The 57,134-nt window shown below is 57.1% G+C and carries 53 protein-coding genes and 3 pseudogenes (2 of these 56 only partly in view); 35 read left to right on the forward strand and 21 right to left on the reverse strand.

What is annotated here, in order from left to right:
• A protein-coding gene (locus ASF13_RS15095) for a heavy metal response regulator transcription factor (protein ID WP_056237798.1) crosses the window boundary here: on the reverse strand, nt 1–104 show its 5' end (the start). Its footprint begins 577 nt before the window's first position; the window shows 104 of its 681 coding nt (coding positions 1–104); the start codon lies at nt 102–104; the stop codon falls past the left edge of the window.
• 376 nt (nt 105–480) lie between these two features.
• On the opposite strand from ASF13_RS15095, the gene ASF13_RS15100 reads away from it, so the two are divergent.
• Nucleotides 481–1,506 carry an alpha/beta hydrolase gene (locus tag ASF13_RS15100; RefSeq protein WP_233208899.1) on the forward strand — a complete coding sequence of 342 codons (1,026 nt, stop codon included), beginning with the start codon at nt 481–483 and terminating at the stop codon, nt 1,504–1,506.
• A gap of 151 nt (nt 1,507–1,657) precedes the next feature.
• Here ASF13_RS15100 and ASF13_RS24975 read toward each other — a convergent pair.
• Nucleotides 1,658–1,996: pseudogene (locus tag ASF13_RS24975) on the reverse strand (Bcr/CflA family drug resistance efflux transporter); the annotation flags it as partial.
• 316 nt (nt 1,997–2,312) lie between these two features.
• On the opposite strand from ASF13_RS24975, the gene ASF13_RS15110 reads away from it, so the two are divergent.
• The 11 genes from ASF13_RS15110 to ASF13_RS15160 all read left to right on the forward strand — a co-directional run bounded on the left by ASF13_RS15110 (nt 2,313) and on the right by ASF13_RS15160 (nt 15,414).
• Nucleotides 2,313–3,491, forward strand: a complete 1,179-nt coding sequence (locus tag ASF13_RS15110; protein WP_056237808.1) for an FAD-dependent oxidoreductase — start codon at nt 2,313–2,315, stop codon at nt 3,489–3,491.
• A gap of 14 nt (nt 3,492–3,505) precedes the next feature.
• On the forward strand, nt 3,506–4,312 hold the full coding sequence (locus tag ASF13_RS15115; protein WP_056237809.1) for a transporter substrate-binding domain-containing protein: 807 nt from the start codon (nt 3,506–3,508) through the stop codon (nt 4,310–4,312).
• Between the two features lie 91 nt (nt 4,313–4,403).
• Complete coding sequence (locus ASF13_RS15120; protein WP_082502361.1) at nt 4,404–5,336, forward strand: amino acid ABC transporter permease; 933 nt, start codon at nt 4,404–4,406, stop codon at nt 5,334–5,336.
• 15 nt (nt 5,337–5,351) lie between these two features.
• Nucleotides 5,352–6,173 carry an amino acid ABC transporter ATP-binding protein gene (locus ASF13_RS15125; RefSeq protein WP_056237812.1) on the forward strand — a complete coding sequence of 274 codons (822 nt, stop codon included), beginning with the start codon at nt 5,352–5,354 and terminating at the stop codon, nt 6,171–6,173.
• 21 nt (nt 6,174–6,194) lie between these two features.
• On the forward strand, nt 6,195–8,306 hold the full coding sequence (locus ASF13_RS15130; protein WP_235515020.1) for a hydantoinase/oxoprolinase family protein: 2,112 nt from the start codon (nt 6,195–6,197) through the stop codon (nt 8,304–8,306).
• Nucleotides 8,303–10,330 carry a hydantoinase B/oxoprolinase family protein gene (locus ASF13_RS15135; protein WP_056237818.1) on the forward strand — a complete coding sequence of 676 codons (2,028 nt, stop codon included), beginning with the start codon at nt 8,303–8,305 and terminating at the stop codon, nt 10,328–10,330. The genes ASF13_RS15130 and ASF13_RS15135 overlap by 4 nt, the downstream gene beginning before the upstream one ends.
• Nucleotides 10,320–11,402, forward strand: a complete 1,083-nt coding sequence (locus tag ASF13_RS15140) for a PotD/PotF family extracellular solute-binding protein (RefSeq protein ID WP_056237821.1) — start codon at nt 10,320–10,322, stop codon at nt 11,400–11,402. The genes ASF13_RS15135 and ASF13_RS15140 overlap by 11 nt, the downstream gene beginning before the upstream one ends.
• Nucleotides 11,399–12,481: an ABC transporter ATP-binding protein gene (locus ASF13_RS15145; RefSeq protein ID WP_056237824.1), complete on the forward strand. Its 1,083-nt coding sequence runs from the start codon at nt 11,399–11,401 to the stop codon at nt 12,479–12,481. Before ASF13_RS15140 ends, ASF13_RS15145 begins: the two co-directional genes overlap by 4 nt.
• Nucleotides 12,481–13,404 (forward strand): ABC transporter permease, encoded by a 924-nt coding sequence (locus tag ASF13_RS15150; RefSeq protein WP_082502362.1) that lies wholly within the window; start codon nt 12,481–12,483, stop codon nt 13,402–13,404. The genes ASF13_RS15145 and ASF13_RS15150 overlap by 1 nt, the downstream gene beginning before the upstream one ends.
• On the forward strand, nt 13,394–14,200 hold the full coding sequence (locus ASF13_RS15155) for an ABC transporter permease (RefSeq protein WP_056237826.1): 807 nt from the start codon (nt 13,394–13,396) through the stop codon (nt 14,198–14,200). Before ASF13_RS15150 ends, ASF13_RS15155 begins: the two co-directional genes overlap by 11 nt.
• Before the next feature lie 146 nt (nt 14,201–14,346).
• The gene (locus ASF13_RS15160) at nt 14,347–15,414 is read left to right on the forward strand and encodes a linear amide C-N hydrolase (protein ID WP_056237829.1); all 1,068 of its coding nucleotides are present in this window, start codon (nt 14,347–14,349) and stop codon (nt 15,412–15,414) included.
• A gap of 76 nt (nt 15,415–15,490) precedes the next feature.
• Here the strand turns inward: ASF13_RS15160 and ASF13_RS15165 are convergent, their stop codons facing one another.
• Entirely contained in the window at nt 15,491–16,588 is a 1,098-nt protein-coding gene (locus ASF13_RS15165) for an NADH:flavin oxidoreductase (RefSeq protein ID WP_056237833.1), read from the reverse strand.
• A gap of 187 nt (nt 16,589–16,775) precedes the next feature.
• Here ASF13_RS15165 and ASF13_RS15170 point away from each other — a divergent pair, with 187 nt between their 5' ends.
• Nucleotides 16,776–17,645: a LysR family transcriptional regulator gene (locus ASF13_RS15170; protein ID WP_056237835.1), complete on the forward strand. Its 870-nt coding sequence runs from the start codon at nt 16,776–16,778 to the stop codon at nt 17,643–17,645.
• Here ASF13_RS15170 and ASF13_RS24395 read toward each other — a convergent pair.
• On the reverse strand, nt 17,617–17,826 hold the full coding sequence (locus tag ASF13_RS24395) for a hypothetical protein (protein WP_146005430.1): 210 nt from the start codon (nt 17,824–17,826) through the stop codon (nt 17,617–17,619). The genes ASF13_RS15170 and ASF13_RS24395 overlap by 29 nt on opposite strands.
• A 183-nt stretch (nt 17,827–18,009) precedes the next feature.
• Between ASF13_RS24395 and ASF13_RS15175 the strand changes: the two genes are divergently transcribed.
• Entirely contained in the window at nt 18,010–18,210 is a 201-nt protein-coding gene (locus ASF13_RS15175; protein WP_056237838.1) for a hypothetical protein, read from the forward strand.
• 170 nt (nt 18,211–18,380) lie between these two features.
• Here ASF13_RS15175 and ASF13_RS15180 read toward each other — a convergent pair whose 3' ends face one another.
• The gene (locus tag ASF13_RS15180; protein ID WP_056237842.1) at nt 18,381–19,478 is read right to left on the reverse strand and encodes an alkene reductase; all 1,098 of its coding nucleotides are present in this window, start codon (nt 19,476–19,478) and stop codon (nt 18,381–18,383) included.
• Nucleotides 19,479–19,597: 119 nt separating this feature from the next.
• On the opposite strand from ASF13_RS15180, the gene ASF13_RS15185 reads away from it, so the two are divergent.
• Nucleotides 19,598–20,527 carry a LysR family transcriptional regulator gene (locus ASF13_RS15185; RefSeq protein ID WP_055773933.1) on the forward strand — a complete coding sequence of 310 codons (930 nt, stop codon included), beginning with the start codon at nt 19,598–19,600 and terminating at the stop codon, nt 20,525–20,527.
• Here ASF13_RS15185 and ASF13_RS23645 read toward each other — a convergent pair.
• The 3 genes from ASF13_RS23645 to ASF13_RS15200 are packed head-to-tail and all read right to left on the reverse strand — an operon-like array spanning nt 20,510 to nt 23,462.
• Nucleotides 20,510–21,481, reverse strand: a complete 972-nt coding sequence (locus ASF13_RS23645) for a nuclear transport factor 2 family protein (protein WP_072166390.1) — start codon at nt 21,479–21,481, stop codon at nt 20,510–20,512. The genes ASF13_RS15185 and ASF13_RS23645 overlap by 18 nt on opposite strands.
• A 14-nt stretch (nt 21,482–21,495) precedes the next feature.
• Nucleotides 21,496–22,476 (reverse strand): TIGR03571 family LLM class oxidoreductase, encoded by a 981-nt coding sequence (locus tag ASF13_RS15195; RefSeq protein ID WP_056237848.1) that lies wholly within the window; start codon nt 22,474–22,476, stop codon nt 21,496–21,498.
• Between the two features lie 56 nt (nt 22,477–22,532).
• Nucleotides 22,533–23,462 (reverse strand): alpha/beta hydrolase, encoded by a 930-nt coding sequence (locus ASF13_RS15200; protein ID WP_056237849.1) that lies wholly within the window; start codon nt 23,460–23,462, stop codon nt 22,533–22,535.
• A 121-nt stretch (nt 23,463–23,583) separates the two neighbouring features.
• Between ASF13_RS15200 and ASF13_RS15205 the strand changes: the two genes are divergently transcribed.
• Entirely contained in the window at nt 23,584–24,492 is a 909-nt protein-coding gene (locus tag ASF13_RS15205) for a LysR family transcriptional regulator (protein WP_056237851.1), read from the forward strand.
• A gap of 217 nt (nt 24,493–24,709) precedes the next feature.
• Here the strand turns inward: ASF13_RS15205 and ASF13_RS15210 are convergent, their stop codons facing one another.
• From ASF13_RS15210 to ASF13_RS15220, 3 genes are all read right to left on the reverse strand, one after another.
• A complete protein-coding gene (locus tag ASF13_RS15210) occupies nt 24,710–25,927 on the reverse strand; it encodes an MFS transporter (RefSeq protein WP_056237852.1) in 1,218 nt (405 codons plus the stop codon).
• Between the two features lie 170 nt (nt 25,928–26,097).
• On the reverse strand, nt 26,098–27,000 hold the full coding sequence (locus ASF13_RS15215) for a LysR family transcriptional regulator (protein ID WP_056237854.1): 903 nt from the start codon (nt 26,998–27,000) through the stop codon (nt 26,098–26,100).
• A gap of 81 nt (nt 27,001–27,081) precedes the next feature.
• Nucleotides 27,082–27,639, reverse strand: coding sequence for a recombinase family protein (locus tag ASF13_RS15220; RefSeq protein ID WP_056237858.1), 558 nt, complete (start codon nt 27,637–27,639; stop codon nt 27,082–27,084).
• A gap of 158 nt (nt 27,640–27,797) precedes the next feature.
• On the opposite strand from ASF13_RS15220, the gene ASF13_RS15225 reads away from it, so the two are divergent.
• The 8 genes and pseudogenes from ASF13_RS15225 (at nt 27,798) to ASF13_RS15250 (ending at nt 34,835) form a co-directional block, all read left to right on the forward strand.
• On the forward strand, nt 27,798–30,806 hold the full coding sequence (locus ASF13_RS15225) for a Tn3 family transposase (RefSeq protein ID WP_056237864.1): 3,009 nt from the start codon (nt 27,798–27,800) through the stop codon (nt 30,804–30,806).
• A gap of 45 nt (nt 30,807–30,851) precedes the next feature.
• Nucleotides 30,852–32,438 carry a M20/M25/M40 family metallo-hydrolase gene (locus tag ASF13_RS15230; protein ID WP_156365602.1) on the forward strand — a complete coding sequence of 529 codons (1,587 nt, stop codon included), beginning with the start codon at nt 30,852–30,854 and terminating at the stop codon, nt 32,436–32,438.
• Nucleotides 32,439–32,499: 61 nt separating this feature from the next.
• Nucleotides 32,500–32,739 carry a hypothetical protein gene (locus ASF13_RS15235; protein WP_101505153.1) on the forward strand — a complete coding sequence of 80 codons (240 nt, stop codon included), beginning with the start codon at nt 32,500–32,502 and terminating at the stop codon, nt 32,737–32,739.
• 376 nt (nt 32,740–33,115) lie between these two features.
• Nucleotides 33,116–33,208 (forward strand): annotated as a pseudogene (locus ASF13_RS25240) (DUF5431 family protein); the annotation flags it as partial.
• Entirely contained in the window at nt 33,177–33,335 is a 159-nt protein-coding gene (locus ASF13_RS15240) for a type I toxin-antitoxin system Hok family toxin (protein ID WP_056238442.1), read from the forward strand. The pseudogene ASF13_RS25240 and the gene ASF13_RS15240, both read left to right, overlap by 32 nt.
• Before the next feature lie 426 nt (nt 33,336–33,761).
• Nucleotides 33,762–33,851: pseudogene (locus ASF13_RS25245) on the forward strand (DUF5431 family protein); the annotation flags it as partial.
• A complete protein-coding gene (locus ASF13_RS15245) occupies nt 33,820–33,978 on the forward strand; it encodes a type I toxin-antitoxin system Hok family toxin (RefSeq protein WP_056237872.1) in 159 nt (52 codons plus the stop codon). The pseudogene ASF13_RS25245 and the gene ASF13_RS15245, both read left to right, overlap by 32 nt.
• 494 nt (nt 33,979–34,472) lie before the next feature.
• Nucleotides 34,473–34,835 (forward strand): hypothetical protein, encoded by a 363-nt coding sequence (locus tag ASF13_RS15250; RefSeq protein ID WP_072166392.1) that lies wholly within the window; start codon nt 34,473–34,475, stop codon nt 34,833–34,835.
• A 138-nt stretch (nt 34,836–34,973) separates the two neighbouring features.
• On the opposite strand, the gene ASF13_RS15255 is transcribed toward ASF13_RS15250, so the two are convergent.
• Entirely contained in the window at nt 34,974–35,999 is a 1,026-nt protein-coding gene (locus ASF13_RS15255) for a tyrosine-type recombinase/integrase (protein WP_056237876.1), read from the reverse strand.
• An 846-nt stretch (nt 36,000–36,845) separates the two neighbouring features.
• On the opposite strand from ASF13_RS15255, the gene ASF13_RS15260 reads away from it, so the two are divergent.
• The 5 genes from ASF13_RS15260 to ASF13_RS15280 are packed head-to-tail and all read left to right on the forward strand — an operon-like array spanning nt 36,846 to nt 41,533.
• On the forward strand, nt 36,846–37,922 hold the full coding sequence (locus ASF13_RS15260) for an ABC transporter ATP-binding protein (protein WP_056237878.1): 1,077 nt from the start codon (nt 36,846–36,848) through the stop codon (nt 37,920–37,922).
• Complete coding sequence (locus ASF13_RS15265; RefSeq protein ID WP_056238444.1) at nt 37,915–38,544, forward strand: ABC transporter permease; 630 nt, start codon at nt 37,915–37,917, stop codon at nt 38,542–38,544. The genes ASF13_RS15260 and ASF13_RS15265 overlap by 8 nt, the downstream gene beginning before the upstream one ends.
• A complete protein-coding gene (locus ASF13_RS15270) occupies nt 38,544–39,212 on the forward strand; it encodes an ABC transporter permease (protein ID WP_056238450.1) in 669 nt (222 codons plus the stop codon). The genes ASF13_RS15265 and ASF13_RS15270 overlap by 1 nt, the downstream gene beginning before the upstream one ends.
• Nucleotides 39,213–39,254: 42 nt before the next feature.
• Nucleotides 39,255–40,154 carry an ABC transporter substrate-binding protein gene (locus tag ASF13_RS15275; protein WP_101505005.1) on the forward strand — a complete coding sequence of 300 codons (900 nt, stop codon included), beginning with the start codon at nt 39,255–39,257 and terminating at the stop codon, nt 40,152–40,154.
• A 50-nt stretch (nt 40,155–40,204) separates the two neighbouring features.
• A complete protein-coding gene (locus ASF13_RS15280) occupies nt 40,205–41,533 on the forward strand; it encodes an LLM class flavin-dependent oxidoreductase (protein ID WP_056237881.1) in 1,329 nt (442 codons plus the stop codon).
• On the opposite strand, the gene ASF13_RS15285 is transcribed toward ASF13_RS15280, so the two are convergent.
• The 5 genes from ASF13_RS15285 to ASF13_RS15305 all read right to left on the reverse strand — a co-directional run bounded on the left by ASF13_RS15285 (nt 41,439) and on the right by ASF13_RS15305 (nt 45,624).
• On the reverse strand, nt 41,439–42,275 hold the full coding sequence (locus tag ASF13_RS15285) for a phosphate/phosphite/phosphonate ABC transporter substrate-binding protein (protein WP_056237883.1): 837 nt from the start codon (nt 42,273–42,275) through the stop codon (nt 41,439–41,441). The two genes, ASF13_RS15280 and ASF13_RS15285, sit on opposite strands and share 95 nt — an antisense overlap.
• Nucleotides 42,276–42,471: 196 nt before the next feature.
• Nucleotides 42,472–43,530, reverse strand: a complete 1,059-nt coding sequence (locus ASF13_RS15290) for a fatty acid desaturase (RefSeq protein ID WP_056237885.1) — start codon at nt 43,528–43,530, stop codon at nt 42,472–42,474.
• 175 nt (nt 43,531–43,705) lie between these two features.
• On the reverse strand, nt 43,706–44,167 hold the full coding sequence (locus tag ASF13_RS15295) for an RES family NAD+ phosphorylase (protein WP_056237888.1): 462 nt from the start codon (nt 44,165–44,167) through the stop codon (nt 43,706–43,708).
• Entirely contained in the window at nt 44,164–44,607 is a 444-nt protein-coding gene (locus tag ASF13_RS15300) for an antitoxin Xre/MbcA/ParS toxin-binding domain-containing protein (protein ID WP_056237889.1), read from the reverse strand. Before ASF13_RS15300 ends, ASF13_RS15295 begins: the two co-directional genes overlap by 4 nt.
• A gap of 63 nt (nt 44,608–44,670) precedes the next feature.
• Nucleotides 44,671–45,624 (reverse strand): MBL fold metallo-hydrolase, encoded by a 954-nt coding sequence (locus tag ASF13_RS15305; RefSeq protein ID WP_056237892.1) that lies wholly within the window; start codon nt 45,622–45,624, stop codon nt 44,671–44,673.
• 81 nt (nt 45,625–45,705) lie between these two features.
• Between ASF13_RS15305 and ASF13_RS15310 the strand changes: the two genes are divergently transcribed.
• A complete protein-coding gene (locus tag ASF13_RS15310) occupies nt 45,706–46,674 on the forward strand; it encodes a LysR family transcriptional regulator (protein WP_072166411.1) in 969 nt (322 codons plus the stop codon).
• 43 nt (nt 46,675–46,717) lie between these two features.
• Here ASF13_RS15310 and ASF13_RS15315 read toward each other — a convergent pair whose 3' ends face one another.
• Nucleotides 46,718–47,956 (reverse strand): MFS transporter, encoded by a 1,239-nt coding sequence (locus ASF13_RS15315; RefSeq protein ID WP_056237899.1) that lies wholly within the window; start codon nt 47,954–47,956, stop codon nt 46,718–46,720.
• A 69-nt stretch (nt 47,957–48,025) separates the two neighbouring features.
• Between ASF13_RS15315 and ASF13_RS15320 the strand changes: the two genes are divergently transcribed.
• On the forward strand, nt 48,026–48,466 hold the full coding sequence (locus tag ASF13_RS15320; RefSeq protein WP_056237905.1) for a helix-turn-helix domain-containing protein: 441 nt from the start codon (nt 48,026–48,028) through the stop codon (nt 48,464–48,466).
• A gap of 139 nt (nt 48,467–48,605) precedes the next feature.
• On the opposite strand, the gene ASF13_RS15325 is transcribed toward ASF13_RS15320, so the two are convergent.
• Both ASF13_RS15325 and ASF13_RS15330 read right to left on the reverse strand, forming a co-directional pair.
• Nucleotides 48,606–48,962, reverse strand: a complete 357-nt coding sequence (locus ASF13_RS15325) for a cupin domain-containing protein (protein ID WP_056238459.1) — start codon at nt 48,960–48,962, stop codon at nt 48,606–48,608.
• 247 nt (nt 48,963–49,209) lie between these two features.
• Nucleotides 49,210–50,046, reverse strand: coding sequence for an alpha/beta fold hydrolase (locus ASF13_RS15330; RefSeq protein WP_056237908.1), 837 nt, complete (start codon nt 50,044–50,046; stop codon nt 49,210–49,212).
• A 258-nt stretch (nt 50,047–50,304) separates the two neighbouring features.
• On the opposite strand from ASF13_RS15330, the gene ASF13_RS15335 reads away from it, so the two are divergent.
• Nucleotides 50,305–51,300: a GlxA family transcriptional regulator gene (locus tag ASF13_RS15335; protein WP_056237912.1), complete on the forward strand. Its 996-nt coding sequence runs from the start codon at nt 50,305–50,307 to the stop codon at nt 51,298–51,300.
• A gap of 15 nt (nt 51,301–51,315) precedes the next feature.
• On the opposite strand, the gene ASF13_RS15340 is transcribed toward ASF13_RS15335, so the two are convergent.
• A complete protein-coding gene (locus tag ASF13_RS15340; RefSeq protein ID WP_056237919.1) occupies nt 51,316–52,653 on the reverse strand; it encodes a glycoside hydrolase family 10 protein in 1,338 nt (445 codons plus the stop codon).
• A 331-nt stretch (nt 52,654–52,984) separates the two neighbouring features.
• On the opposite strand from ASF13_RS15340, the gene ASF13_RS15345 reads away from it, so the two are divergent.
• The 3 genes from ASF13_RS15345 to ASF13_RS15350 all read left to right on the forward strand — a co-directional run.
• Complete coding sequence (locus ASF13_RS15345) at nt 52,985–54,559, forward strand: DNA translocase FtsK (RefSeq protein WP_056237921.1); 1,575 nt, start codon at nt 52,985–52,987, stop codon at nt 54,557–54,559.
• 48 nt (nt 54,560–54,607) lie between these two features.
• Nucleotides 54,608–54,895 (forward strand): hypothetical protein, encoded by a 288-nt coding sequence (locus ASF13_RS23650; protein ID WP_072166393.1) that lies wholly within the window; start codon nt 54,608–54,610, stop codon nt 54,893–54,895.
• A gap of 449 nt (nt 54,896–55,344) precedes the next feature.
• On the forward strand, nt 55,345–57,134 hold the beginning of the coding sequence (locus ASF13_RS15350) for a glycoside hydrolase family 94 protein (protein ID WP_056237926.1). 6,793 nt of this gene lie beyond the right edge of the window; only the first 1,790 of its 8,583 coding nucleotides appear in the window; it begins with the start codon at nt 55,345–55,347; its stop codon lies beyond the right edge, outside the window.

The following is a 57,134-nucleotide window of genomic DNA, read 5'->3' on the forward strand; positions in this document are numbered from 1 at the left end:
TCAGCGCCATCTGCTGAGACATCTACCGTAAACCCGGATTCACTCAACGCTCGGTTGAGATAGGTTGACGTTTTTTCTTCATCTTCAACTAATAACAGGCGCATAACGGGACTTCCTCACGTGGCGGAGCAGCGAGGCGGCGGCAATACCCGCCCCGGCGGCTAACAGCTTGCGTCGCTCTGGCATTGTTGGGTCATTCTGGCTTTTCATTGATCGCTCATTCTCAGAAAATTGAACATGGATCCTGTTAAACGAGACCATTCTGCCTCCTGATTGCCAACATAAAGCTGACAGTTGCCTGACAGCGTTGTCAGAAACACTAACCGTCCCGGCCCCTTTCCTGACAAAAATGTTATTTCCCTGTCACGATGCTGACAGCCCTCTCTCCCTAATCTGAGCCTGCAAATTTGATTCCGCGAGCCTGCATAACCAGTCTGACACTCATCGGGAGAGACCATGAAATTCACGCTTATCAGTGCAATGCTACTCACGGCAATGGCCGGAGTGACCTCAGTCAATGCGGCTGATTATAAAAAAAATCCATTCACACTGGCCTATGACGATGCCATCACCAGGAACGTCAACGGCAAGGTCAACATTCATCCGGTGAAATACGATCTGCATGGCATCCAGATCGCCGCGAATGTCTATACCCCTGCTAACTACGATCCAGCTAAAAAATACCCTGCCGTGGTGGTCGCACATCCTAATGGTGGCGTAAAAGAACAGGTCGCCGGGTTGTATGCGCAGCGACTTGCCGAACATGGGTACATCACGATTACCGCCGATGCAGCTTATCAGGGGGCTAGCGGTGGTATGCCTCGCAGCGTGGATAAACCGGCTAACCGTATTGAGGATGTTCACGGCATGGCTGACTATATCAGCCAGTATCCTGGTGTAGATACCGCCCGCCTCGGCCTGCTGGGTATTTGCGGAGGTGGCGGGTATTCACTTGTTGCCGCCGGGACGGACAAACGGTTCAAATCGATTGCAACCATCAGTATGTTTAATTCAGGCCTTGTACGCCGCAATGGTATGCAGGATTCACAGCTGGATACTGTCCAGCAGCGTCTTCAGCAGGCTTCTGACGCACGTGCTCAGGAAGCCGCCGGAGGAGAAGTGCTTTACTCCGGCGATGCCAACATGACTGATGAACAGATTGCTAAATTACCTTTTGCCTTGTATCGGCAGGGCTACGAGTACTACTGGAAAACCCACGCCCATCCGAACTCTACGTTCAAATACACCACCAGCAGTCTGCTGGATTTGATGAGTTTTGACGTAACGGACCATATCAATCTCATCAATAAACCGCTGCTGATGATTGCCGGTACAAAAGCCGATACGCTCTATATGACTGAAGATGCGTTCGCGAAAGCCACCGGTACGAAGGACAAAGAACTCTTCCTGATTGATGGTGCTACCCATATCGAGACGTATTGGGTGCCTGAGTACGTTAACAAGGCTTTGCAAAAATTAGACGTCTTCTTTGATAAGAATATTTAATCCGCATCTGTCGATACCCCGATGGGTATCGACTTATCCAGAATTTATCGTTCAGATTAACGGAGTCGGGATGAAAGATAATTACGCCTGATTAATAGCCGCTATGAATGAAATTCATAAAATCATTCGGGCAGGGGATAGTTGTTTTTTACCCGAACAGTCGCGGATCTACGCCGAAGTACGTGATGTACACAAACGGAGAGCCCGTGATAAAGGCGTAGGCTGCAACGTAACAGAACGTCAGGCATAGCGTAACACGCATGTATCTGGCGTTGGTTAGCAAGGCATAGTGGTTGTGAAAGGCTCTGGTTACGGAGGCTTGCGAGCGTTTTTCAGGAGGTAATGTCTCCGCTAACCAGAATAAAGACATCAGCATTAATGTTCCGACAATCGCCAGCAGCCAGAAAATGGCATGCCACGATGTGACTTTAATCATCTGCCCGTCGCCCGTCGCCCGTCGCCCGTCGCCCGTCGCCGGGCCGGCGTGAACTTTCCCCGCCTGCATTACAAAAGGTGAGCTTACCGGTTATCTCCGCAGTTCAGGTTGAATTCGCTCTTTAGCCTTATCTCCCCGCCGTGAGCCCAACTGGTTACCGTTGGGGATTAGAAATTATTTTTAATCTGTCCCTCGCTATTCTCCTGTTTCGCATAAAGATTGCCGGCTTTGTTATTTTACCTGCCCCTCATTCCCTTACAGACTAGCCGCATTCAACGAACGTCCCCGCCGTTACGGCAAAAGCGCCCGCCACTTCCCGGTGGCGCGTTTATGCCTGCGCAACGGTGAATCAACGAAGGGTTGGCTTGTGATGGAAAGCGGTCAGAGTAAAAAACGCATTGCCGTGATCGGCCTTGGCGCGATGGGGTGCGCCGCACTGCTGGCGCTGGCCCGTCAGGGACACCAGGCTGAAGGCTTCGAACAGTTTCGGGTGGGTAACGATGTCGGGGCGTCCGGCGGCCGCACGCGTCAGCATCGCCTGATTTACGGCGAAGGCAGCGCTTATACGTCGCTGCTGCTGCGGGCGCAGGCGCTGTGGCAGCAGCTGGAACGGGAGCAGCAGACGCAGCTGTACTGGCCGGGCGGTTTCCTGACCGTCGGCACGCCGGACAGCCCGTGGTTTCAGGCGGTGGAGCGTTCCGCCCTGCAGCAGCAGTTACCCGTTGAACGGCTGAGCCGCGAACAGCTGCGACAGCGCTATCCGCGGCTGAATATCGACGCCGACGAGCAGGGGCTATTCGACCCGGCCGGCGGCATCCTGCTCACGCACGAGCTGCTGCTGGCCAGCGTGGCGCAGGCCATTACGCTGGGCGCACGCGTCCATGAAGCGGCCAGCGTCACGGCGATTCACGCCGCGCCGCAGGGCCCGCTGTTAACCATCAACGGCGAGGAGCGCCAGTTTGATGAGGTGGTGGTGGCGGCCGGTGCATGGAGTAAAACCCTGCTGCCCGGCCTGCCCGTGGCGTCGCGCCGGCTGGGCAAAAGTTTTCACCTCGGCCGTGAAAGCGGCTTCGATACCACCCGCTTTCCGCCAACCATGCGCGTCACCGCCGGAAGGCCGATGTGGAACACCCAGCCGATGCCGGACGGCAAAACCTTTAAGTTCTTTGTCGGCGACGCGGAGATTGATGAGCAAAAGGATCCGCAGATCGTTGCCACCGAGGCCAGCAGCGCGCTGACCGGCACGCTGTACCAGCGTCTGGACCGGCAGATGGGCGAGGCGGTTAACGGCGCGCACCCGGCGATTATCGGCGGCGGCACCTGGCCGGAAGCCTACACCTTCGACCAGGCCCCGCTGCTGGGAGAGCTGCGCGCCCACCCGCACGTCTGGGTTGCCGCCGGGCTCTCCGGCCACGGCTTCAAGCTGGCCCCGGCGCTGGGCGAACTGCTGGCGCAGGCGATCGACCACCGCGTCGATCTCGACCGGCAGTGGGCCATTTTTTCTCCCGCACGACGTTTTGCCGAACCTACGGCCTCTTACTCACGTTAACACCAGGATCGTCCATGAACAAAACGCTTACCGGCCTGTTACTGGCCTCTTTCAGCACCCTGGCCGCCGCGGCCGACGCGCCTTCACCGCTGGCGGGTAAGACCCTGCACGGCATTATGCAGAACGACTATGAACCGATCGCCTTTGTTGACGAGCAGGGGCATAACAGCGGCTATTTTTATGAGCTGGTGGCCGTGGCCGCCAGAAAACTCAACGCCACGCTGGAGGTGAAAAACGGCACCTTTGACACCTTTATCCCCGGCTTACAGAGCCAGCGTTTTGACGTCGCGCTGGGCACCGACGCCACGGTGCCGCGTCAGCAGGTGGTGGATGTTGTGCCGCTGATAGCCGCCGGCTACTCGTTTATCACCCGCGCCAGCGGGCCGGTGACGCTGGCAGACAGCCTGGATGCGCTGTGCGGCCACTCGGTGGCGGCGCTGGCCGGGCAGTCCACCATTGACGCGCTGAACGCCCAGGCCAGCCGCTGCCAGCAGCAGGGAAAACCGGCGCTGCGCGTGGCGATTTTCCCTTCACGCTCCGCCGCATGGCTGGCGGTGAAGAGCGGTCAGGCCGAGCTGACGCCGGTGTATACCGGCGAAGCGGGCTGGATCACTAAAAAAGATCCGGACTGGCGCGTCACCGGGCCGGTGTTTGACAGCGGTCAGTCCGGCTTTGCGGTCAGCAAAACCAGCGGTCACGCGCAGGCCTGGGCCGGCGCGATTAACGCGCTGATCGCCGACGGCACCTATCTGCAGATCCTCAGCAGGTACGGCGTGCAGTCCGTGGCGCTGAAAGAATCGCAGGTAAATCCGGCACGCTGATCCGCAGGGAGACGACGTCAGCGCGCGGCGCGCGCCGTCTCCCTTTTTTATTCTCTTCGCGTGCGGATAACGCCGTAATACCGGGTGACTGATGAGTGATACAGAGCTGAGCGGGCCGACGGACGGGGCGGGGCGGGTCAGCGGGCAGCAGCGCAGCGTGCCGTTGTCCGTGACCGACGCGATCGGTGACATTGAACGGCGGCAGGGCATACGTCCGCAGAGCCAGCGTAAGCGGATCCTTTCTGCGCTGCTACTGCTGCTGTTTATGCTGTGGTTTGTGCGCGCGTCGGCCGCCAACCCGGCGTTTGACTGGCCGCTGGTCGGGCAGTATCTCTTCAACCCGCGGATCCTGCAGGGGCTGTGGACCACGCTGTGGCTGACGCTGCTGGTGACGCTGCTCAGCGTGGTACTGGGCCTGGGGATTGCGGTGATGCGGCTGTCCGAAAACCCGGTGCTCTCCTCACTCGCCTGGGGCTACATCTGGCTGTTTCGCGCCACGCCGATGCTGGTGCAGCTGCTGTTCTGGTTCAATATTGGTTATCTGGTGCCGACGTTGACGCTGGGCTGGCCGGGGCTGACGCCGTCAGTGACGCTGCCCACCAACGAATTAATTAACGCGCTGGGTGCCGCGATCCTCGGCCTGACGCTGCACGGTATGGCCTACGCCGCTGAATTTATCCGCGGCGGCCTGCTGGGGGTGCCGCAGGGGCAGCGCGAGGCGGCCACCATGCTCGGGCTGCGCCGGCGGCAAATCTTCCTGAAAATTACCCTGCCGCAGTCGCTGCGCAGCATTATTCCGGCGCTGGGTAACTTCCTGATCGACAACCTGAAAGGCACCTCGATGATCAGCGTGGTGGCGGTTACCGAACTGCTCTACTCCGCGCAGTTAATCTACAACAGCAACTACAAGGTTATTCCCCTGCTGCTGGTCGCCACCTTCTGGTACGTGGTGGTGACCTCGCTGCTGTCAGTTTTACAGTCGTGGAGCGAACGCTACTACGGCCGCAGTTATCACCGTCGCTGAGATTAAGGGTAAATCATGTCCGGAGACTTTAACGATCCTGAGCCGCTGGCGAAACCGCCGGTGGTCAGCGCCCGCCGCCTGCACAAGCGCTACGGCGAGAACGTGGTGCTGGAACATATTGACCTCGACGTGGCTCAGGGGGAAGTGCTGTGCCTGATCGGCCCCTCCGGGTCGGGGAAAAGTACCCTGCTGCGCCTGATGGCGACGCTGGAGCAGGCGGATGGCGGGCTGGTATTTTTTGGTCACCAGCCGCTGGGGGTGCAGCAGAAAGGTGACCGGTTGTTTCGTGCCGGAGAGAATATTACCCGGCAGCAGCGCGATCGTATCGGTTTTGTCTTTCAGCAGTTTAACCTGTTCCCCCATTTAACGGTGGTGGACAACATCAGTCTGGCGCCGCGCCTGCAGGGGCGACATCCTCGCGAAGCAAAGGAGCAGGCGCTGGCGCTGCTGGCACGCGTCGGCCTCGAACACAAGGCCGATGCCTGGCCCGGCAGCCTCTCCGGCGGCCAGCAGCAGCGCGTCGCCATAGCCCGCGCGCTGGCGCGGGAGCCGGAGCTGATCCTGTTCGACGAACCGACCAGCGCCCTCGATCCTGAGCTGGTCAACGAGGTGCTGGCGGTAATGACCGATCTGGCGGCGAGCGGCATCACCATGGTGATTGCCACGCATGAGATGCAGTTCGCCCGCCAGGTGGCCAGCCACGTTGCCTTCCTCGACAAAGGCCATATCGTGGAGTACGGCCCGCCGGAGCAGGTGCTGGATCGTCCGACCCAGCCGCGCACCCGCGCGTTCTTACAGCAAATTACCGCGCTGACGCCGGAGGGTGCGCATGACTGAGGCGCAGGGAACCTGGATGTTATGGATACTCAGCTGGACAGGAGCGCCGCGATGAACAGCCTTGACGTAACGGGGGTCACCGTCGGCGTGGACGTCGGCGGCACCTTTACCGATTTTGTGCTGTTTGACCCGCAGCGGCGGCGCAGCCTGTACCATAAACAGCCCAGCACCCCCGCCGATCCGGCACAGGCGGTGAGCGACGGGCTGCAGGCCCTGCTGCAAAAAAGCCGTCTGCCGGCCTCCGCGCTGTCGCTGATCCTGCACGGCACCACGCTGGGCCTGAATGCGATTATCCAGCGCCGGGGTGCCCGGGTGGCGATCGCGATCAGCACCGGCTTTCGTGACGTGCTGGAGATTGGTCGGGCGCGCATGCCGTCGTCGTTTGATTTTCACGCTGACCGGGAGGCCGCCTTCCTGCCGCGCCAGCGGGTGCTGGAGATCGACGCCCGCTTCAGCCCGCAGGGTGAGATCCTCAGCTGGCCGACGGAGCAGCAGCTGCAGCAGCTGGCGCAGGCGATCGGCAGACTGGAGGTCAGCGCGGTGGCGCTGGTCACCCTTAACGGTTACACCCGGCCGCAGGCCGAGGCTGAACTGGCGGCGCAGCTGGCCCGGCACCTCGACGGGGTGCCGGTGCTGTCGGCGGCACAGCTGTGGCCGGAAATCCGCGAATATGAACGCACGCTGGTGGCCGGGCTGAACGCTTATATTCAGCCGCTGATGCAGCGCTATTTTGACCGCCTGAGCGCGCTGCTGGCGCAACAGGCGATCGCGGCACCGCTGCTGATCACCGCCTCCAACGGCGGCGTGTTGCCGCTGGACGCCGCACGCGAGCGCCCGATCGACACCCTGCTGTCCGGCCCGGCCGCCGGGGTGACGGCCGCCGCCCGGCTGGCAGAACGCAGCGGCGGCGGCGGTTACGTCTCCTTTGATATGGGCGGCACCAGCAGCGATATTTCGGTGTCTGCCGACGGCGGCGTTGAACGGGTGACGCGCACCGATATCGGCGGCCTGCCGCTGATCCTGCCGGTGGTCGGCGTTTCGGCGCTCGGCGCCGGCGGCGGGTCGATCGTCCACGTTGATGACTACGGCGTGCTGAAGGTCGGGCCGGAGAGCGCCGGGGCCGATCCCGGTCCGGTGGCCTACGGTCGCGGTGGCAGCGCCCCAACCTTAACGGACTGCTACCTGGTGTGCGGTATCTTACCTGCCGACGTCAGGCTGGCGGGCAGCATCCCGTTGGATTTGGCCGCCGCCCGTCAGGCGCTTGCCGCGCTGGCCGCTCGCTGTGGCCTGCACGGCGAACACGCCGCCGAGCAGGTGGCCAGCGGCGCGCTGGCGGTAGCCACTACCCGGATGGCCACCGAACTGAATAAGGAACTGGCGCGGCGTGGGGTGAACGCCGCCGCGCTGACGCTGATCCCGTTTGGCGGAGCCGGACCGACGCACGCCAGCCTGTTTGCCGACGAGGCGGGCATCGATCGCATCCTGGTGCCGCTGCGCCCGGGCACCTTCTGCGCCGAGGGCGCGGTGACCGCCGATATCCGCCGCGACTTTGTCCGTAGCCTGCGGATGGCGGTCACGGCACAGAACTTCAGCTCGCTGCGGGAGGCGGTGCAGGCGTTAGGCCAGCAGGCGCAGGCGTGGTTCGGCCAGCAGGCCGCGGCGCTGAGTAGCGAGGAGTCCACCCTGTTGCAGGCCGATATGCGCTACCGCGGCCAGGCCTATGAACTGACCGTCAGCCTGCCGCAGGCGGACGAACTGACGCTGAACGGCCTGCAGGCCGCGTTTCAGCAGCTGCATAAGCAGCGGTACGGCTTCACCAGCCCGCCGGAGGACATTGAACTGACCACCCTGCGCCTGTCGCTGACCGCCGCGCTGCCACGGCCGCCGGCCGCCCGGTGGCAGCCGCTGCCGGCTGCCGGTACACCCGTGCAGCGGCCGGTGTTTCTCGACCGGCGCTGGCAGCAGGCCAGCGTCTGGCCGCGCCAGCAGATCCAGTTCAGCGACGTCATTAGCGGGCCGGCCATCGTGGAGCAGGAAGATACCACCACGCTGATTATCCGCGGCTGGCAGGGCCGTCTGGATCCGGCGGGCAACCTGATCGTCACCCGTCAGCCGCAGGGAGATACCGCATGAAGCTGGACGCCATAACCCTGGAGATCCTCAACCAGAAGCTGACCGCGCTGACCGAGGAGATGTGCCATATTCTGCAGCACACCGGCCGCACGCTGTACGTCAAAGAGACCGCCGATTTTTGCTGCGCCATCGCCGACCTGCAGGGGCGTTTTTTCGCCTATCCACGCGGCATCGGCGTCTCAGGATTTGTCGGCCTGAACGCGCTGACCGCCATCAACGCGGTCGGCGACCTGCAGCCCGGTGACGTGATCCTCACCAACGATCCCTGGCGTTCGCGCGGGCTGGCGACGCACCTGCCGGACCTGCAGCTGCTGGAGCCGTGGTTTGTCGACGGCGAAATCGTCGCCTGGGGCTGGGCTTTCCTGCACGCCTCCGACGTCGGCGGTCGGGTGCCGAGCAGCATCTCACCGACCAACGGCGATATTTTTCAGGAAGGGCTGCAGATCCCACCGGTGAAGCTGATGCGCGCCGGGCAGCTCAACCAGGACGTGGCGGCGATCCTCGCCGCCAACAGCCGCACGCCGGAGGCCAACGCCGGTGATATTCAGGCGATGCTCGCCGCGCTGAGCGCCGGGCGTCAGCGGCTGCAAAATATCGTCGGCCAGCACGGCGTGCAGAGCGTGCGCCAGGCGCAGCAGGATCTGCAGGAGTACGCCGCTGCGCGGGCGCGTCAGGTGCTACGGCGTGTTCCCGACGGCTGCTATCAGTTTGAGGATTACCTCGATGATGATGCGACGGGCGGCGGCCTGCCGGTGCGCCTGGCGCTGAGCGCCACCTTTAACGACGGCCGCGTACACCTGGACTTCAGCGGCAGCGACGCGCAGGTGGCCGCCGCGATCAACATCCCCAGCCACGGCGAACCCCATGCCTGGCTGACGCTGCGGCTGCTGGCGCTGGTCTGCACGCTGGATAAAACCGTGCCGCTCAACGCCGGCCTGCTCGCACCGGTTACGCTGTTCGCCCCGGCCGGATCGCTGGTCAATCCGCACTATCCGGCGGCGGTCGGCGTGCGCCACGCCACCGCCGTGCGGGTTAACGACCTGCTGAACGGCCTGCTGGGCCAGGCGCTGCCGCAGGTGATGCCGGCGGCCAGCGGCGGCACCATCATTCCTTTTGTGGTGGCGGAAAGCGCGGTCAACGGCCGCGAACAGAACGTGCAGGTGATCGAGCCGATGGTCGGCGGCGGCGGGGCACGCTTCGGGCGCGACGGCATCGACGGGCGTGATAACAGCATCTCCAACCTGGCCAACAATCCGGTGGAGAAGGTGGAAGCCGAAACCGGTATCCACATTCTGCAGTACGCGCTGCGGGAAGACTCCGCCGGGCCCGGACGGTGGCGCGGCGGCATGGGGCAACAGATCCGTATTCGCATCCGCGAGGAGGACACCACGCTGCTGGCGCGCGGCATGGAACGAATGCTGTTTCAGCCGTGGGGTGTTCACGGCGCAGGTCCCGGCCAGCCGGCGCGGCTGACCCTCTATCCTGCCGACGGTGTTGCCCGGCCCCTGGGCAAAATCGACCTGCTCAGCGTTGGCCCCGGCGATGAGCTGCTGCTGCAGACCCCCGGCGGCGGCGGCTGGGGGGATCCGCTGCTGCGCGATCCGCAGGCGGTGGCCGACGATGTCAGTAATCAGCTGCTGAGCAGCGCCGCTGCCGCCGCGCAGTATGGTGTGGTGCTGACCGCCGGGGGCATCGACCACGCCGCCACGGCGGCCCTGCGGCAGGCACCGCGTACGGCTGTTGCATCGTTCGGCAGCGCCCGCGAGCGCTGGCTGGCGGTGTTTACCCCGGCGGTGGTAGGTCGCCTTAATCAGCTGCTTTATACCCGCTCACCGGCCCAGCGCCTGCGCGACAGGCAGTCGGTATTTTCCGCCGCGCTGGCGCTGCTACCCGCCGGGTTTCCGCTGACCGCGCCATCCGACCCCGGACCGGCGCGGCAGGCGTTTACCGCTGCGGTGGTCGCGCTGGAGCAACAACTTTCCCCCGTTACCGATCCCTTACCAGGAGTATTTCATGCGCCCTAAACTGGCCAGTACGTTCGTTCTTTCGGCCCTGATCGGCCTTGTTGTCTCTGCCGCTGCCCATGCAGAGGCCCCCCCGGCATCCACGGACTCCGTGGTGGTGGGCGTTTACGGCGGCGACTGGGAGAAGAATATTCGCGCCTCCGGACTGGAGCAGTACGCGCGGGAGAACAACCTCAAACTGACCGTGGTGCCGGGTGCCGACGCCGAATGGTTTGCCAAACTGCGCGCCGCGAAGGGCCACCGTTCACCGTACGATATCGTGGTTTTCCAGCCTGATACCGTGCAGCGCGCCCAGGCGGCAGGGTTGCTGCAGCCGCTGGACGCGCAGCATATCCCCAACCTGGCTAACCTCTATCAGAGCGTGCAGTCGCGTTTTACCTGGCAGGGCAAAACCTACGCGGCAGCCTTCAGCCTCGGTCAGCTGGGGCTGGCCTACCGTAGCGATCTGGTGAAGACGCCGCCGCGCAGCTGGCTGGATCTGTGGAACCCGGAATATAAGGGCCATGTGGCGATCTCCTCGCCAACCTACGCCGCAGGGCTACAGTTCTTCGCCGGGCTGGCGCATGCGCTGGGCGGCGAACTGAGCAATCCCGCCGACGTGGCGAAGGCCTTCAGCAAACTGGCCGAACTGCGCGGCAACGCGGTGGCCTTCCCGGACAGCCCTGGCGCGATCCAGACCCTGCTGGAGCGCGGCGATGCCTGGGTGGTGCCGTTCTGGGACGGACGGGTATTTGCGCTGAAGCAGCAGGGGCTGAAAATTGACTTTGTTTACCCCTCTGACGGACCGGTGGTGGGCGCGGCGAACTGGGTGATCCCGAAGGGTGCGCCCAACCTGGCCAACGCCTATAAGGTGGTGAATGCGCTCTCCAGCCCGCAGGTGCAGAAGGCCTTCTCTGACCGATCGCTGTACGGCATGACCAACAAGGACGTGGCCTACAGCGACCAGTTAAAAAGCCAGGTCAAAGTGGGTGAAGAGGCTTACAGCAAGCTGATCTGGATCGACTATGCCAGCGCTACGCCGCAGCTGGCTGACTGGACGCGGCGCTGGGGCCAGGCGCTGGGTGCCAAATGAGTGCGCTGGTCATAGACGCGGTAGCGCGCCGCTTTGAACAGCAGCGCGCGCTGGACGGCGTCAGCCTGCGTATCGGGCAGGGAGAGTTTTTCTCCCTGCTCGGCCCGAGCGGCTGTGGCAAAACCACGCTGCTCAATATCATCGCCGGTTTTCTGGCACCGGACAGCGGCCGGGTGTGGCTGGGCGGCGAGGATGTGACCGCGCTGGCACCCTACCGGCGTCATATCGGCATGGTGTTCCAGAATTACGCGCTGTTTCCCCATCTGAGCGTGGCGGAGAACGTGGCCTTTGGCCTGAAGGTGCGCAGGCTGCCGCAGCAGGAACAGCGCGAACGGGTGGACGACGTGCTGAAGCAGGTACGGCTGGAGGGGATGGCGTCCCGGCGGCCGCACCAGCTCTCCGGCGGGCAACAGCAGCGGGTGGCGATTGCCCGTGCGCTGGCGATCCGCCCGCAGGTGCTGCTGCTGGACGAACCCTTATCTAACCTTGATGCGCGCCTGCGCCGCGACATGCAGGACGAACTGCGCGCGCTGCAGCAGCGGGTGGGCATCACCACCGTACTGGTCACCCACGACCAGGAGGAGGCGCTGACCCTCTCCGATCGTATCGGCATTCTTGGCCACGGCCAGCTGCAGCAGGTTGGCACGCCGGCGGAACTCTACCGGCAGCCGCAGAACCGCTTTGTGGCGGAATTTATCGGTGAGGCCAACCTGTTTACGGTCACGCCTGACGCTGGCGGCCAGTGTTACCTGGCGCAACCGCACGATGCGACCACGCCGCTGCGGCTGGCGGCGCAGCAGTTTATCCCGCAAGCCACCCTGCTGATGGTGCGGCCGGAACGGATCCGCCTCTCGGCGTCAGCGCCGGCCAGCGTGGTGAACGCCAGCCCGGCGCAGGTGGTGCGCGTCAGCTTCGCCGGTGCGACCCTGCGGCTGTTATGCCGGCTGCCGGGCGGTGCTGAACTGCAGGTGCAGCCGGCGGAACAGGACTTTGCCGCGCTGCCGGCGGTGGGTCAGACGCTGACGCTGCACTGGCACCCTGACGATGTGATCGTCCTGCCTGCCGGGAAGGTGGCCTGATGCATCGGGAAAAACGGCCGCTGAACGGCGGCGCTGACCCGGCCGGCGTGGGTAAGGTGGCGCTGAACAACAACGCCTTTCCCTGGCTGTTGCTGACGCCGTGCCTGGTGTTTTTGCTGCTGTTTCTGCTGGTGCCGCTGCTGCAGCTGTTTGACCAGAGCCTGACCGCCGTGGACGACCTGCTCGAACCCCAGCCCGGTTACAGTGTCACGCAATATCTTACCGTGTTCGGCGATCCACAGTATCTGTACGCCTTGTGGACCACGCTATGGGTGTCGCTGTTTACCGCCGCCGTTACCGTACTGCTGGCGTGGCCCGCCGCCTGGCTGCTGATTAACACCCGGCGGCGGGGCTGGCGCACGCTGCTGTACGTGATCCTGATCTCCCCGCTGCTGACCAGCGTGGTGATCCGTACCTTTGCGTGGATCGTGCTGCTGGCGCAGAACGGCCTGATCAACGGTTTTCTGCTGTTCACCGGGCTGATCCCGCAGCCGCTGAACCTGCTGTGGAACATGAACGCGGTGGTAATCGCCTATGTGCAGGTGATGCTGCCGTTCGCCGTGCTGCCGCTGGTCACCTCGCTGAACGAAATAGCCCCCTCGCTGCGCCACGCGGCGATGAGCCTCGGTGCCACGCCAGCGCAGACCTTTCGCCGGGTGATCCTGCCGCTGAGCGTACCGGGCATGCTGACCGGTTTTATCATCGTCTTTTCCCTCGCCGCCGGCAGCTACATCACCCCGCTGCTGATCGGCGGCCGCCTGCAGCCGCTGCTGCCGATTGCCATCTATCAACAGGCGATGCAGATCGCCAACCTGCCGCTGGCGGCCGCCCTGTCGCTGACGCTGCTGCTGATGACGCTGGCGGTGGCCGCTATCGCGGGCATCCTTCTGAAACGCTGGGAGAAAAATAATCATGGTCACTGATCGAACGCCGCGCGTACGGCTTCAGCGCTGGCTGCTGACGCTGGCGGGGACAGGCGTTTACGCCTTTCTGGCGCTGCCGGTGCTGGTGATCCTGCTGTCGGCATTCAGCCCACAGCCTTATCCGCAGTTTCCTCCACAGGGTATCTCGCTGCGCTGGTTCCGCGCGCTGCTGGATGACCCAGGCTGGCTTGACTCGCTGAAGGTTAGCGTCGTATTGCTGCTGGTGGTCACGCCGCTGACGGTGCTGATCGGCACCTTCGCCGCGTGGGCGCTGGCGCGGCTGCAGTTTCGCCACCGCGAGGCGCTCCAGGCGTTTATCCTGTCGCCGTTGATGATCCCGCAGGTGGTGCTGGGCATCGCCTTACTCTACGTGCTGACCGCCGCCGGGCTGGCCGGTACGCTGAGTGGCCTGGTTATCGGCCATATGGTGGTCGCGCTACCTTACGTGGTGCGTACGGTCAGCGTCAGCCTGGCGGCGATGGACCGCCGGCTGGAGACGGTGGCGATGAGCCTCGGCGCCGGCCGCTGGTACAGCTTCCGCCACGTAACTCTGCCGCTGATTAAACCGGGGATGCTGGCCGGCGCGGTGTTTGCCGGGGTCACGTCGTTTGGCGAGGTCTCGGTAAGCCTGTTCCTGAGCGCGCCGGAGACCATCACCATCCCGATCCGGGTATTTAACTACGTGGACCAGACCTTTGATCCGACGGTAAACGCTATCTCGGTGATCTTTATTCTGCTGGCGGTGCTGATCCTGTTGGTCATCGAGCGCACCATGGGGCTGGTTAAACTCCTCTGACGGTTTGAAACCGCCAACGTTAACGCCCGCCATCGCGAATAAGGGTTAATCAGGCTAATGATTTACTGATGAGAAAGGGTGCTGTTTCTGTAACAATCTTCTACTCTCTAAGCTGATACCGAACCTGAATCTCAGATGGATACAGAATGATGAACAAAGGAAAACGTTGTTTTTTTTCCACCATTACGGCGGTGGTGCTCTCCGCCGGTCTCACCGTTTCCATCGCCGACGCCTGCACGCGTCTGGTCTATCTGGGTGCCAGTCAGCAGGTGATCACCGCCCGGTCGATGGACTGGAAGGTGGATGTGAATACCAATCTGTGGGTGTTCCCGCGCGGGATGCAGCGCAGCGGCGAGGCGGGTGCGAACTCAATCAAATGGACCTCGAAATACGGCAGCGTCATCGCCTCCGGCTATGATATTTCCACCACGGACGGCATGAATGAAGCGGGGCTGGTGGCCAACGTGCTGTGGCTGGTGGAGTCCTCTTATCCGACTGATGATGACAAAAAACCGGGCCTGACCATTGCGGCCTGGGCACAGTACGCGCTTGATAATTACGCCAGCGTCCAGGAGGCGGTCGATGCGCTGGCGAAAGAGCCGTTCAGCATCGTGACCGACAAGGTACCGGGGGAAGACCGGCTGGCGACGCTGCATCTGTCGCTGTCCGATGCCAGCGGCGACAGCGCGATTATTGAGTATATTGACGGCAAACAGGTGATCCACCACGGCCGCGACTATCAGGTGATGACCAACTCGCCGGTTTTTGAAAAGCAGCTGGCGATGGAGGAGTACTGGAAGCCGATCGGCGGCACCGTGTTCCTGCCCGGCACCAACAGCGCTCCCGATCGTTTTGCGCGCGCCACCTTCTACGTGAACGCCATTCCGAAATCGGAAGATCCGACAGAGGCGATAGCCAGCACCTTCAGCGTGATCCGCAACGTTTCGGTGCCCTACGGCATCTCAACGCCCGGTCAGCCGAATATCTCCTCGACCCGCTGGCGGACGGTGGCCGACCACAAGCGCAAACTCTACTTCTTTGAATCGGCCTTAACGCCCAACGTATTCTGGACCGATCTGAACCGTCTCGATTTCTCCGCGGAGAGCGGCAAGGTGCTGAAGCTTGACCTGGGGCCGAATCAGACCAATACCTTCTCGGGCGAAGCTAATGGCCAGTACCGGGAAGCGAAGCCGTTTAAATTTCTTGGGTTGTAATGCGATGGTGTAAAAGAAATTTAATTACCTGACAGCCCGGTTTACTTCAGCAGCCTGAAAGCTTTACTCATTTTATTCAGGCTGGGATCTCACTGTCTTTGATGTCTGCAATCGGGGCAAGAATGCTACTGTTGAACGCATTCAGCGGCTGATGGTATTTCACCCGGTGAGGCCAGTCATGATTGGCCAGCGCGCCGCGGCCAAGTGCAATCATATCGGCGCCCTCATTCAGGACCTGTACAGCCCGATTCGGATCGTGCAGATTGCCATTAGCAATGATGGTGAGGTCCGGCGCATATTTACGTGCGAGAGCGACCAGCGAAGCGGGATTGCCTTCGAAAGCCGGTTTCCATGCCTCAAACTCTGTAAGGTGCAGGTAATCAATTCCTGAAGCGGCAAGCTGGCTGAAGACCACGCGGGCATCCTCTTCACCCTGTGCCCACTTATGGAAAAAGTCATTTACCTTCCCCTGAGAAATACGGATCCCGACAGGAATTCGTTTGCCAACCCGATTACGAATGGCCTTAATAACCTCCAGACTCAGGGCCAGGCGGGCAGCTGTGTCACCTCCCCATTTATCGGTGCGCTGATTGGTGTCATCGGTCAGAAACTGATCGAGAAGGTATCCGTTTGCGCCATGAATTTCGATGCCATCGAATCCGGCATCCGTCACGGCGCGTGATGCCGCATCGGCGAAGCTCTCAATAATGTCCTGAATTTCGCTCCCCGTAAGCTCACGCGGTACCGGATATTCACCTTCACCCCGGTAAAATGCCATTTGCTTACCCACCGGACGAACGGCTGACGGCCCCACTGTCCCTTCAAGATAGTGATTACCTTGTGACAGTGCGCCTGAATGCTGGATCTGAGCAAAAATTTTGCCGCCCCGCAAATGAACGGCATCAGCGATCGTCTTCCATGCCGCAGCCTGTTTATCATTAACCATTCCGGCCTGGTACGCGTAAGTCTGCGACCATGCCTTATCGATATAGATACCTTCAGTGATTATCAGAGCAAAGCCACCACGCGCGAAGTCATCGTAGTAGGCTCTCATCCGCTCACCGGCAATGCCCTCTTCGGACGCCGTCACTCGGGTCATGGGTGCCACTGCCAGTCGGTTCTGAAACGATACGTCCCCGATGCGGGACGCGCTGAAAAGTAATTCTGAACTCATTTTTACCGTATCCTGAATGCTGAATAGAAAGTAAATTGAATATAATGACAACTGGCAAACGCTTAAACAGGGCAAAATGATAAGCTGGTATATCATTTATCGTTATAATTGCCCGCAAGGTCTGAGACACACCATTTAGTTGTCTTATGCCACTGAAGCAATCTGTTCCGGAGAAATACGGTATTTTATGAATCTTCCTGATGTGCATCTTTTTCTGGTTATTACGGAAACACGCAGTCTGACCCAGGCCGCAAGGCGGCTTGATATTTCGCCAATGGCCGTCTCGCGGCGACTGGCCGCCCTGGAGAAGGATCTCGGAACACGATTGCTACAGCGGACCACGCGCTCTGTTTCCCTGACTCAGGAGGGGCATGAATTTCTGGTGTATGCCCGTGCGCTGGCGGAAGCTGAAGCCGGTGCCAGGGCACTCTTTTCTCCGCAAACTCAGGGTGCGGTAGGTTTACTGAGGGTGACGGCTCCTTCAGGCTTTGGCAGACGAAACATACTTCCCCTTATACCTGACCTGCTGTCAGCCAACCCCGAACTGCGTATTGACCTCCAGCTCACGGAAGATGTGGTGGATATGGTAAACCGGGGAATCGATGTCGCTATACGTATCGCTCCTCTCAGGGACTCAAATCTGATTGCGAAGAAGCTTACCGATAACCCCCGGGTCATCTGCGCCTCACCGGCCTATCTGGCGCAGTACGGGGTGCCGGAGGTACTGAGTGATTTAAGCCTGCATAACTGCCTCAGACTGACGAATGTGCTGCAGTGGACCTTTGAAGGTGAGGGACAGACCACCAGCCTCAGCGTGGATGGGCGCTTCAGTTCAAGTAATGTGGAGGGCGTGCGTGAAATGTGTCTTCAGGGCGTCGGGATCGCACAACTGACCTGGTGGGATGTGAGCCAGGAGGTTAAAGAGGGCAAACTGGTGGAAATCCCGCTCAGGGATGTGTCTCCCCAACAGCTGTCCGTGTGGGCACTTTTACCCACTACCCGTCATCTGCCTCGCCGTGTCAGCATGTTCATTGATGTGTTAAAAAAGTCACTTTAGGAAGCCGATTTTCTATTCCAGCCTGCCAGTCAATCCACACCATCCCCGGTTCACCATTATGTTTTTCATTCAGCCAGGCAAAAGGAGCCTGATCGACCAGGCAGTCTCCGCGGAAAATGACCACGCTGTCCGGATTTTCTCTTTCCAGCAGGGTAAGGGCTTCATCATGCAGTCGAATCAAGTGTTTACGGTAAAGGATGCTCTCTGCTGGTTCGCGTTACTCTGCTGAGAGTTCAGGTATCTCTGCTAACAACGATCAGTTCGCACTTGAAATTGAGCAAGCGCTCAAGCATAGTGCCGGTTCTTGAGCGACTGCTCAAAATAATAAACTCATCATTTATTTAATCCTAAACGGAGCATCGCAGTGATCGTTGAAAACCCTGTTAAAACCTTACAGATGAACCAGATTCGAACCCAGATAATTGAGTGGGTGAAAGCGGATGAAGAGAAAATAGTCGACCTCTTTTCCCGACTGGTTCAGTGTGAAACCCCCAGCCCGCCGGGCGATACGCGGAAGGCGATGAAACTGGTTCAGGACTATCTGGATGCTGAGAATCTGTCATAGGGGTTCGAGGGTCAATGATGTAAAAAACCACGCTAACGAAGTAATTATATGAAATATAAGTATTTATTTGGCGGTTTCACTATTGATAGAATTCCTCCTCTCCGAATGGCTGAAAACCGGAGCTGTTTTAGGATCGGAGGCATTCCGGATACGTTCCAGCTTCTGGGAACTTAATCGACGTGATACGTGGGATAATCTATATAACCTGCATCTCGCCCGGTATAGAACGTATCCTTATCAGGAACAGCCATCGGCCATCCATTCTTCATGCGTTTAACGAGATCTGGATTGGCTATGAAAGGACGCCCAAATGCAATTAAGTCGGCAACCCCCTCTCTGAGTGCCATTTCTGCACGCGCCTGTGTATAGCTGCCCGCTACGATGAGGGTACCTTCGTAAGCCTTGCGAAACTTTGTAAGGAAGCCAGCAGGAATGGCCTGAGCTCCGAGAGATTCCTGATCGCTCAAATGTACATATGCGAGATGTCGACGACGCAGTTCGATACCTAAAGATAACCAGGTATCCTGCTCATCATCAAAGCCATGCATATCCTGCAGCCGGCCAAAGGGTGCAATACGGATACCTGTCAGATGACTCCCGATGGCTGCAGAGACGGCATCCACCGTTTCCAGCGTAAACCGCAGGCGATTGGCGATAGTACCACCATAACGATCTGTTCTGTCGTTAAGTCCACCATTGATAAATTGCTCGAAGATGTAGCCGTTAGCCGCGTGGATCTCCACACCGTCAAACCCCGCCTCGATAGCATTTTTAGCCGCCCGAACGAAATCCTGCGTCACCCGCGGGACTTCATCCGTTGCTAATGTGCGGGGCTGGCTGTGAAATACGCGTACAGACTGACAGTTATCACCGGGAATGTGAGTGGTGCAGCCTTCTGCAACGCGTGAGACGGAGCTGACCGGTGCCTGCCCATCAGGCTGGTGAGCAATGTGTGAGGAACGTCCTACGTGCCAAAGCTGGATGAATATTTTCCCACCCTGCGCATGTACTGCCTCAGTCACCTTTTTCCAGCCCTCTATCTGTTCGTCAGTGTAAATTCCCGGCGTGTAAGCCTGTCCACGGCCTTCCATTGAAACAGGTGAACCTTCGGAAACAATTAAACCTGCTGTTGCGCGCTGGCGATAGTAGGTGACCATACTGTCAGTGGGAATAAGATCATAGGCCCGCGAACGGGTCATTGGTGCCATAACCACACGATTATTAAGCCTTATTCCATTCATTGTATAGATATTCAGTAACTCGCTCATTCTGTCTCCTGAAGCCATTTCATGGTAAAAATCTGTTAGCAACGATCTTAACCTTATTTGAAGACCATGATTACCTGGGCAAAAAGCCCCTCAGTGTTGAGATAAAGGAACCAATATTTGTGACGGCACAACTCAATGGCGTACAGGAATTTACTGAAGTCGTCAGAAAAGGCAGTTTCGTTGCTGCTGCTGAGGGTTTAGGCGTGACGCGCTCTGCACTCAGCAAAAGCATCAAGCGTCTGGAAATTCGGCTGGGGGTTCGCTTACTCAACCGCAGTACGCGAAGCCTGTCGCTGACACCGGAAGGTGAGATCTATTTCAATCGCTGCACTGCTGCTCTGGATATGATTTCAGATGCCGAAAGCAGAATAGAGGCGGGAATAGTCGAGCCGTCTGGACTGATGCGGCTGACGGTTCCCGTGGCCTTTGGTCACCTTTTCATTATGCCCTTACTCAATATCATGGCGTTAAAATACCGGGCCCTGAATATCGAAGTTGATTTCAGCGATCGGGTTCGCGACCCGGCGACAGACGGCTTTGACCTCGCACTGAGGCTTGGCCCCCTGCCTGACTCAGCTGATTTGGTTGCCACACGCCTGGGCGAGCAAAGGCTTATCATTTGCGCCTCTGCGGGATATCTGGAACGAGCAGGCATCCCCATTGATCTTCGTGAGCTTTCATCACACAGATGCATTTCAGGGTTACCGTCAGACGGGCAAACTTACTGGCTAATCCGGGGCAAAGAGGGACACGTTGTAAGACACGTTGTTTCCTCAGCCTACCGTTTTAATAATGGTCAAGCCATGCTGGAGGCGGCTATTGCCGGATGTGGGGTGACGCAACTTCCGGACTGGTTATGCGGTGATGCCATCAAAAGGGGGCAGCTTCGTGCAATTCTACCCACATTTCAGGCACCGCCCACCCCCATTTCTGCAATGTGGCCCAGGACTCACACGGTCCTTCCTAAAGTGAGAGCCTTGATTGAAGAACTGAAAAAAGAGTTGCCGGCACGCTTGTCGAGCGCGCAGCGTTCATCTGTTGCGCGGTAATGCGGTATCAATACCGGATACATCATCTGTTGAAAGCCAGCCTGGATTATATTCGCTCCAGCATATTGACCATCGATTGTGAGAATCCTTTTCCATCCCAACGCGGTAATGCGCGCCGTAGATTTCGCGCCCCCCTGAGTCGTGCGTTCTCTCCGCGATGATCCGGCCTATTATCAGGATGGTCGAATGGCGATCGGGCTGGATACATACTTTCAGCGGTTCACCATAATGCTGCATCCAGGGCCACGGAAGCCGGAAGGCTTTCATGGCGGCAATAATATTCCGCCTCCCCGATATATAGCCCAGGGGGGTAAAGTTACCCGCGGCGTTTTCACTAAAACATGTGCTGAAAAGTGTGAAATCTGCCTGGTCCAGCGCCCACGCGTAGCGATACCAGGTATCGATCACATCCTGTTCGTCACTCGTAGCACGGTGGTTTTCTGGCACAATATGCCAGGGGGCATCAAGTTCACTGATAATGGCGACTGGCGGAAATCGCTGATGCCAGCCGGACTCTTCAGCCGGTAGCTGCCATCCCGATAACAACTGCCTTGCACCTGAGGTCCAGTTTATTTGGAGGTGAAGGGTATGGATCAAAGGTTGGGCTTCATCTGTGCCTGCCCTCATCACGACCGTCCCCCCAAACCGTACCTGGTTATGACGTCCGGAACCTGTGCGCGAAGCATGCCCGTGCAGGTATGCACTGGCGACGTAATCTTTATCGTTCCGTCGCTCAACGGTGTTTGTCAGCGTAACGGATACGTTGTCCAGGTCAGCAAAGTCATTTTGCAAAAGGGCGGTGACATTTTCACGGCCGGAAACTGATCCACGATGACTGCTGAATAATCTGACCGAGGGGTCCAGCCATTGGCTATTGTCGGAGCAAGCATTCCCTGACCAGGTTTCACAAAAACTAATCAGGCTCTGCACCGAAGAATGAAATGAACTGTTCATTTATTGTCCTGCCTTTATTCAGAAGGAAACTCGGGTAACACAAATTCTGCCATTTCAGCCATCACCTCGGCTGCGGGCCGTGTCAGCGGTTTCAGATTTAACGCAACGTGGTTTACTCCCTGCCGTTCCTGCTCCTTCCATAGCTTTATCAGCGCATTGCGGCCGACGGTGATGCCATTCATCAGTCTGCGAAGCGGCGCATCAGGGTTAGCATCGAGGTCAAAAAAGGTGGCATAACCATAAGGTCTGAAACGATTATCGTCGTAACCGCCACGCCAGAATTCAAGCAGTTCAGGGAGCGTTGAGAAGTCACTCAGATGCCATATCCATCCGTCGCTTTCCTCCGCTATCCAGCTCAGGTCCTGCCGTGCCCGTCCTACCACAATCATCGGAATGCGGGATTTAAACGGTTTAGGAATAAGATCAAGATTGCCTGAAAGCTTGCCGTAAAACGCCGTTTCTGCCACCGGGAAGGACGTCTCACTGACGGTTTTTATCAGACTAAACGCTTCCCGATAGCGTTCGGCACGGTTATCGTAATCGGCTCCAAACGCAGGGTATTCAACAGCGCGATCGCCGCTGGACAATCCCAGCAGAAGCCGCCCACCACTCAGCTGGTCCACCGAGGCTGCCTGCTTCGCCAATATAATCGGGTCCCGCAGGGGTAACACCATACCGGTAGTACCCAGCGTTATGCGTTTAGTTTGAGAGGCTAAAAATCCAAGGTAGACCATAGGATCCAGCATCTGTCCGGTGTCACCAAATCGCGGGTCATAAAAGGGCACATCTCTCATCCAGAGAGCGGAAAAACCGGCGTCATCAGCAAATTTTGCCAGCGCCTGATGATCCTGCAAAGTCGGGAAAGGCGAATCCGGATAACCTTCAAGTGGCATAATAAAGCCGAAGGTGAGGCGGCCCGGGCGGAATACGCGCTTATATGCGCTATGTGAGGCAAGATCCGGTGGATAAGTGAGTTGTGTCTGTAAATGGGTCATTTTCACTCCTGACGGGCGCAGTCTGTCGCGCACGTTATTTAGTTCATCACTGATGATTACTTCACTGCATCCCGCAGGGCCTGCTTCATAAAGGCGACGGAGCTCTCCAGAGCCTGCACCGCTTCTGGCTGCAGCGTGGAGAAGAAATGCCAGGCGTGGAACATACCCGGCCAGACCTCCAGATTTACGCGAACCCGGTTATCACCCAGATGAGTTGCGAGCCGCATCGCGTCGCTCAGCATCAGTTCATTCTCTCCAATCTGAACCAGCACCGGCGGCAGACCCGTCACATCCGCGAACACCGGTGATGCCATTGGGTGATTAGGTAACGCATCGCCCAGGAAGGTGCGTGCCAGGAAATCCAGACCGGCCTTGGTGTTCAGAGGATCAAGACCTTCCCGGTTGGTCATGGAGACGCCCGTATGCTCAAGGTTGGCCCATGGGGAAATGGATACACCGCCGGCCGGAAGTGGCAGGCCTTTATTACGTGCAGCTACCATAACGGTAACCACCATTGCTCCGCCCGCAGACTCTCCCGCCAGTAAGATTTTGCTGGCATCAAATCCCTGTTCAATCAACCACTCATACGCACGAACGGTATCGGTAACGGGCGTGGGGAAAGGATACTCCGGTGCCAGACGGTAATCCGGCATGTAAACCCGTGCGCCCAGCATGCTGGCGTAGTTACCACCAATGCCGTGATAGCCCGCCGGTTCACCAACAATGTAAGCACCGCCGTGGATGTACATAACGATGGCATCAGTTTCAAGGTTGTCGGGGGTTACCAGCGTTCCCGGCACGCCTCCCATGTCTACCTCAATAAAACTGACACCGGAAGGTGCAGGATTTTTAGCCAGCATACTGGTGTAGGCGTCACGTACCTCACTCATAGGCGTTACGGTATCCTCACCCGTAAGGATTGGACCCAGGCCGGCCAGGCTTTCTGACCATTCTTTTACGGCTTGTTTGGTTTGTTGATTCAGCATTTTTATTCCTGTTTGTATTTGCGTTAAAAAATAACAGGAGCCTATAATATATAAACATTTGGGGAATGTGTTTCCCGTATCAGGGTACGTTAAAGCCCGTATTAAAGGAGATAAATACAGCATGGAGATCAACAGCATTGGTGATATCGCTGCGTTCGTCGCGGCTGTAAAAGCCGGGAGTTACACCCACGCAGCGGGTTCCCTAGGGCTCACACGTTCTGCCATTGGCAAGAGTATTGTCAGGCTCGAAACGCGTATGGGTGTTCGTCTCCTTAACCGTACCACCCGGAGTCTGAGTCTGACTGATGAAGGGAGGGTCATGTTCGACCGTTGCCGACAGATACTGGATGACCTGGAAGAGGTCGATGCCGCCATGGCCATGCGCAGGGGGAAGCCAACGGGGACTCTCCGGCTGAGTGCGCCGCTTTCTTTTGGGCAGCGCCATATCCTTCCCATTCTGGATGTTTATCTGAAAAAGTGGCCGGAACTTCGTGCGGAGGTGTCCTTTAGCGACAGGTTTGTTGATCTTATTGAAGAAGGCTTTGATATTGCCATTCGCATCGGTGAACCCCGCGATGACTCGCGCATTCTTACCCGAACGATTGCTTCGCAGCACATTGTCACTTGTGCATCTCCCGAATATTTGTCCTCACGGGGCATTCCAGAAACGCCCGCAGACTTAACCAGGCATGACACTATTTTTCTTCTGAGTGCAGAAAAGAGACGCAGCTGGCGGTTTGCGACTCCGGAAGGCACTTTTGTGTATGAAGGACCCGGGCGGCTAAACCTCGACAGTTCGGAAGCCATGCGGGCATCGGCAATTTCCGGATTTGGTATAGTCCACTTACCTACCTATTTGCTTGGAGAAGATTTGCGTAGCGGTAAATTGATACCCGTGCTTGAGGACTATCCCTTCCCCCCTGAACCTGTTCGGATCATTTACCCCAGTAAACGACATTTATCCCCGCGCATTCGCGCCTTTATTGACCTGCTTGTTGAAAGCTGGGAGCAACGGTTACCCTGGGAATAATGCTCTGATAATAAACTCATTACTTTTAACCATATCCAGCTGTACAGGAACGGGAGATGACTCCAGGTTAAATTTATGCGGTGTCCCCAAACCTGAAGTATTCATAACCACGCCTTCAGTCTTCTTACAATTTGAGAGATCGGATTAGTTTTCTACACACAATTATCTGGGTCAGGCAGTTATAAGCTTAGATTATTAACTTCATCGTCAATAATATTTAGTTTTTTCTTATCCGCCCCGTAATATTCTGGCATCTTACCGCGAAATAAGCTGATAAAAAAATACACGTACTTAAAATACTGCACAGTATCAGATAGGCGTTGAGGGCTGTTTCCTGGGTAAAATGATCCATCATCACGCTCAGTGAAAACGGCAGCCAGTTACCCACGTAGCCCACAATGTAAAGCAGGTTTATCAGATGGTGTTGCTGACTCTGTCTGGCGACCATGTTAACGATAGTGGCAGCACCGACAAGTATTGCCCCATAGGCGAACCCTTCGAGCATCACAGATATGAAGAGAAGTGAAGGAGCTTTCGTGTGCACACTGCTGAGGGCCAGCAAAACCGCAGCAAGCTGGGCAACAACCCCAATTTTCAGCGACGAATAATGGTGCTTTTTCCTCATCACTATCTGGCTGATACCTGCAACCAGCAGGAATGCTGAAAGGGAATAGCTCACCAGCTGCACGCTGGCAACATTGAAATAGGAGCGCGCGAGGGTGGGCCCCTGGGACATAAACGTGGATGCCATCGCCCATGAAAGAAATATGGCCATGCAGCAGACGATGACGTCCCGGAAACAGAGCCCCCTGTAACTTTGAGCACCGACACTTTTCCGTTCAATGGTTACTGTCGTACAGTGCCTATTAATCACCAGACGACTGCGCCAGATCCCAAATATCGACATTACAAACAGAATAAAAAGAATTATGTATGGAGTCTTAAGTGCATAAAAACCACGATGTACGATTTCCCCCGTTATTAATGGACCAATAGCCTGTCCAAGGATCAACGAGGCAGAAGCCGTCAATGCCGCAGTGTTACTTACTTCCGTATCAAATAATTTAATCAGCGAGCGGTTAATATAGGCCATTAAAATACCTGACCCCAGACCGGTAACAAAACGGCCCAGGATAAGTATCATAAAGTTATCTGCAAACATCATCAGTAGTGATGACAGCAAAACGCAGGTCAGGCCAGCATAGAGAGGTCTTGTATACAGGCTAGTCCTGATATGAACTTTGGCAGTAAAAGCCAGCGCGAAAAGGACACCTGCCGCGTAGACGCCAAACACCGCCATTATTTGAGAAGCACTGAAGCCATATAAACTGATGTACACGGGATAGAGAGGAGTGGGAAGGCTGCTGCTCAGCATACCGGAAAAGAAAGCCAGGGCCAGTGCCATCCCTGCCCGTGATGTTTGTCTGTCTGACATAGTAATTTCTTCTTTCCTAAAAATGGATTCGTTCTGTAAAAATCCATAAAACAGTATCACGATCCGTTAGCGACGAGATTCGAGCAGCAGGAATACCCACTGTGACGTAGTTTCACAGTGGGTGTTCAAATATGATCTGAGGGACAAGTAGTAAGGGGCTGACTGAAAATTCAAACGCTCCAGGGATGAAGGGCTATCTGTTTTTCCATGAATTCAATAAAACAGCGGATGCGTGGGCTGAGATGCTGCCTTTTTGCGTAAATTATATAGAGCGGCTCTCTGACAGGAGACTGGAATGCCTTCAAAAGCGGGATTAATCTTCCTTCTCTGATATCCCGGTGAACGTGAAAGTCAGCCAGGCGGACGATACCTTCTCCCTGAATGGCCAGATCGCGCAGCAAATCGCCCTGCGACAGGGAGGCAACCGGTTTCACCGGGAATATGATGCTCTGATTGTCTTCGGCGAATACCCACTGGTTCCAGTGGCTATCGAAATTAAAGTGAAAACAGCGATGCTCCATCAACTCACGGGGATGGGAGGGTATGCCGTACCTGGTGATGTAGGCCGGCGAAGCGCAGGTAATCCACTGACTCTCACCGATACGACGGGCGATGCGGGAAGAACTCGCAAGTACACCACCATAAATGGCCAGATCCAGCCCTTTATTAAAATCATCCCGGTAAACCGGCCCCGTTTCAATATCAACGTTGAGGTCAGGGTAGGCGTCAATAAACTCGGGCAACCATGGAAGGATATGATAACGGGCAAAGGTAGTCATAGTACGGATTTTCAGCTGCCCGCTGACGCGTGATGGCATATCTTCAGCCAGTGAATCAGCCTCCGTCATTGCGTCAACGACTGCCCGGGCACTGTTAAGATAAACGTGTCCCTCTTCGGTCAGCGTTAACGTTCTCGTCCCGCGATGGAAGAGTCTTACCTGTAATCTCGCCTCCAGCCGGCTGATGAGTTTACTCATTGCTGAAGGCGTCAATCCGTTTGCCCGCGCGGCGGCAGAAAAGTTGCCGTATTCATACGCCCATATGAATGCAAGCAACTGATTATAATTATCCATTATGTCCCCGGTCATTTATGTGAAGATGTTTAGAGCTTCCGAGGCAGGAGCCAGAAAATTTTCATTTGAAGCGTCTGAACATCAGGAACGGCGCTGATGATTCTTCAACCGAAAGTAAGTTGCCCGTGAAATGCCGGTTTTCTCCATCACCAGCTTAATGGGAGTATCAAGGTGAATAAGTTCCAGAGCCATTCCCGACCCTTGATGAGGTTTTCGCCCAAACTTAACCCCTGCCGCCATAGCGACCACTCTGCCCTCGTTGGTACGCTCTAATATTCGTTCGCGTTCAGCCTCTGCAACGGCGGCCAGGATCTGAATAACCATTTTACCCATCGTTCCTTCAGTACTCAGCCCATTCTCCAGAAACCTGATGGCTATCCCTTTTTTATAACATGTGTCGACGATTTTGATCATGTCAGAGGTATTACGGCCCAGTCGGTCCATTTTGGTACAGAGGATAATGTCCTCCTGTTCAGCCCGAGCCAGCAGACGTTGCAGTCCTTCGCGCTCGTCCGTAGCTCCCGACATCATGTCCGTAAAAATGCGATCTTCCCTCACCCCGGAAGATTTCAGCTCAGAAATTTGCGCCGTCAGTTTCTGATGGCTGGTTGATACTCTCGCATATCCCAGTAATGCCATATTGGTCTCATAAATCGATATTGATACTGTTTAGTATCATAAAGCATAAATCACGATTTTTGATACTTAATGCCGGGCCGATTTTAGCAGTCTCAAAACTTATAATATTTGAGACGGTTAAAAAAAGAACAGAACTCCCGTTTACGAAAGGATGCGCAATGAGTGATGACTTTCTTACCAGCGAACAGACAGAAAACTACGGTCGTTATGTGGCAGACCCAAATGAGGTTCAGCTGGCTCGGTATTTTCATCTGGATGAGCGTGACCTTGCTTTTATTAATCAGCGACGGGGAAAACATAACCGGCTGGGGATTGCACTTCAGCTGACTACGGCGCGCTTTCTGGGAACGTTTCCTCCTGAACCCCTTCAAATTCCCTCATTCATCCGTTTTTACATTGCGGCACAGTTGAACATCAGCCGACCAGAGATCCTTTCCCGGTATGCTGAAAGAGAAAATACCCGCTGGGAGCATCAGGGGCTTATCAAGCTCTATTATGATTATCATGATTTTGGTGATTTCCCCTGGTCATTCAGACTGAAGCGTTTGCTCTATACTCGCGCCTGGCTCAGCAATGAGCGTCCAGGTCTGCTGTTTGATTTTGCTACCGCATGGTTGCTGCAAAATAAGATCCTGCTACCCGCACCCTCGACTCTGACAAGGCTGATTGGCGAAGTACGCGAACGGGCAAGTCGACGATTATGGCGAAGGCTGGCTTTGTTGCCTGACAGCTGGCAGAAAACACAACTGGACGGTTTACTTGAAATACCTGAAGGGCAGCGTATATCGGTGCTGGAGGAGATGCGAAAAGGTCCTGTCACTATCAGTGGGCCGTCATTTACAGACGCCCTGGAGCGATATACCCGGCTGCGTAGCATGGAGTTTTCCCGGCTGAATTTCTCCGGCCTGCCTGCCATCCAGCTGCGGAATTTGGCCCGTTATGCCGGAATGGCTTCGGTGAAATACATTTCAAGAATGCCTGACGAACGGCGACTGGCCGTGCTTACTGCGTTTGTGAAAGCACAGGAAATTTCGGCGCTTGACGAGGCCGTGGATGTGCTGGATATGCTTATTCTGGATATCACGCGTTCTGCAAAAAATATCGGGCAGAAAAAGCGGCTCAGGACCCTGAAAGATCTTGATCGTGCCGCGCTATTACTGGCACGGGCATGCACGTTATTACTTGATGAGAACACCGATGAAGCAGCTCTTCGGCAGGCTATTTTTCGCCGCATACCAAAGGACAAACTGGCTGAATCCGTCGGCAAGGTAAATGAGCTGGCGCGCCCGCAGGATACTCATTTTCAGGATGAAATGGTGGAACAATATGGACGGGTGAAGCGCTTCCTGTCCGCGATGTTGCGTGACTTACACTTTCAGGCCGCCCCGGCCGGGGAGCACACGTTGTCAGCAATCCATTATCTGGCCGAACTGAGTGGCTCAAAAAAGCGAATTCTCGACGATGCACCAGAGCAAATCATTTCCGGCCCCTGGAAACGTCTGGTCTACGACAGAGATGGCAGGATTCTACGAGCGGGTTACTCGCTGTGTCTTCTCGAGCGCCTTCAGGATTCTTTGCGCCGTCGTGATCTCTGGCTGGAGAACAGTGACCGGTGGGGGGACCCGCGTCAAAAATTGCTTCAGGGAGCTGAATGGCAGGCACAACGCATCCCGGTATGTCGGGCGCTGGGTCATCCATCAGACGGAACTAAAGCAGCAGAACAACTGGCTACGCGGCTTGATGACACATGGAAATCAGTGGCTTCACGTTTTGCCTGCAACGCAGTGGTCAGCATAAGCAATGAAGGTAAGCATCCCTCACTGACGATTAGCAGTCTGGATAAACTGGATGAGCCACCGGCACTGATACAATTGAATCGTCGGGTAAGAGAACTGATCCCTCCGGTTGATCTGACTGAGCTGTTGCTTGAAATAGATGCCCGAACCGGTTTTACCCGCGAATTCAGCCACGTCAGTGAATCAGGTGCCCGGGCGCAGGATCTCCAGGTCAGTCTGTGCGCAACACTGCTGGCAGAAGCCTGCAATATAGGGCATGAACCCCTGATAAAGCATAATATTCCCGCGCTTACTCGCCATCGTCTGAGCTGGGTTAAACAAAATTATCTCAGGGCAGAAACGCTGGTCAGCGCTAATGCACGGCTGGTTGATTTTCAGTCCACGCTGCCGCTCGCGGGGTACTGGGGAGGTGGTGAGGTTGCCTCCGCAGATGGTATGCGTTTTGTCACACCGGTTAAAACGGTTAATTCCGGACCAAATCGTAAATACTTTGGTTCAGGACGCGGTATCACCTGGTACAACTTCGTCTCCGATCAGTACTCCGGTTTCCATGGCATTGTCGTTCCCGGTACGCTTCGTGATTCCATCTTTGTACTGGAAGGGCTTCTGGAGCAGCAGACCGGGCTGAATCCGGTAGAAATTATGACGGACACGGCAGGATCCAGCGATATCATTTTTGGCCTGTTCTGGTTACTGGGCTACCAGTTTTCCCCTCGTCTGGCCGATGCAGGCGGGGCGATATTCTGGCGGGCAGATAAAACGGCACATTATGGTGCCCTGAATGAGCTGGCCCGGGGATGTGTTGAACTGTCAAAAATAGAATCCCAATGGGATGAAATGATGCGAATGGCGGGCTCACTGAAGCTTGGGACCATCCATGCATCAGAGCTTATTCGTTCACTGTTGAGAAGTAGCCGACCATCTGGTCTGGCTCAGGCGATTATGGAAGTGGGCCGGGTCAACAAGACGTTGTATCTTCTCAACTATATCGATGATGAGGATTACCGGCGTCGGATCCTCACTCAGCTCAACCGGGGAGAAGGACGCCATGCAGTGGCTCGAGCCATTTGCTACGGACAACGTGGTGAAATTAGAAAACGCTACCGTGAAGGGCAGGAAGATCAACTCGGTGCTCTGGGTCTGGTGACCAATGCGGTTGTGCTGTGGAACACACTTTACATGCAGGAGGCGTTGTCACATCTTCGCAAATCGGGGGAAACACCTGAAGAGGAGCATCTGGCAAGATTATCGCCGCTGATACATGGCCATATAAATATGCTGGGGCATTATACGTTTTCGTTACCGGAAGATATTCTGAAGGGCGAGTTAAGACCGTTAAATTTCAATATAAACAATGAATTAACCTCTTAGCGTGGTTTTTTACATCATTGGACCTCGAACCCCTCATACAAGAACGTGGATTACAGCGAAACCATGCCTAATTTGCTCTCTTCCGTACAGATGCATCAGGAAGGTCGTCATCTGATGCTAAATGGCCACCTTGATGTCTTACCTGCGGGTAATGAACCGGGCTGGACGGATTCACCCTGGAGCGGAAAGATCCAGGATGGTCGGGTCTGGGGTCGGGGCACATCTGACATGAAAGCCGGCGTCACAGCGCTCATGTTTGCCTGTACGTATCTGAACAGGCTCCGTTGCCAGCTCAGCGGAAAGCTTTCACTTAGCCTTGTCTCCGATGAGGAAACCGGTTACGGGCGCGGTACGGGGTATATGTTTGAGCAGATAGAAAGCGAGATGGAAGCCGATTGCGTTCTGACCACCGAGCCTTCAGGCCCGCAAGCCATCTGCTTTTCATCCAAAGGTTACCTGCACTTTGCTGTACGTGTTACCACCCGGGGATCTATTTCCGGCTATCCGAACGAAAGTGCCAGCGCGGTGCGTATCGCCGTTGATATCATCCGGGATCTTGACGAGCTGGAGATGCTGCCGGTTCAGTTGCCGGATGCCCTCACCCGACTTCTCGCCGATCCTGACTGGTGCAAGCGCCACGATGAGCTTATGGGGAAAGGTGCGGCCGCACTCCAGCCCCTGATAACCGTGAATATCGGCACAATTAATGACGGAACGTCTGCCAGCGTTATTTCTCCCGATTGCCTGTTTTCTGTGTCGGTGGTGATTCCGGTCGGCGCCGATCCCTATCCGGTTCTGGCTAAAGCACAGGAAATAGTAGGCCGTTATCCTGAAGCCGAACTTATTTTTGAAGGGATTGACTCAGCCGATGTATCGGCACCGGACGGTGAGCTGGCCGTGATCCTGCAGGATACGGTGGAGAGCCTGGGACACGTACGTCCGGAATTTACCCCTGCAATCGCGATATCAGACTGCCGTTACTGGCGCTATCGTGGTACACCTGCGTACTGGTATGGCGTCGATGGCCCGGACTGCAGTGCAGCCAATGAGTCCGTCGCGATCGACGAACTTTTGCATGTCGTTCGCACCATTACCATAGCGGTGGCTCAGTATCTGCTGCGCGACGAGCTGGAAGTAAACGAAGCTCCGGCCACGGCTCCTCAGTTCCGCGAGCTATCTCCGGAGCTGAAGACCTTGCCATCGCGCCGCGTTGCCCGTATTTCACAACAGCTGAAAAGTTTCGGGGAGATTGAAACTGCTGCAGGCCCGATGTTCGACTCTCTGTATGCGAACCTGGTACAGGCCGGTATCGCTGTCGGATCCGATTCCATACTGACCTATGAAATGGCGAAAGGCGGCATACTGGTTTCAGCGGCGTTTCCGGTTAACTCTGAAGCCCTTTCAACGGCAGATTTTGACGTCGTGGATTTACCCGCCATTGAAACCGTCGCAGCGGTTGTGCACCGTGGGGATCCGGCAAAGGCGGATGCCACCTGGAAAGGGCTGCGTCGCTGGGCTCACGCACAGGGTTGCCGCATGAAAGAGCAGTACCGCGAAGTGTATGTCGTGGGTGCGCCTAATCCGGTTAATCTGTGTGCCACAGAAATGTATCAGACCGTTAAACCACGCTAACGCCAGACGACATTCCGTTGCGGAATGTCGTTTTCATTGGCAATCATGCTGAATGCCCCGGATGAAAAAGCCGGCATGGTTGTCAGGTGAAGGCACCCTCGACAGTCTTGATGAGGCATTACGTTTTGCCGGAACCCAAAATCAGCAACAGGCTGATGTGATTGTGAGTCTGGCCCGTGCCGCATTTGATAACGCTTACGTCAGTGTACTGATATGTGCAACGGCTTTACTGATTATCTGCACTCTGCTTGTCGGTTATGTATTTCGCCAGAAAAAAACGATTTCGCCGGAGTTGCGATAATCCATATCTGACCGACTGAAAGGGTTATCACAGATTAGTCTGTCAGATGGTGGGCGGATCAGAATGGACATTGCGCGTGGCGTGCTGATCTATGGAAAATACCGGCCATAACGCACCGTCGATATCAGACTGAACAAAATTGCTATTTCAGGCGGCCCACGGCGAAGATGCGTTGGCCGGCCGTAAAGCATTAGGGGATATCCGGAGTTATTTGGATATTTTACTATTATGATTCCGGATGCGGGTAAATAAAGCGGCGGTATAATAGACGCGGCGCTTGAGGCTTCTGCCTCATGTTGTCGGCAGCAGTACTGAAGTTTGTGAGGCAGAAAGCAGAAAAGCCCCGAAAGTTAATTTTCATTAACCCCCGAGGCCCCTGCATGCACAAGAACATCAGGATAGCCTCTTACCCGCCGCAAGGCAAGGAGAAGAAGGCCATGAAACTGCCGCGAAGTCCCGTGATCTGGTGTCTGTCCGTCGTGTGTATCACACTGCTGATCTTCACTTTTCTGACGCGAAAATCGCTGTGTGAAATTCGCTACAGAGACGAGTATCGGGAGGTGGCGGCATTTCTGGCCTGCGACGCCGGTAAGTAGCAATCTGAAGGCGGGTAACCCGCCTTTTCAAGTAACTGATGGACTCGGGCACCACGAGCGCTTTTACAAAGAGCCTTTCGGGAAACCGAAGGGCTCTTTTTCTTACTTATATGGCTAAAATCTTTGCTGGCAGGACTCTCTCAGAATGTCGCCATCTGCATAGGGAAATAGTGCTGAATCACAGGATGTGACATCCCGCAACCTGCTGAAGATGTATTTATAAATAGCTTAGGCGTAAAGGTAATATCAGGAGTCATTTGGATATTTTACTATTATGATTCCGGATGCAGGTGAATAAAGCGGCGGTATAATAGACGCGGCGCTTGAGGCTTCTGCCTCATGTTGTCGGCAGCAGTGCTGAACGTTGGTGAGGCAGAAAGCAGAAAAGCCCCGAAAGTTAATTTCCATTAACCCCCGAGGCCCTGCATGCAAGAGAACATTCAGGATAGCCTCTTACCCGCCGCAAGGCAAGGAGAAGAAGGCCATGAAACTGCCGCGAAGTCCCGTGATCTGGTGCATATCCGTCGTGTGTTTAACGCTGCTGATATTCACTTTTCTGACGCGAAAGTCGCTGTGTGAAATTCGTTACAGAGACGAGTATCGGGAGGTAGCGGCATTTCTGGCCTGCGACGCCGGTAAGTAGCAATCTGAAGGCGGGGTAACCCGCCTATTCAGATAACTGATGGACTCGGGCACCACGAGCGCTTTTACAAGGAGCCTTTCGGGAAACCGAAGGGCTCTTTTTCTTATTAGTATGGCCAACATATTTTTCGCAGGACTTTCTCCTGGAAGAGCTATTTAAAGATTTCGTTGGTAGCCGGATAGATAATTTGACTTATGGAGCGAAAAACTACAGTTACTCTTCTAAATTATTTCAGAAGGTAATAATGAGCTCGTAAGGGTCCTGTTGGGTCTAAATTGACTCATGGATGGATCCTGTGCGTGGTTTATAGGAATATTCTTATTTAAAAGTAATTTAACTGAAGGTTTTCGACTTCCGTGATTTCATTTTTTCGCCCCAAATGACCTAACTTTCGTGTGAAAGGGATAGTAGTCATTTAAATCGTGAAAAGGCCTGTTACTTGCGTTAATATCATTTCGAAATTTTAATATGGGATTTACTTTCGGGACGTTATCATGAATAAGAAAATTATTATCGCTCTTGTCTTCTCTGCATCGATGCTAAGTGGCTGTTCAGCCCTTGATTATAAGTCTGGAACTCAGGTTTCTGCGCAACAGATGGCACAGTTCCAAAAGGGAAAAACGACGCAGGATCAAGTAGTACAGGCGATTGGCAACCCACCTAAAAAAGCGGAAGTGAACGGCAAAGAGATCTGGACTTATAACTACACTAAAATTGCCGGCCTGCCGCTGATGCCTAACGTTAATGAAAGCGCAATTTTTGAATGGTCGAAAAAAGGCGAGCTGTTAAATGCTTATAAAAGCGGTGGTTCACAGGGTGAATCAGATAACCCGTTATTGAGTGCTGCAGGCTTGTAATAGCTGAACAGCCCGTCAGCAACGGCAGAAAAGCCCGCTCTGTGTAAGGCGGGCTGATATAGTTAACCTGTTGGCATATTTGCTTTAAGCTGAGCTGACAAGTACGAGTCCTGTAGCGATCACAATAATATATCGGTATTACTGCATCTCCATAAAGTCCACCATCGCCCCTTTGTGCGCATCAACGTTACGAATATAGCGCATTAACGTTTCCGGTTTTTTCCAGGTTCCTTCCTGCATAATCTGCGCCACCGAATAGCCTTTACCGGCCAGATCCTGGGCGGCACCGACGCGGGCGCTGTGCCCGCTCCAGCCCTGGTAACGGCCTTTGTTCGCCGGTGCCGGGGTGGCAGGGCCGGCTTCCCGCCACGCCTGGCTGAAGATGGCTTCCAGCGCGGGCAGGCTCAGCGGGCGCTCGGTAGCGATCGTCACCTTATTCGAGCGATGTACCGGGCAGAAGATAAAGGCATCCGGCTCGGCGGCCAGCCCGGATCGCGTTAGCCATTCGCTTAAGCGACGGGATGAGGCGCTGCTGAGCGCTTTGATCAGTCCGCCGGTTTGTACGATGGTTTTGGTCCAGGCCACGTCGAGAATGATTCTCCCGTCCGCCGCGCGGCTGATATCGCGCACCCGCAGGCGGGCCAGTTCGCTGACGCGCAGCAGGGTATTGTAGGCAAGATGCAGAAAGGCCAGGTTCCTGACCTGCTGCAACTGCGTCGACCCGGCCCAGCACCTGTCAATAATTTGCAGATCGGTCATCTTAAACGGCACCGCCTGGCCGGTACGCTCGCCGGATACGACGGCGCTGCGGTTAATCTTCTTTATCGTACGAAAGACCAGCGGTGACGTAGTCGGCGCCACCAGACCAGCGTTACGGTGTAACGTCGCCAGCAGCGCAGCGTGGGTGGCGACGGTGGAGGACGCACGTCCGCCGGCCTGTAGCCAGTTAAGATAGTCACGCAGGTCGGTGGAAGACATCGGGAAAAATTGCCGGCCGTTCTGCTCCGCCCAGCGCAGGCTGATGCGCATCACGCTCATCAGCTGCCGCCAGGTATTCGGCGAGAAGGCGTCCTTATCTTCCACAAAGGCTTCCAGCCGGGCACGCAGATCGTCGCCGGGCAGGGTGGTCAGAAAATGACTCTCTTTCGCTACAATATTGCTCATATTGGGCGTTATAACCTCAATGTAAAACGAGATCGCGCTACGTGAATTCTGCGAAATTAACAGGGTGGTTACCCTGCAGATTTCACGTAGCGTTGTCAGAGTGTGCGGGCCAGTTAAGCCCGCTTTCTACTATCGGCCGGAAAAGGCTGCTGGTAAACGCTAGCGTTACCAGGCGGCTATTGCGGAGTCAATCGGTGATCCCAGCCAGATCGTTACCGGATCCTATAGTACCTGGAATTCTGACCGCTGTCCTGACTTTATATAATGCCAATTATATAAAGTCAGAGGCTTTCAGAGCCGATCGTTATCGCCGCTGATGGGTAAGACCGTTTTACCGCTCTGTGAGTAACTGCTTCACGGGCAGCCGGCTGTCAGCGTGGAAAAATTTTTCTTTGAGCGGGTTAATTATGCGTCGAATGAGCTACGCGATCGGATGTGCGTTCAATAAGCGATCGTTACCGATTGTGATAAAGCCACAGGGGAGGTAAAACCCGCGAAACCGCTCCTGAACGAAGCCAGGTCAGGCTTTTCAAAACTGAATCTGGTTGTAAACTGTACCGACATTACCAGCGTAAGGGCAGGAAAAATATAGCCCTCTTCCCGTTCATAGTCAGTAGTAAAATCAGCGTGATAGCTGTTTTTTCCGTCGATTAATAACCAAACCCACCAGGTTATATTATAATTAATTCCGTTAATCTTAGTGTTATTTATGAATTCTATTCCCGGATGTTGAATTTGTGATGAATATCGGCCATGCCATACTGCTGGCAGGGAAATTTTAAAAAATAAGTGTGAGCCTGCCGAAAAGCATGTGACCGCGCGGTATCGCTGAAATGCTGAGGCATTATGATTCGACTGGAAAATATCACCAAGACCTATCCCGGCAATGCCCGACACGCCATCAACTCACTGAATATTAACATCAATCAGGGTGAAATTTGCACCTTTGTCGGCCCCAGCGGCTGCGGCAAAACCACTACGCTGCGGATGATCAACCGCCTCGACGTTCCGGACGGTGGCGAAGTCTATATTCAGGGGGAGCCGCTTTCAACGGCGGATATTATTCAGGTACGACGTAAAATCGGCTTTGTGATGCAAAGCCCGGCGCTGTTTCCCCACCGCACGGTGGCGGAGAATATCGCCACCGTGCCGCGGCTGCTGAAATGGGATAAGCGCGCCATCAGCCGCCGTATTGACGAGCTGGTGACGCTGATGTCGCTGGATCCGCTGCTGCTGAAACGTTATCCCCATCAGCTCTCCGGCGGCCAGCAGAGCCGCGTCTCCATTGCCCGCGCGCTGGCCGCCGATCCGCCGATTCTGCTGATGGATGAACCCTTTGCGGCGATCGACCCGGTGGTGCGGGTAAAACTGCAGGAAGAGCTGCTGGCGCTGCAGGCCCGCCTGCACAAAACCATTATCCTGGTCACCCACGATATCAACGAAGCCATTCGTCTGGGCGACCGCATCGCCATCTTTCAGGAAGGCGGCATCCTCGCGCAGTTTGCTACCCCGGACCAGATCCTGTCGCACCCGGCCAGCGATTTCGTGCGCAACTTTATCGGGCCGGAGCCGGCGCTCAAGCGGCTGGGCAGGCTGCGGGTCGGCGATCTGCCGCGCCATGATGTTACGCTGATCGACGCTGACGGACGGCGGCTCCCCGCCGAGTTCCCGCTGCTGACCGCGCAGCAGGTGCTGGTGCTCGACGGCGATCGCCGTCCGCTGCGCTGGCAGGACAGCGATGAGCCGGCGTCGCTGCGGCTGGTGCGCGATGAGCAGTCGCTGCTGCACGCCTATAACGATCTGCTCAGCGCGCCGCAGGGGGTGCTGGTAAGGGTTACCGAAGAGGGCCGCTACGCCGGGGTGCTCGACAGCAGCCTGCTGAGCGCCGCGCTGCAGCAACATACGGGTGGCCGGCATGATTGAGTGGCAATGGATCGCCGACAACGCCGCGATGATCGGTCAGCTGTTCCTCGAACATCTGCAGATGGTGGCGCTGTCGCTGACGCTGGGCACGCTGTTGACGGCGCTGATGCTGCTGGTCTGCATTCACTGGCCGTCGCTCGCCGCGCCGCTGATATCGGTCAGCGGCGTGCTGTTTACCATCCCCTCGCTGGCGATGTTTATCCTGCTGCTGCCGTGGACCGGGCTTTCCGTCACCACGGCGGTGATCGGGCTGACGCTCTACTCCCTGCTGATCCTGATGCGTAACGTGCTGGCGGGGATGCAAAAACTGCCGGAGGATATTCTTGAGTCGGCGCGCGCGCTGGGCTACACCCGCTTTGGCCGCTTTATTGAAATCGAAATTTTTCTGATCCTGCCATCGCTGTTTGCCGGGCTGCGGATTGCCGCGGTGACGCTGGTCGGGCTGGTGATCGTCACCGCGCTGATCGGCCAGGGCGGGCTGGGGCAGCTGATGATCGTCGGTTTTAACCAAAACTTCCTGACGCCAATTCTGCTCAGCCTGTGCCTGAGCCTGCTGCTGTCGCTGGCGCTTGACCTGCTGATCACCCGCATCGGCTATCATTTAACCGGATGGACGCGCTGATGACGGTGATTATTGATACCTGGCACTGGTTCCTGCAGGGGGCGCACTGGAGCGGCGACCTCGGCATCTGGCAGCGGCTGGGGCAACATCTTTACTACGTGCTGGTCAGCCTGATTATCGCCGCCCTGATCGCCCAGCCGCTGGGCATCCTTTTTGGCTATCTGCAGCGCGGTGCGTTTCTGGCGATCAACCTGTTCAATATCGGCCAGGCCTTCCCGTCGCTGGGCATTATTTTACTGTGCATCATGCTGTTTGGCTTTAACGACGTGCCGGTGTTTATCGCCCTCGTCGCGCTGGCCATACCACCGATGCTGACCAACACCTTTGTCGGCATCAGCCAGGCCGACCGAACCCTTCACGACGCTGCGAAAGCAATGGGCATGACCCCGCTGCAGGCACTGCTGAAGGTACGCATACCGCTGGCGATGCCGCTGATTTTTGCCGGCGTCCGTACCTCGCTGTTACAGCTGATCGCCACCGCCGTCGTCGCCGCCTATGCCGGACTGGACGGCTTAGGCCGCTTTTTGATTGATGGCCTCGGCCAGCGTGATTTTCCGCAGGTGATTGCCGGTTCGCTGGTGGTCTCGCTGCTGGCCGTTGGCTGTGAGCTGCTGATGTCGTTGATAGCCCGGCGCTGGTTTGCCCTTACGCTGCCCGCCGCCCGTTAACTCCCCCGCGTAGTCGCTACGCATTATTCATAAGAGAGCATGATGATGATGAAACATTGGTGGTTCGCTAAACGTAAATTAACCCAGGCGACGCTGCTGGCGATGGGGCTGAGCGGGATGGCGCTGGCTGCCCACGCTGAAACCGTCACCATCGGTGGGGCCAACTTCTCTGAGCAGACCGTTCTGGCCAATATCTATGCTGCCGCCCTGCAGCAGCAGGGGATTGAGGTCAAAACCCGGCTTAACCTCGGTAACCGCGAAATTATCATTCCGGCGCTGAAAACCGGCGAGCTGGACGTGGTGCCTGAATATGTGGGGGCATTGTTGAATTATTATCATGGCGACAGCAAGGCCACTACGCAGGAGGACGTTACGCGCGAGCTGAACGCCACCTTGCCGGCGGATCTTGCCTTACTGAACGCGGCGGAGGCAAGTTCGATTACCGCCTGGGCGGTGAGCGAAGAGACGGCGAAAAAGTATCAGCTGAAAACCCTTTCCGATCTGGCAAAAGTGGCACCGCAGCTGGTGGTCGGCGGTCCGCCAGAAGTGGCGACCCGTGCGCTGGGGCTGCCGGGACTGGAGCGGGTCTATGGCATCAAGTTTAAAGCCTTCAAATCGCTGGATATGGGCGGCCCGCTCAGCCGGCTGGCGCTCAACTCCGGAAAAATTGACGTGGCGACGGTGGTGTCGACCCAGGGCGATCTGTCGAAAGAGAAATGGGTGGTGCTGGAGGACGATAAGCATGAGCAGCCCGCGCAGAACGTGGTGCCGCTGGTGCATAAAGGCGCGGTATCGGCGAAAACGGAGCAGGTGCTGAATCAGGTGTCGGCGCGCCTGAGCACCGCCGATCTGATTGAGCTGAACAAGCAGGTCGACGTTGAGCATAAAGATCCGGCTAAGGTCGCCGGGCAGTGGGTGAAAACCAACCTGAAGGCCAATTAATTCATTCTGCGGCCGGCAGCGGCCGCCACCACTCTTAGCGAGCGATCGGTATGACGCAACCCACGGCGATTTTTAACCTGTTCTTCTTCAATCCCCAGGGGGATTACCGCTTCTCCTGGCGCCACCCGCAGGCACCCGGCCGGGAAATTTTCTCGCTTAAGTACTATGCTGGCCTGGCGCGCCGGGCCGAAGAGGCGGTGCTGGATGCTATTTTCATCGCCGATCACGTGGCGGTGTGGGATACGGTGCCCAGCGGCATTCCGCATTACGCCAACCTGCGGCTGGAGCCGATCACCCTGTTAGCGGCGCTGGCCGCGGTAACCAGCAATATCGGCCTGATGGCCACCGCCTCCACCTCCTATAACGAGCCGTACAACCTGGCGCGCTACTTCGCGTCGCTGGATTTTCTCAGCGAGGGACGGGCCAGCTGGAACGTGGTCACCTCCTGGCTGCCGGAAGAGGCCGCCAACTACGGCCGCGAGGCGCTGCCGGCGCACGGCGAGCGTTATCAGCGCGCGGCTGAATTTATCGACGTGGTGCGCAGGCTGTGGGACTCGTGGGAAGAAGAGGCGGTGCTGATCGACAAACAGAGCGGTGACTTCGCCGATCCGCAGCGGGTGCATCCGCTGGATCATCAGGGCAAATTCTTTAAGGTTCGCGGGCCGCTGAACCTGCCGCGGCCGCCGCAGGGGCACCCGGTGATCGTGCAGGCCGGTTCGTCGGAGGCCGGCAGGCAGCTGGCCGCCAGCCAGGCGGATATTCATTTTGTGTTTATGAGCGATATCGAGAAAGGGCTGGCCTACCGCGCGGATATGGACCGGCGGCTGCGGGCGCTCGGGCGGGATCCGGCACACTTCAAAATCCTCGGCGGCGTGCTGCCAGTGGTGGTGAACAGCGCGGAAGAGCTGGCGGAACGACAGGCGCTGGTGAGATCGCTGATGAACGACCAGATGGCGCTGGACCTGCTCGGTACCTATCTGCAGATGGACCTCAGCAACACCGATCCCCACGCGCCGCTGCCGCCGCTGCCCGAAGAGGAAAATTTTGACGGTATCCGCACCGCGTTGCAGATCATCCGCGGCTATGACGCCGGATTAACGGTGCTGGAACTGGGCCGGCTGCTGTTACAGAGCTCGGACAGCTGGCTGGTGATCGGCACGGCAGAAGAGGTGGCCGATACGCTGAGCGCCGCCTTTAACGCGGGTGCCGTGGACGGCTATAACCTGATGTTCCCGTTCCTGCCGGTGGATTTTGACAACTTTGTCACCCAGGTGGTCCCGCTGCTCAAGGCGCGTGGGGTGATGAAGACGGCCTATCAGCCGGGTACGCTGCGGCAGAAGCTGGGGCTGCCAGCGGCAGTTGCGCGATCAGCGCGCTGACCGGCTGATAATCTTCACGGCCGGTCGCCGTAAAGCCGCTAATCAGCAACCTTGCGCAGATCTCGCGCCATTGGGGTTCGCTGACCAGCCGGGTCAGCGCCCGCCTTAGCTGTTGCAGCGTGGCGGCGGAGGTACCGGAGGCGGTAATCAGCGGCAGGCCGGGCAGGGCGGCGGTGTAGCCAATCGTGGTCAGCCCCTGCAGCAACGCCGGGTGATGGCGGCTGAACAGCGCCCAGCTGACCGCGTCGATCGCCGCCAGGTCGGCCGCATTACCCTGCAGGGCCAGCAGCGACTGGCGATGGCCGCCGCTGAACAGCAGTGAGGAGAAGAAGCGGCCGTTTTCTGGCAGCGGGGCAAGTTCCGCGCGCAGGGTGTGGAAGCCGGACAGCGAATCCTCGCTGTTGCACACCGCGCGCCTGCCGCGAAAATCGGCCAGACGTTTACCGGCATCGGCTTGCCGCACCACCAGCCGGCTGCGGTAGCGCAACCCGCTACAGCCCTCAGCGTCGTAATGAAAGGTCCCGACCACCTGCACGTCAGGCAGTAGCGCGCACAGCGGATAGCCGCAGGCCTGGCTGAGCAGCAGCGCCGGGTCCTGCCAGTGCGCCAGCCGATCGTCGGGCTCAGCGTAGTGCCAGGCGTCAACGCCTTCCTGCGCCAGCAGCTGACGCAGCGCCGCCACCAGCAGGCGCGTATCCGCGGGCTGTACGTCGTACATAGGTAGTGACAGCAGCTGGGTCATGGTGTTGCTCCGGTTTTGGCCACATCGCCAGTATCAGGCATTCTCATCATCGTATCGCTCGAACTTTTGATGCTTCGCCAGTATCAGGCATTCTCATCATCGTATCGCTCGAACTTTTGATGCTTCACCAGTATCAGGCGTTCTCATCATCCTATTGCTCGAACTTTGGATGCTTCGGCAGCGTCAGGCGCTCTCATCATCCGGTTGCTCCGGCTTCGGGCGCTTCGGCAGTGACGGGCGTTAAGTCAGGGTGCTGTTGTGGTTGTGGTTGTGGTTGCGCGCGCGTGGCGTCCGGTCGACCGTCCGGGAACCAGGGGTTGATTTCAACCTGCACCGGCCTGATCAGATGCTGGCGCATCAGCTCACCATACCCTTTAACGAAAAACCCCTGATTGCGCCGCAGCCAGGCCGCTTTACCGGCACGATACACCACCGGCAGCCCGTACCACGGAACACGCGGCAGATCGTGATGCACCAAATGGTAGTTCAGGTTGAGAAACAGCAGACGCCAGAACAGCCCGGCCTCGTTGATCACCGATCGCGCTTCCGGGGCCTCTTCCGCCCGGTGTTCGAGGAACGAACGCACCGAGGTCACCGCCAGCATCGGCCCGGTCACGCCGAACAGATACCAGACCAGTGGGAAGTCATGAGCGTGCAGCCAGCCGATCACCGGCACCAGCAGGATAAAATGCACCAGCCACATGACCATGGCGGGGCGATCCCGCTGTACCAGCGAATGCCAGATACTGGCCAGCGCCCAGAACATCGTCAGCAGCGGGGCCAGCAGGAAGCGGCCGGGAAAGGTGTTGCGCAGGCGCACCAGCTGGCGCTGCACGCCGTTAAAGCGTGCCCAGCGGCGGCGGGTAAAGTAATAGCTTTCCGGATCGGTCTCCGGCACGGTGAGATCTTCATCGATATGATGGGTCAGATGCAGGTCGCGATAGGCGCCGTACGGGTACCAGATCGAGAACGGCAGCATGCCGAACAGCTGATTCAGGCGTGGAAAACGGGTGGGATGGCCGTGGATCAGCTCGTGCTGCAACGACATATACCAGGTGGTTAACCAGATTAACAGCAGCGTGGACGGCAGCAGCCCGAGGGTTTGCCACCAGGCGACCGTGGCGACCCAGCCGCCGTAAATAGTGACGATCAGCAGCCAGGTCGGCAGCTCGCTGCGCCACAGCCAGGTAGCCGACAGCCGGGCGATCAGCTCCCGCTGTTCCCGATCCAGATAGACCGACGTTCTTCCACTCATAGAGCCAACCTGCTGACGATGTGATGATGCCAATCGGCAGAAGATTACCCGCTGAAGCGCCCGGCACAAATGCCATTAACCGCTATGGTCAGAACAGGAGTGGTATTGGCGTTCACGGCCGGAGGTCGGCTAAGGTAACAGGCACATTGCCAGGGCTTGCCGCACAACAGGCAGATTAACGGCTTAAGCGGCGATCGAACTGAAACGGGATCGGCTCCGCACCGCGAACGATGCGCTCATAGTCAGCGTGGCCGGGATTAAGCAGATAGTTGCACTCCACCGGCGACAGGGCGCTGGGCACGCGCAGCGCGACTGAACCCATGCTTTCTACCCAGCCATCGCCGGTCTGCTTTAGGGCGTCGGGGGCATCGGCGTCTCGCCAGTTTTCCGGCAGCTGTTGCGGATCGATCCACTCAATCAGTTCATCCGGCACCTCAATACTCAGCAGCGTAAACGCGTCAAGAATCGCGCTGTTTTGCAGGTGAACCAGGGTCTCCAGCATGGTCAGCGAGGCGGTTTCCGAGGTATACACCATCGACACCCCGACGCTGTTCCAGCGCCCGCCGCCTTCGCGGGCACCGTAGCCGCTCCAGGCCGTGCTGAGGAAACGGCTTTTGGTCATCCGGTATAACTTCACGAATAGACGCCGTGCTCAAGGCGGGTGATCAGCTTCATCACTTCCAGCGCGCCGGTTTCAGACGCCACCAGGTCAGCGGGCCGCTTATTGCCCAGCCCGCGCACCGGTTCATTCAGCCAGCGGCGCGCCTGCTGCTTATCGCCTTCAAACAGCTCAACGGCGCGGTCCATCACCCGGATAAAGCGCACCAGTCGTTCACTCTGATCGGCGGTAAAGCGGTCTTTCAGGCCGCGGTTGAAGGTGGTGCCGGCAATGCCGGTCATCTGGCGCAGGTCGGACTGGGTGATTTCACTCCATGAGACGATGCGGCTGACCACCGCGCCTTCCAGCCCGGCATCAATCTGGCTGATCAGCTGAACGCCGTCGGCGCTGTTGAGCCCGGCAAACTGCCACAGCCGCTGCGGAGCAGGGCGGGATGCGGCTAAGGTGAATTGCTTCATGGGATTCCTCCATATGGTTAATTTATTATAGCCATATGGAGGTTGCTGGCAACGTTTATCCGGTCACAAAGCAAGATTAGTGGTGTAGTTAGCCGCCACCCAGCGATAGCCGCTGCCGTCGCGCTGCACGTGGCCCAGCCCGGGGAAGGCGATATGCGCCGCCGCAACCCAGTAACCCCGGTCGGCAGCCTGCTTCAGCACGCGCTCGCGGGTGGCGATCGCCTGCTGCTGGCTGACGTCGAAGTGGATCGCCACGTGCGGATCGGGCATCTGCGCCGCTTTGGCATGGATAATATCGCCCCACAGCACCAGCGTCTGGCCTTCACTCTCTACCCGGTACAGCACGCTGCCGGGGGTGTGACCCGCCGTCGATTCGGCGCGGATGCCGGCAAACACCGTTGCCGGGGCGCGGAAGCTGTGCAACTGGCCGGCGGCAATCACCGGACGCAGCGTCCGTTCGGACTCGGCAAAGGTGTGTGCCTGGCTGGCCTCAACGCGGCTGACGTTGGCCGGGTTAAGCCAGAAATCCACATCGCGCTGCTCAACAAAAATCTGCGCGTTAGGGAAGGCCGGTTTGCCACCGCGGGAGACGCCGCCGGAGTGATCGGCGTGAATATGGGTCAGCAGCACCGCGCTGATGCTCTCCGCCGGGTAGCCCGCCGCCGCCAGGTTCTCCAGCAGGTGGCCGCCGTTATGCCCGAACAGGTCGCCGGCCCCGGCATCCACCAGAATCCGCTGCTGGCCGTTGTCGACAACAAATGCGTTGATCGAGGTTTCCGCCTGCGGCGTCATCGCGTCGGCCGCCATCGCCTTACGCAGCGCCTGCGGGGAGATATGCGTCAGCAGTTTGTCGAGCGGAATGGTGACCGTGCCGTCAGAGACGGCGGTAATGCGCAGTTTGCCCAGCGTCATGCGGTAGTAGCCCGGTGCCTGCTGGTCCGGCTCGCTGGCAGCCTGCGCGGCCAGCAGCGGCGTGGAGAAGGTCAGTGCGACAACCAGCATCAGTAGTGTTTTCATCATAGCCTCATTAAACAGTGTTCTTACCCGATAAGCGGCAGTATCCTGAACGGCATAACATCATTCAAATTGATTAAAATAATCATGACTATCAGAGAAAATGATTTTAGCCGTATCGATATGAATTTACTGACCGTGCTGCTGGTATTGCACCGCGAAGGCAGCGTGTCGCGCGCGGCTGAGAAGCTGCATCTCGGCCAGCCGGCGGTAAGCGGGGCACTGGCGCGGCTGCGGGAGATGTTTCAGGATCCGCTGTTTGTGCGCGGTGCCAGCGGCATGCTGCCGACGCCGCGTGCCGAATCGCTGGTGGCCGAACTGGCTCCGCTGATGGAGCACCTGCAGCAGGTGCTGTTTCAGCCGCCCTCATTTACCCCGGCCACCGCCCGCCACACCTTCCGGCTGGGCATGAGCGACTGGGTCGAACGCTGGCTGATGCCCGATCTGCTGGCGGTCGTCGCCCGCGACGCGCCGGGCGTGACCCTGCAGATTACGGCCAGCGATCCGTTTCAGGATGGTGCGCTGGTGCAGCAGGATCGGGTTGACGTGGCGATCACCGTCGCGGGGGAGACCGACGCCGGATTAATCCGTGAGCAGGTGCACAGCATGGACTTCTGCACGCTCTGGCATCCGGCGCAGCTGGCGCTGTCCGCGCCGTTAACGCTGCAGGCCTATGTGGATAACGATCACCTGCTGGTCTCCTACCGTGGAGCGAGCCACAGCGCCATTGACCAGCGGCTGGCAGAGCAGGGCGCACAGCGGCGGGTGCGCTACGTGACGCCGCACTTCTCCTCACTGCCGCCGCTGCTGTCGCGTATTCCGGCGCTGGCCACGGTACCGGCAGGGCTGGCCGCCGAATGGAGCGCCCGTTACGGGCTGAGCCGCAGCGCGGTGCCGCTGACCACCCCGGCGATCGACCTGTCGCTGCTGTGGCATAAACGGCACGATAAGGATCCGGCGCTGGGCTGGCTGCTGTTGCTGCTGCGCGGGGTCATGCAGGCGGGCGGAGAGCATTCAGAGCACAATAGTAAGAGCGAAAAGGCACCTTTTTGATTCACCTATAGGTCATTAACCCACTTAATGACCGCTATATGACTCATTTCTGTATGGTCTGCCGGCCTGCTGCTTTGCGCAGGGTGGACAGCAGTGTGAGGGTCAGCATCACGCCGACCGTCAGAAAGGTCAGCCGCATTCCGACGACGACAGGTTCCGCACCGGCCGTCGCCAGCACGGCCGAGCCGGTGGCCCAGGCAAACAGCGCGCCGGGCAGCGATGCGCCGGCGATCAGCCCGAGGTTGCGCGACAGGTTAAGCAGCCCCGAGACCGTGCCGCGCTGGTTGTCGGGCACCTCGGCCAGCACCGCGCTGTTGTTAGCCACCTGGCACAGCTGATAGCCCGGCGTAAGGATCATGATCGCCAGCAGATAGCCGGCCACCCCGCCGGCCGCGCCGGTGAACGCCAGCAGCAGGGTCCCGCAGGCCATCAGCGTCAGCCCGAGCCGTTGCGTGTAGCGGTGACCGAACCGATCGACCAGGCGCCCGGCGGGCACGCCGCAGCACATGCCGATCAACGGCCCGGCCGCCATTACTATCCCCGCCTGGCCGTCCGCCAGCCGCAGCCCCTGGCTCAGATAAAACGGGCCGACCACCAGCGTGGTCATCATTACCGCCGCCACCAGCAGATTCACCGCCAGGGTGTTGAACATGACGCGGTTCAGCACCTGACGCAGGCGGGGCGATGCGCTTCGACCCGCCGGCGGTTGATCCGGCAGGGCGACCAGCAGCAGCAGCGCGACGATCGCCAGCGGCAGCGGCATCCAGAACAGCCCGCGCCAGCCGGTCAGCGGCAGCAGCAGACCGCCGAGCGCCGGGCCGAGCGCCGTTCCCAGCGCGGAGACGCTGCCCATCAGCCCCATGCTGCGGCCGAGCCGCCCGGCCGTGCTGGTCTGGCGCATCAGCGCCATCGACAACGTCATCATAAAGGCGGCCCCGATGCCCTGCAGCAGCCGCGCCAGCACCAGCAGCGACAGCTGGCTGGCAAGGCTACAGAGCAGAGACGCCGCCGCGAACAGCAGCAGCCCGGTGGCCAGCATAGGCCGCAGCCCGAAGCGATCGCCGAGCCGCCCGGCATACACCGCGGCGACGGTTAATCCCGCCAGGTAGGCCACCACCACCCTCTGTACCGCAGAGAACGGGGCGGCAAACGCCGTCCCCAGCACCGGCAGGGCGATATTGGCGATGCTGGTGCCGAGCGACGCCAGCAGCATCGCCAGCACCAGCGCGGTAGTGAGTCGCGCAGAGGCTAGCGGTGGGGCGGAAGGTGTGATCTGAGTCATAGGGACATTCTCTTGTTAAAGGCGGGGTGTCACGTTAGTCTACGAATTGAAGTCGACTTGAGGTCAAGTATGAAATTACTCGATATTGCCGAGGTGGCGGCGCAGTCCGGGATGAGCCCCTCCGCGCTGCGTTACTATGAGAAAAGCGGTCTGATTCACGCGGTAGCGCGCCACGGCCTGCGGCGGCAGTACGCGCCCGAGGTACTGTTACAGCTGCGGCTGATTGCGATGGGGCAAACGGCGGGATTTTCGCTACAGGAGATCGGCGGCCTGTTTGGCCGCGGTGGGGTGAGCGAACTGCCGCGGGATAAGCTGCACGCCCGCGCCGACGAGCTGGATAATCAGATTCTTGAGCTGACGGCGCTGCGCGACACTCTGCGCCACGTGGCGGACTGCGGTGCGCCCAGCCATTTTGAATGCCCGAATTTCCGACGGCTGATGGAGATCTCAGCGGACCAGGCCAGAAGTGCCCGGGCGATTAAGCAAGGAAAACCCGAAAGAAAGACCTGACGGAAGGGCGTGGCACAGGGTGGGTCGGATATGCAGCGTCCGGGCGTTGCGGGTAGCGGTGGTCTGTAAATGGTGAGCGGACAGAGGAGTATGAACCCCGGGGGCCGCTGCTTCACCCCCGGAACAGCCAGCCCCGCGCTTATTTCACGTCAAATATCACGTACAGCTTGCGCATCTGCGTTTCCATCACCCAGGTGCCTTCGGTGTTGGCCTCAAAGAAAAAGGTGTCACCGGCTTTATAAGTCAGCGTCTCTTCCCCGTCCGGGGTGAACGATCCGCTGCCGAACAGAAAGTGCATCACTTCCGCCTGCTTAACCCCACGGCGATAGCTGCCCGGCCCGCACTCGAAAATACCGGTATCAATGCCGCTGGTGCCGGGAATGGTTTTCTCCAGCCCGAACAGCTTAATTTCCGGTGAGCCGGGCAGTCCGGCAATGCTGCCCTGCGGATCCAGCGCGGGGATAGCGGCGGGTTGTTCGATTTTTTGCACTTTCATGATGGCGTGATCCTTTTTGATGGCGGCATAACGGCAGAAATGGGCGCGCGGCAAGCCCTTCAGGGGGGCTGCCCGTTAACAACCAGCTTAACGGAGTGGCTGAATACTTTATGAAATATCCGCAGCCATGAATAACATAACTGCGGGTAAATGAGGGCGGGTTTGGCAGAAACGGTTGCGGGTGGCCTGATAAACAGACAGCCTAAAGAATCAGGTGATTGCCGCTAATCCTCCGGTGTTGCAATGTTTAACGCCTGGCGAAAGCCAGCAAATCAGGGTTAATTATTTCAGGGTTAGTCGAGCACATACCATGCGGCAGACCGGGGTAGGTTTTCAGGGTGCCATGTTTCAACAGTTTGACTGACTTATGTGCGGAGTCATCAATCGGCACTATCTGGTCATCCTCGCCATGCATAACTAATACCGGAACGGTGATGGCTTTCAGGTCCTCAGTAAAATCAGTTTCTGAGAACGCGGCAATACAGTCATATTGCGCTTTAGCCCCGCCAGCCATTCCCTGTCGCCACCAGTTGTTGATCAATCCCTGGCTGACTTTCGCGCCAGGGCGGTTAAAACCATAAAATGGGCCTGCCGGCACGTCCATATAGAATTGCGCACGGTTTGCGACCAGAGCAGAGCGGAACCCGTCAAATACCGTTAACGGTAAACCTTGCGGATTGGCGGCTGTTTTCAACATGATTGGGGGGACAGCACCGATCAAAACCGCTTTTGCGACCCGGCCTTTTTCAGCATGTGCGACATAACGCGCCACTTCGCCGCCGCCGGTAGAGTGGCCGATATGAATGGCGTTCTTCAGATTCAGCGTCCTGGCAAGTTCGGCCACGTCTGCTGCGTAGGTGGTCATATCATTACCTGCATCGGTTTGATCGGAACGTCCGTGGCCACGGCGGTCGTGGGCGATTACGCGAAAACCTTCAGATAGGAAGAACAACATCTGGTTGTCCCAGTCATCAGCGCTTAACGGCCAGCCATGGTGAAAGACGACAGGCTGTGCACTCTTCGGGCCCCAGTCTTTGTAGAAAATTCGGGTGCCATCTTTGGTAGTAATGATGCCGTTGCTCATAGGGATATCTCCTGAAGGTGATGATAATAATGTTATGCCCTGGGCGAAGGATGAGTGAGAGAGCCCAATACCTGCCGACAGTGTGCCGCCGAGGATTAAAAGGTTACGCCTCGAAATTTTTAACTTTTCAATTTCTGCGCCTGACATATGCGCTCCTTTACAGTTTTCAGGCCATCGCGGTGATGACTTGTTGAACATGATTGTCAGACAATACGCAAGGCGTTACACTTGTCATATATGACATTATAAGCGTTGAAAATGACAAATCTCAGTTCTGTTAAAAGCACGGTTATAGCTGAAATCGGTGTGTTGATTTACCGGGACTGCCAACTCGCCGCCGTTTACGGCCTGACCGATATGTTCAGGATCGCCGCTGACTGGGCTATGAGCATTTCCGGAGAGGAGCGCAAGCGGGCGATACGGGTTTCACACTGGAAGGTCAATGAAGGCGCAAATACCGTGGAATGTGTCTGGGACAGCCATCCGGATGAACCCCATCGTATGAGCTATCTGATTGCGCCGCCAAGCCTGGTGATGCCAGCACTGATGACCTCAATGAAGGTGCCCGCTGACTGGATGAATACACTCTATAACAAGGGTGTCACGCTGTGTTCGGTTTGTGCCGGTGCGTTTGTTCTGGCCGAAACCGGGTTGATTAACCACCGCCGCGCAACAACGCACTGGGCTTTCGCGCAGGCGTTATCTGACCGTTTTCCAGCGATTGACGTGGTAGCGGAAAAAATGGTCATCGACGATGGCGATATCATTACCGCTGGCGGGATCCTGGCCTGGATAGATCTGGGGCTGACGTTGATCGAGAAAATATCAGGAACGGGCACAATGCTTGCCACCGCCCGATTTTTGCTGGTCGATCCTCCAAGGCGTGAACAAAGTCCCTATAGTGTCTTTATCCCTAATTTCGAGCATGGTGACAGCAAAATTTTACTTGTTCAGCATGACCTGCATGCCCGCTATTCCGAGCAGCACAGTATTGAAAAGATGGCAGAACGGGTATCACTGTCACCACGGACCTTTCTCCGCCATTTCCAGAAAGCTACGGGATTAAGGCCGACGGATTATCTGCAACAGGTGCGGATAATGAAAGCGCGAGACGCGCTGGAGCTCACAGGGCAGGCTGTCGATGTGATTGCATGGGAAGTGGGATATACCGACGCTTCTGCCTTCCGCAAGGTCTTCCGCAAAATAATGGGTGTGACGCCCAGCCAGCATCGACAACGCTTTAACCATGAATAACGTGAAGACGCTCTGTTATTTTCCACTTCCCCAGCGGTCTCTGAGGTAGTTAACCGCGCTCTGCGTCTGTGGCAGGTTCAGGTAGTTCTCGCGGAACAGGATGGTGCCGTCGATCTGCGGCTGCGACTCGTTCATATCCAGCTGTTTTTTTAGCTCCGGTACGCCGTTGCCGAGGGTCCAGTCTGGCTCTACCTTTGAGGCTTCACCGACCTTGTACAGCGCCACGCCGATATAGAGGCGGGTACGGGTCGGTTTCACCACTTCGGCCCACCAGTTGGCCAGCACGCCGTAGCTGGCGGCCTTACGGGAGAACGGCCAGTAAATCTGCGGAGCGATATAGTCGAGCAGCCCGCTCTGTACCCAGCGGCGGGTGTCGGCGAAGGATTCATCATAGGCGGCCGCGCCGCGCGTATCGGAGCCGGCAGCATCGTGCGACAGGTTGCGCCACACCCCGGCCGGGCTGACGCCAAACTCGACACCCGGCTTCAGCTGCTTAATGGTACGCGACACCTGTTCGATCAGCTGCTGAGTATTGTGCCGACGCCAGTCCGCCTTGCTGGCAAACCCCTGACCGTAGCGGCTGAAGGTCTGGCTGTCGTTGAGCATCGAACCCGGAGAGTCGGCGTAGAAGTAGTCGTCAAACTGCACGCCGTCGACGTTATAGCGGGAAACCACTTCCGCCACGATGCTGGTGATCCAGTCACGCGCCTCCGGAATGCCCGGGTCCAGCACGTAGCGCTCGCCGGAGATACGGATCCAGTCGCGGTGCAGCACAAACACGCTGGCCGGCTGCTGCGACAGGGTGCGGTTGAGTTCAGCGGTGGTGGAAGGCCTTACGTTGGTCGACACCCGGTACGGATTAAACCAGGCATGCACCTTCATCCCGCGCCTGTGCGCCTCATCCAGCATAAACTGCAACGGATCGTAGCCCGGATCCTCGCCGATCTGCCCGGTCAGCATATCGGACCATGGCAGGATCTCAGATGGCCACAGCGCGGTGCCGTCGGGCTTAACCTGAAAGAATACCGCGTTAATCCCCAGCCCCTTCAGCTTATCCAGCTTAGCGATGAGCGCCTGCTGTTGCAGGCGAATGCGCTGCTCAGGGCGGGCGTTAACCGAGGCGATCGGCGGCCAGTCCAGCCGCGAGACGGTCGCCAGCCATACGCCGCGCAGCGGACCCTGCATCGGCGCGGGGGTGACTGGCAGCGGAGGCTTAACCACCACCGTCGGCGGCGGCGTCACCAGCGAACGCGGCGGGGTGGAGGAGCAGTTGGTTAACAGCAGCGCGGCGGCGGTCAGGGCCGCGAGCCGTTTGACGGTGATTAGCGAAGTGAGGCGGTCAGCGCTGGCGATGGTAAGCTCCGAAACTAAGCGATATCCTAAGTGAATCTCTCTTTTTACGGCAATCGGCGGGGGGAATAAAGGATTTCATTTGGGGGTATGTATTGAATGAACAGGCCAAAACAGCAGAGCAAGAGAGTTATCGACGCACGGAGTGGTTAGTCAAAAGAACAGGCCTTAAGAACTGCTCAAGCCTGTTTTAAGCCGAATTGTACCTTGTAAGTGAAGGTTAAGTTCAGAAGGTGAGTGGATTGCTGAGCGGGCCGAAGGCCCGGGTTAGTTTAATTAAATCACTGTGTGTTGTAACTAAAATAGCCTTTAATAGATGAACTGGTATTACATAATGAATAACAACGTTAATTTTGATCCACTGCTGGCTACAGCTATGACCTGTGCCGAACGTGAAGCGGCAAGGAACGTAGCCAACACTCTGGAAGAGTTCGGGGTACAAGCTGAGATAATGGCCGTCAAAACCGGCCCTGTGTTCACATTACTTGAGGTACTCCCCGGCCCCGGCGTCACGGCCAGACGATTTTGCGCACTAAAAAACGACCTGGCACGCAGGCTTTGCGTAGCCTCAGTTGATGTCATTGAGCACCTCTCCGGAACGCCATATGTCGGCATCCTGATCCAAAATACCCTTCGTCAGACCGTGGCGTTAAGCACCGCGTTAAACTATCTGGCTGCGGCGGATCCGGTATCGCCATTGGCCATCGTCCCTGGGGTGAGCCTCTCCGGTGAGCCGGTGGTGATTGATTTACAGGCAGTGTCTCATCTGCTGATTGGGGGCATGACCGGCTCGGGAAAATCGATTCTGTTGAATGCATTCCTGTTGTGCCTTTTATCCCGTGCCGCACCAGAAACAGTTCGCTTTATTCTTATCGCTCCGCGGCCAGTGACATTTGTCGGATATGCGGAGTTACCGCATTTGCTGACTGATGTAATTGAGGACAAACAGCAAGCCTTAAATGCTTTGCGCTGGACGGGCGTTGAAATGGAACGTCGCTTCAGGCTGATGTCTGCTCTGGGCGCAAATAGCCTTTCTACTTACAACGACAGGGTGGAACGCGCTGAGCGCATGGGCACGCCTTTAGCGGACCCTTTCCTGACAGGAGAGGACGCCTCAGCATCTTGTCTGACCACGCTTCCGTTTATCGTGGTGGTAGTCGACGATGTGGCCGACCTGATGCTATCGGCTGGCAATCCGCTGGAGGAAACGGTGCTTCGCCTGGCACAGCAGGCGCATGTTGCTGGTATACATCTGATTCTTTCCACCCAGCGCCCCTCAATTGATGTGCTGTCCAGCCGCATTAAAGCGGCAATTCCTTCCCGTATCGCTCTCACCACGGCTGGTAAAGCGGATTCAAGAACGATCATCCACCGCGATGGGGCTGAGATGCTAACAGGTGAGGGAGATATGCTCTTTGTTTGCCCCAACACATCTGAGGCGCTGCGGTTACAGTGTGTCAGCCCTTCTACGCAGGACATCCATACTTTGGTGCAGTTCTGGAAAGATCGTTACCCGCTCAAGTATCTTGATGGGATCACCTCCGACCCTGAGAGACTACCTGTCCAGGATGACGTTAATGATTTCGGACCCGTGTACGACGAGGCCATTCGCGTGGTGAGCGTGACCAGGAAAGCGTCGATTTCTCAACTACAGCGCGCGCTACGAATTGGTTACCACCAGGCATCGCGGCTAATAGAACGGATGGAGAGCGCTGGACTGGTGAGCGGTCCGGATCATAGCGGTATTCGCAGAGTGCTAATGCCTGTACCCCAGGAGCAGGTGATGCCTGTACCCCGGGAGCAGGAAGACTGTGGACAGGATGCGAAAGCATCCGTGAGCGATCCCCCTGATGCTGTGTCTGAGAAACGCGGGGCACTAAGATGGTTTACATCCTGGCTGAGTCGTTAAGCAGGATCTTTTAGCTTCATTCAAGGAGAGAATAAGGGGTTGGTTGAAATGAACATATCTCACTTTAAATCTGACATTGCACCAAAGTTGGGAAGCTATATTTTAACTTACAGCTCATACCCTAATGGAGACTTTGGTTCTTTAGAGCGCGTTGAATTCTCAGGAAATAATCTTATAGGGACTTTGGATTTCTGGTCACAAGGATGGCTGGATATCAATGTTTACGATTGCCAGCAGGACGAGGGACTTATCAACAGATACTATAAACCAGAAAATATAGTTGAACAGGAAGAAGCTCTTCGCTCTCTTTGTAAAATATTAGTCGATAATAAGTAGGATAAATATTTTTTTATGGTGATGTGAAAAAAATCCTGTGCAAGCAATTATTTATACTGATCTCTTCCCTTTGTTCAGCACCGGCTTAAAACAGGCATCAAGAACTGCTTAAGCTTGTTTTAAGCCGAACCGTACGTTGTAAATGAAGGTTAACTTCAGGTGGTGAGTGTTCCGCGTGGGGTTAATTATGCGATTAGAATGTTGTAACTAGTAGCGCGTCGGTATTGCACGGGGCCGATCGTCTGCACGCGGCTGGTGATTTGCGACGAAGCTGTCTCCGCGCTGGACGTCTCGGTACATCGCCGTACTGGCTTCATAACCAATGTTCTATACTGAACAAAATACCAGCAGCTGTTCAGTCCCTGATGCCTTACGCCCATCCTGAGAGAACATTTCTGAACTGATTTCGCAACTGCTCCTGCACGTTAACGTCGAATCAGAGCAACCCGATGAAAATGAAACCTGTAGCGTGGTTTAAGCGCGCTCGCATTCTGCCCGAAGATGGCGAACGCGTGCCGTTCCCGGCAAACGATACGGGAGCTGAAAATGGCTTACGATCGGAGCTATTTTCAACGCCCCAGCTGGAGCGTTTCGGCCAAAAGCTGGCTCGGACGCATAAGTTGTCCCGCGACAAACTACCGTACTACCTGCTTAAGCGACTCAGTGATAATGAGGCGGTGATTACACAAAGCTGTTACGCACTCAACGCCGGTAAAAAAACCAGTATCATGCCCGCAGGCGAGTGGCTGCTGGACAACTACTACCTGATTGAAGAGCAGATCCGCATGGTTCGCCAGCACCTGCCGAAAAGCTTCGGTAAAGGTCTTCCGGCACTGGCCATTCCTCATCAATGTCCGCGAATTTATGATATCGCCTCAGAGGCCATCGCCCATGGCGACGGGCGCTGGGATACCGCCAGTCTGACCAGCTATCTCACCGCCTATCAACAGCTAACGCCGCTGACGTTGGGGGAAGTCTGGGCTCTGCCGGGCATGCTGCGTCTGGCGCTGATTGAAAACCTGCGCCGGGTGAGTTGCGAGGTGGCTCAGGCACAGCAGGAACGCAGCCTTGCGGATACGTGGGTAACGCGAATTTTTGAATGTGCTGAGCATACCCCCGCCGACGTAATCATGGTTATCGCCGACATGGCGCGTTCTCATCCTCCGCTGAGTAGCGCTTTTGTCGCAGAACTGGTTCGCCGCCTGCAGGGACATGGCAACGCGCTGGCGCTTCCTCTCAGCTGGGTTGAACAGCGTCTTGCAGAGCAGGGAGTGACGACTGAGGCGCTCATTCACCGTTTCAATCAGCAGCTTGCTGCCAGCCAGCTCTCCGTCAGCAACAGCATTGCCGGTTTGCGCTTGCTGAGTGAAACAAACTGGGCGGAGTTCGCCGAGAGCATCAGCGTAGTGGAGCAGACGTTACGTCGTGATCCTGCGGGTATCTATTCCCGTATGCACTTCGATACCCGGGACCATTACCGCCACGTGATCGAGACGCTGGCCAGAGAGAGTCGTTTCAGTGAACCGGAAGTCGCAAACCGCGTGCTGTCACTGTCTGGTGAAATGGCCGCAGACACTGCGCACCGACACGTTGGTTATTTTCTGCTCGGAGAGGGGCGCGCGCAGCTCGAAGAGTTACTGTCGGCTGAGAGGTCGGGTATCAAACGGCTGCGACAGAGTTTAAACAAACTGCCCCTGCTGTCATGGCTCGGCAGCATAAGCCTTTTAATCACGGCCGTTACGGCCGCCGTATTGTATGAGACGGCGCAGCAGGCGATCTCCTGGCTGCTGATACCGCTGGCGTTTCCTCTTATTGTTGCTGTCAGCCAGCTGGTGAGCGATATGCTCAGCGAAGCAACCACGCGTTTTCGCATCCCCAGCCCTCTGCCGCGGATGGACTTTTCAGACGGCATTCCTGTTGAGTATGCCACCATGGTGGCGATCCCCTGCATGCTGACAAGCCATGAAGGCCTCAGCAAGCTTCTCACCCGTCTCGAAGTGTGCTGCCTGGGTAACCAGGATGACCATCTCTGCTTCGCGCTTCTCACCGATTTTGCTGATTCATTAACCGAAAATACCCGTGAAAACAGCGCCCTGTTAAGCCAGGCAATTGCAGAGACGCAAAAGCTTAACCGGCGCTACCCCGGCAGCCGGCCTCGCTTTTATTTACTGCACCGCCAGCCCGAATGGAACGATACACAAGGAATATGGATGGGGTATGAACGCAAGCGGGGCAAGCT

The organism is Erwinia sp. Leaf53, assembly GCF_001422605.1.
Lineage (GTDB): Bacteria > Pseudomonadota > Gammaproteobacteria > Enterobacterales > Enterobacteriaceae > Erwinia.

Bases quoted from the DNA above. Each gene is read 5' to 3' on its own strand.
- ASF13_RS15280 (WP_056237881.1), top strand. From the start codon at position 40,205: ATGACGCAACCCACGGCGATTTTTAACCTGTTCTTCTTCAATCCCCAG.
- ASF13_RS15315 (WP_056237899.1), bottom strand. From the start codon at position 47,956: ATGACTCAGATCACACCTTCCGCCCCACCGCTAGCCTCTGCGCGACTC.
- ASF13_RS15100 (WP_233208899.1), top strand. From the start codon at position 481: ATGCTACTCACGGCAATGGCCGGAGTGACCTCAGTCAATGCGGCTGAT.
- ASF13_RS15290 (WP_056237885.1), bottom strand. From the start codon at position 43,530: ATGAGTGGAAGAACGTCGGTCTATCTGGATCGGGAACAGCGGGAGCTG.
- ASF13_RS15285 (WP_056237883.1), bottom strand. From the start codon at position 42,275: ATGACCCAGCTGCTGTCACTACCTATGTACGACGTACAGCCCGCGGAT.
- ASF13_RS15160 (WP_056237829.1), top strand. From the start codon at position 14,347: ATGATGAACAAAGGAAAACGTTGTTTTTTTTCCACCATTACGGCGGTG.
- ASF13_RS15225 (WP_056237864.1), top strand. From the start codon at position 27,798: ATGAGTGATGACTTTCTTACCAGCGAACAGACAGAAAACTACGGTCGT.
- ASF13_RS15260 (WP_056237878.1), top strand. From the start codon at position 36,846: ATGATTCGACTGGAAAATATCACCAAGACCTATCCCGGCAATGCCCGA.
- ASF13_RS15165 (WP_056237833.1), bottom strand. From the start codon at position 16,588: ATGAGTTCAGAATTACTTTTCAGCGCGTCCCGCATCGGGGACGTATCG.
- ASF13_RS15240 (WP_056238442.1), top strand. From the start codon at position 33,177: ATGAAACTGCCGCGAAGTCCCGTGATCTGGTGTCTGTCCGTCGTGTGT.
- ASF13_RS15250 (WP_072166392.1), top strand. From the start codon at position 34,473: ATGAATAAGAAAATTATTATCGCTCTTGTCTTCTCTGCATCGATGCTA.
- ASF13_RS15180 (WP_056237842.1), bottom strand. From the start codon at position 19,478: ATGAGCGAGTTACTGAATATCTATACAATGAATGGAATAAGGCTTAAT.
- ASF13_RS15210 (WP_056237852.1), bottom strand. From the start codon at position 25,927: ATGTCAGACAGACAAACATCACGGGCAGGGATGGCACTGGCCCTGGCT.
- ASF13_RS15140 (WP_056237821.1), top strand. From the start codon at position 10,320: ATGCGCCCTAAACTGGCCAGTACGTTCGTTCTTTCGGCCCTGATCGGC.
- ASF13_RS15125 (WP_056237812.1), top strand. From the start codon at position 5,352: ATGTCCGGAGACTTTAACGATCCTGAGCCGCTGGCGAAACCGCCGGTG.
- ASF13_RS15215 (WP_056237854.1), bottom strand. From the start codon at position 27,000: ATGGATAATTATAATCAGTTGCTTGCATTCATATGGGCGTATGAATAC.
- ASF13_RS15220 (WP_056237858.1), bottom strand. From the start codon at position 27,639: ATGGCATTACTGGGATATGCGAGAGTATCAACCAGCCATCAGAAACTG.
- ASF13_RS15330 (WP_056237908.1), bottom strand. From the start codon at position 50,046: ATGAGCAACGGCATCATTACTACCAAAGATGGCACCCGAATTTTCTAC.
- ASF13_RS15270 (WP_056238450.1), top strand. From the start codon at position 38,544: ATGACGGTGATTATTGATACCTGGCACTGGTTCCTGCAGGGGGCGCAC.
- ASF13_RS15115 (WP_056237809.1), top strand. From the start codon at position 3,506: ATGAACAAAACGCTTACCGGCCTGTTACTGGCCTCTTTCAGCACCCTG.
- ASF13_RS15300 (WP_056237889.1), bottom strand. From the start codon at position 44,607: ATGAAGCAATTCACCTTAGCCGCATCCCGCCCTGCTCCGCAGCGGCTG.
- ASF13_RS15305 (WP_056237892.1), bottom strand. From the start codon at position 45,624: ATGAAAACACTACTGATGCTGGTTGTCGCACTGACCTTCTCCACGCCG.
- ASF13_RS15265 (WP_056238444.1), top strand. From the start codon at position 37,915: ATGATTGAGTGGCAATGGATCGCCGACAACGCCGCGATGATCGGTCAG.
- ASF13_RS23645 (WP_072166390.1), bottom strand. From the start codon at position 21,481: ATGAACAGTTCATTTCATTCTTCGGTGCAGAGCCTGATTAGTTTTTGT.
- ASF13_RS15110 (WP_056237808.1), top strand. From the start codon at position 2,313: ATGGAAAGCGGTCAGAGTAAAAAACGCATTGCCGTGATCGGCCTTGGC.
- ASF13_RS15120 (WP_082502361.1), top strand. From the start codon at position 4,404: ATGAGTGATACAGAGCTGAGCGGGCCGACGGACGGGGCGGGGCGGGTC.
- ASF13_RS15145 (WP_056237824.1), top strand. From the start codon at position 11,399: ATGAGTGCGCTGGTCATAGACGCGGTAGCGCGCCGCTTTGAACAGCAG.
- ASF13_RS15130 (WP_235515020.1), top strand. From the start codon at position 6,195: ATGGATACTCAGCTGGACAGGAGCGCCGCGATGAACAGCCTTGACGTA.
- ASF13_RS15205 (WP_056237851.1), top strand. From the start codon at position 23,584: ATGGAGATCAACAGCATTGGTGATATCGCTGCGTTCGTCGCGGCTGTA.
- ASF13_RS15150 (WP_082502362.1), top strand. From the start codon at position 12,481: ATGCATCGGGAAAAACGGCCGCTGAACGGCGGCGCTGACCCGGCCGGC.
- ASF13_RS15320 (WP_056237905.1), top strand. From the start codon at position 48,026: ATGAAATTACTCGATATTGCCGAGGTGGCGGCGCAGTCCGGGATGAGC.
- ASF13_RS15135 (WP_056237818.1), top strand. From the start codon at position 8,303: ATGAAGCTGGACGCCATAACCCTGGAGATCCTCAACCAGAAGCTGACC.
- ASF13_RS15275 (WP_101505005.1), top strand. From the start codon at position 39,255: ATGATGATGAAACATTGGTGGTTCGCTAAACGTAAATTAACCCAGGCG.
- ASF13_RS15155 (WP_056237826.1), top strand. From the start codon at position 13,394: ATGGTCACTGATCGAACGCCGCGCGTACGGCTTCAGCGCTGGCTGCTG.
- ASF13_RS15325 (WP_056238459.1), bottom strand. From the start codon at position 48,962: ATGAAAGTGCAAAAAATCGAACAACCCGCCGCTATCCCCGCGCTGGAT.
- ASF13_RS15335 (WP_056237912.1), top strand. From the start codon at position 50,305: ATGACAAATCTCAGTTCTGTTAAAAGCACGGTTATAGCTGAAATCGGT.
- ASF13_RS23650 (WP_072166393.1), top strand. From the start codon at position 54,608: ATGAACATATCTCACTTTAAATCTGACATTGCACCAAAGTTGGGAAGC.
- ASF13_RS15200 (WP_056237849.1), bottom strand. From the start codon at position 23,462: ATGCTGAATCAACAAACCAAACAAGCCGTAAAAGAATGGTCAGAAAGC.
- ASF13_RS15245 (WP_056237872.1), top strand. From the start codon at position 33,820: ATGAAACTGCCGCGAAGTCCCGTGATCTGGTGCATATCCGTCGTGTGT.
- ASF13_RS15235 (WP_101505153.1), top strand. From the start codon at position 32,500: ATGAAAAAGCCGGCATGGTTGTCAGGTGAAGGCACCCTCGACAGTCTT.
- ASF13_RS15255 (WP_056237876.1), bottom strand. From the start codon at position 35,999: ATGAGCAATATTGTAGCGAAAGAGAGTCATTTTCTGACCACCCTGCCC.
- ASF13_RS15345 (WP_056237921.1), top strand. From the start codon at position 52,985: ATGAATAACAACGTTAATTTTGATCCACTGCTGGCTACAGCTATGACC.
- ASF13_RS15170 (WP_056237835.1), top strand. From the start codon at position 16,776: ATGAATCTTCCTGATGTGCATCTTTTTCTGGTTATTACGGAAACACGC.
- ASF13_RS15195 (WP_056237848.1), bottom strand. From the start codon at position 22,476: ATGACCCATTTACAGACACAACTCACTTATCCACCGGATCTTGCCTCA.